Genomic DNA, 55,980 nt, shown 5'->3' on the forward strand with positions numbered 1-55,980 from the left:
GATAGGCGAAGGCCCGGCTGGCGACAGGTGGCGAATAGGTCGGCGTGTGACGCACCAGTTCGAGCACCATCCTATACCAGTTGTGCAGGATCTGGTCCGCGGCTGGCCGCTCCTGCGCAACCGCGACCGTCGCGGGTGCTCCGATCAGGATCAAGACGGCCAGAAATTGACGGAATCGGTTCACGCGGGCCTCGTTGGCGATGCGGGACAAGTCGTGAACAGTAAGCATGGAGGCTCGATCACCCGCAAGGCATGTCTACGGAGAGATGAAAGCGAAGAGGCAGGTTTCACGGCGATATCAGGCCGCGACTGCGGCCCGGGCTTTCGCCCGCCCTATCGGACGCGTGAGCAAAGCGAACTGCCGTTAGATAGAAGAAATGGTGGAGCCAAGCGGGATCGAACCGCTGACCTCCTGCATGCCATGCAGGCGCTCTCCCAGCTGAGCTATGGCCCCAGACCGACGGTATCTGCCGGTGCGAGGCGGCTTCTAGCGCCGCCCCGGATCGATTGCAAGCCCAAAAGCGCGAGAACGAAGGCTTCGGGCAAACGACGTGGCGTCAGGCGTCGTCGTCGTCGTCACCGACGCCGATGATGTCGTCGAGGCCGTCCTCGTCCTCGTCATCGTCGTCGGCGAGGAAGGTGTCGTCATCATCGTCGAGATCGACATCGTCCTCATCGTCGTCGGCATCGGAAACGTCGGAGCCGCCCTTGATTTCCTCGTCGGCTTCCTCGAGCGAAACCGTGTCGACGTCGCCCTCCTCGACCTCGTCGACTTCCTTCTCTTCGATCTCTTCCTCATCCTCGGCCGGCGAGCCGCTCTCGAAATAGGAGCGTGGATAGGACTGGCCGGTATAGGGAGAAACGACCGGATCCTTATTCAGATCATAGAATTTCCGGCCCGTCTCGGGGCAGATGCGCTTGGTGCCAAGTTCGGGTTTAGCCACGGTGAGCCTCATCGTGTCTTCGGGCTTCGGCGCCGCCAGATGCTCCCGATCTTCGGGACGGGCAAAAACGGTCGCGTTCGGATGAAAAGTGCGGTCCCCATAAACACTGAATGACCGGCTGTCAAAGCCTATGTCAACCAGCAATCGACGCGCCGGGTCGCGCAGGGATGACCAGCGCGAAAGCGCGTGTTAGGAAGCCGCCATCCCGTCTGTCCGGCGTCCGCGCCACGTCTGTCCGCAAGAGCCTCGCATGTCTGTACGAACCCAGCCGAAACCAGCGACCGCCCGCGCCGCTCATCCGCTTGCCGGAACGGTGCGTGTCCCGGGCGACAAATCGATCTCTCACCGCTCCTTGATGTTCGGCGGCCTGGCAGCCGGCCAGACGCGCATCACCGGTCTTCTGGAAGGCGAGGACGTGCTGCGCACAGGCGAGGCGATGAAGGCGATGGGTGCCGCAATCGCGAAAACCGGAAGCGAGTGGATCGTCAGTGGCACCGGCAATGGCGCACTGCTGGAAGCAGAGGCCCCGCTCGATTTCGGCAATGCCGGAACCGGTTCGCGTCTGACCATGGGCCTTGTCGGGACCTACGACATGGAAACGACCTTCATCGGCGACGAGAGCCTGTCGAAGCGGCCGATGAAGCGCGTGCTCGACCCGTTGCGCGAATTCGGCACGCAGATCGTGTCTTCGGCAGAAGGCGATCGTATGCCGCTCACCTTGCGCGGCCCGAAACGCGCCGCCCCGATCACCTATCGCGTGCCCATGGCGTCGGCGCAGGTCAAGTCCGCCGTGCTTCTCGCCGGTCTCAACACGCCGGGCATCACCACGGTCATCGAGCCAGTGATGACGCGCGACCATACGGAGAAGATGCTGAAGGGATTCGGCGCCGAACTCGACGTCGAGACCGATGCGCAGGGCGTCCGGCACATCCGCCTCGTCGGCGAGAGCAAGCTGACGGGACGCACCATCGCCGTTCCTGGCGATCCGTCCTCCGCCGCCTTTCCGCTCGTCGCCGCGCTGATCGTTCCCGGCTCTGACGTGACGATCGAGAACGTCCTGATGAACCCGACGCGAACCGGCCTGATCGAAACGCTCCTCGAAATGGGCGCCTCGATCGAGCTTCTGAACCGCCGCGATGCCGGCGGCGAGGATGTCGCGGACCTGCGCGTGCGCCATTCCGAGCTCAAGGGCGTGACCGTCCCGCCAGCCCGCGCGCCGTTCATGATCGACGAGTATCCCGTCCTCGCCGTTGCCGCGTCCCTTGCCGAGGGCGAGACCGTGATGGAGGGCGTCGACGAACTCCGCGTGAAGGAAAGCGACCGGCTGACGGCGACCGCCGACGGGCTCAAGGTCAATGGCGTTTCTTGCGTCGAGGGGCACGATTTCCTGCGCGTCACCGGCCGTCCCAGCGGCAAGGGTCTTGGCGGCGGCATCGTCCGGACCCATCTCGACCACCGCATCGCCATGTCCTTCCTCGTCATGGGCCTTGCCGCCGAAAAGCCCGTCACCGTCGACGACCGCGCGATGATCGCGACGAGCTTCCCCGAATTCATGAGCCTGATGGCGTCGCTAGGCGCGGAAATCGAATGACCGGCCTGACCGATCTGCTCGTCATCGCGATCGACGGCCCCGCCGCGTCCGGCAAGGGCACGCTCGCGCGTCGCCTTGCCGACCATTACGGCCTGCCGCACCTGGACACCGGCCTGACCTATCGCGCCGTCGCCCGCGCTCTGTTGCTGGAGGATTTGTCCCTCGACGACGAAAACTTGGCCGAGCAGGTTGCTGCGGCGCTCGACTTGTCGGCGCTCGACCGCCATCAGCTTTCCGAATACGGCGTCGGCGAGGCGGCCTCGCGCGTCGCGGTCATGCCGGCCGTGCGCCGTGCGCTCGTCGCCAAGCAGCGCGATTTCGCTTCGACCCCACCCGGCGCCGTGCTCGACGGGCGCGACATCGGCACGGTCGTCTGCCCGGATGCCGACGTGAAGCTCTATGTCACCGCCTCTCCGGAAGCCCGCGCGTTGCGCCGCCACCAGGACGCACCGGACGTCTCCTATGACGACGTTCTGGCCGACATCGCCCGCCGCGACGCCCGCGACATGGGCCGCACCGATTCGCCCTTGAAGCCCGCCGACGACGCGCACTTGCTCGACACGACGCAAATGGATATAGAAGCGGCCTTCCAGGCGGCGAAATCCCTGATCGACGATCGGCTCGCTTCCCGGACGAAGTCCTGAAGACCGGACGGCCTGCCTCGCAACCGCAAGGGTCGCGATCGCGGGCATTCGGTTTTTGATACGAACCGGCCGCGTCGCATCCTGCGCCGAAATTTCGACCATTGAAGGTCGATGCGACGAAAGGTCATGTCAACACCAACCCCGGCGCCGCTCGAGGTCATGCCCGAGCTTCCAGGAGCTTAAATGTCAAACGCAAACCCCACCCGTGACGATTTCGCCAGCCTTCTCGAGGAGTCGTTCTCCGAGAGCCATTCGGCCGAAGGTTCCGTCGTCAAGGGTCTCGTCACGGCCATCGAAAAGGACATGGCCATCATCGACGTCGGCCTGAAGGTCGAAGGTCGCGTCCCGCTGAAGGAATTCGGCGCCAAGGCCAAGGACGGGCAACTCAAGGTCGGCGACGAAGTCGAAGTCTATGTCGAGCGCATCGAGAATGCGCTGGGCGAAGCCATGCTGTCGCGCGACAAGGCGCGCCGCGAGGAAAGCTGGGTCAAGCTCGAAGCCAAGTTCGAGGCCGGCGAGCGCGTCGAAGGCATCATCTTCAATCAGGTCAAGGGCGGTTTCACGGTCGATCTCGACGGTGCCGTGGCCTTCCTGCCGCGTTCGCAGGTGGACATCCGCCCGATCCGCGACGTCACGCCGCTGATGCACAACCCGCAGCCCTTTGAAATCCTCAAGATGGACAAGCGCCGCGGCAACATCGTCGTCTCGCGCCGCACCGTGCTTGAAGAGAGCCGCGCCGAGCAGCGTTCGGAGATCGTCCAGAACCTCGAAGAGGGTCAGGTCGTCGAAGGCGTCGTCAAGAACATCACCGACTATGGTGCGTTCGTCGACCTCGGCGGCATCGACGGCCTGCTGCACGTCACCGACATGGCCTGGCGCCGCGTCAACCACCCGACGGAAATCCTGTCGATCGGCCAGACCGTCAAGGTCCAGATCATCCGCATCAATCAGGAAACCCACCGCATCTCGCTCGGCATGAAGCAGCTCGAGGCAGATCCGTGGGAAGGCATCGGCACGCGCTATCCGATCGGCAAGCGCGTCACCGGCAAGGTCACGAACATCACCGACTACGGAGCGTTCGTCGAGCTGGAACCGGGCATCGAAGGCCTCATCCACGTCTCCGAGATGTCCTGGACCAAGAAGAACGTCCACCCCGGCAAGATCCTGTCGACGACTCAGGAAGTCGACGTGGTCGTGCTCGAAGTCGACCCGCAGAAGCGCCGCATTTCGCTCGGTCTCAAGCAGACGCTCGAGAATCCTTGGGAAGTGTTCGCCCGCACCTATCCGTCCGGTTCGCTGGTCGAGGGCGAGGTCAAGAACAAGACCGAATTCGGCCTGTTCATCGGTCTCGAAGGCGATGTCGACGGCATGGTTCACCTCTCCGATCTCGACTGGACGCGTCCGGGCGAGCAGGTCATCGAGGAGTACAACCGCGGCGACATGGTGCAGGCGCAGGTTCTCGACGTCGACATCGAGAAGGAGCGCATCTCGCTCGGCATAAAGCAGCTTGGCAAGGATGCGATCGGCGATGCCGCCGCTTCCGGCGAACTGCGCAAGGGCGCGATCGTCACCTGTGAGGTCACCGCCATCAAGGACGGTGGCATCGAGGTCAACCTCGTCGACCACGACATCGAGAGCTTCGTGAAGCGCTCGGACCTATCGCGCGACCGCGACGAGCAGCGCCCCGAGCGCTTCTCGGTCGGCCAGAAGGTCGATGCGCGCGTCACGCAGTTCGACAAGAAGACCCGTCGCCTCTCCGTCTCCATCAAGGCGCTCGAAATCGCCGAGGAGAAGGAAGCGGTCGCCCAGTACGGTTCGACCGATTCGGGCGCTTCGCTCGGCGACATTCTCGGCGCCGCGCTGAAGAAGCAGAACACCGACAACTAGGCCGCTTGGTTTCGTTGAACGGATGAAAAACCCCGCCGGAGCGATCCGGCGGGGTTTTTCATGAATGAGAAGAGTCGCCGAGAAGGTGCCGGTAATCCGTCGCGCCATGGATCACGCGAACCACGCGAACATGCACAGGATCGACTTCGTAGAGGATGAGGTAGTTGCCGTGGACCCTGCGACGAATACCGCGTTTTTCATAACGGGGAACAAGCTGGAAGCGTTCAGTCAGCGTTGCCAACCCGAGACAAGCCGATCGCAGTTCGGCAACGAAGGTGAGCGACCGAACCGGGTTAGAACGCGCAATCCATAGGCCGATCTGGCGGATATCCGCTCTGGCCGCTGCCGAGATGACGACCTTCACGAGCGGGACACGGCCAGTGCCCGGATTTCGGCCTCCAGTTCGTCGAACACGTCTTCCGCGTCGTGAACGCGGCCGGCGTCGATATCCGCCAGCCCCTCCGCGACCATCGCATCGAGCACGGCAAGCTTTGCCTCCCGCTCTTCCAGCAGGCGCAGCCCGTCACGCAAGACTTCGCTTTTCGAATTGTAGCGTCCAGAACTCACCAGCTTTGCGACGAATTGCTCGAGATGCGTTCCAAGTTCGGCGCTGACGGCCATGGCGATCTTCCTTTCGATAACTGTTATGGAATATGCGCCGAGCCGCCCCCTTGTGCAAGCCACGGGAAACGGAACCGCTTTCACCCTTCCACGTTAGCTGAGCAGGACGGCAGCAAATCCGTCACCAAGGTGCAGAACGAGGAAGGAATTTGGCCATGAATTGGAATCAGATCGAAGGCAATTGGGAGCAGTTCAAGGGCAAGGCCCAGCAGCAATGGGGCAAGCTCACCAATGACGATCTCGATGTGATCAAGGGCAATCGCAAGGAACTGGCAGGAAAGATCCAGGCTCATTACGGCAAGAGCCAGGAAGAAGCCGAACGCGAGATCGACGACTGGTCGGCCCGCCACTGATCGCCCAGGCATCTTATCGAAAAGGGCTGCCGATTTTCGGACCATCGATGCCAGTAATACGACGACTGGACCGCTCGCGACTGAGCGGACCTGGTCCGGCAGAAGGCTCCGCTTTCGGGCGGGGCCTTTTTCACGTCTGGCCCACAGTTGCGCGGTTGGCAGGTCGAGCCTGCCGCGGTTAGTTTTGCCGAACCGCAAGCCGAGGATCGTTCATGAAAACCGTCTTCTCCCCACGTCATGCCGGCCATTCCGGCAATCTCGAATTGATCGACGGCGCAATCGTGCCGGCTTTCGAGATGCCGTCGCGCGCCGAATTCATCAGGGCGCGGATCGAAGAGGTCGGCCTGGGTTCGATATCCGAGCCGGATGCGCAAGATCTGGAGACGGCAAAGAAGGTTCACAGTCCGGCCTTCATCGATTTTCTGCCGCAGGTCTATCCCGAATGGGAAAAGACCGGCCGCGCCGGCACCGCGATCCCCTTCACATGGCCGACGCGCGGCCTGCGCGGCGATGTCGAGCCGAAGAAGATCGATGCGCGCCTTGGCTTCTATTCCTTCGACGGCGGCGCGACCTTCGTCAAAGGCACCTGGGATGCGGTCAAGTCTTCGCACGACACGGCGCTGACGGCGGCTGGTTTGGTTCAGGCGGGCGAGCGCGCCGCCTTCGCGCTCTGCCGTCCGCCCGGCCATCATGCCGGGTCGAACTTCATGGGCGGCTACTGCTTCATCAACAACGCCGCCGTCGCCGCTCAACGGTTTCTCGACAATGGCGCCAGCCGCGTCGCCATCCTCGACGTCGATTACCACCACGGCAATGGCACGCAGGAAATCTTCTATGCCCGCGCCGACGTGCAGGTCATCAACCTCCATGCCGATCCGCTGGTCGAATATCCCTTCTTCCTCGGCCATGCCGACGAGACGGGCGCGGGTGCTGGCGCAGGTTTCAACCACAATTTCCCGATGCCCTTCGGCACGACCTACGATGAGTGGGCCGAGGCGCTGGAAGAAGCTTGTCGCCGGCTCGCGGCCTATGCGCCGGATGTCGTCATCGTGTCCCTCGGCGTCGACACGTTCGAGAAGGACCCGATCTCGAAATTCAGGCTGACGACGGGCGACTATCCGAAGATCGGCCGCCGCCTCGCGGCTCTCGGCCTGCCGACGCTCTTTGTGATGGAAGGCGGCTACGCCGTCGCAGAAATCGCCGTCAACGCGGTCGGCGTTCTGCAGGGTTTCGAGGACGGCTAAGCTGCCGGCCGCGTCCAGCTCGGGAACGGATCGGGCAACCCCTTCCACAGGTCTGGCATGAAGATCGGCGCGTCGACGAGGCAGGCATCGAGTTCCGCCTTGATGCGCACCTCGTTCATCGGATGGGTGCCGATGAACACGATCTCCTGCCGCCGGTCGCCCCAGACGGGGTCGAGATAGTTCGCCATGGCGGCGTGCCAGTCGGGATCGTTCGGCCAGCGCGCCTTGGGCACCGCCGCCCACCACCAGCCCCGCTTTTGCGTGCGCACCAGCGCGCCGGCCTGGCTGATCTCGCCTACGAAATCGGGCCGCGTCGCCAGCCAGAAGAATCCTTTGGCGCGGATCACGCCCGGCCATTCACGATTGACGAATTCCTTCAGTTTCGCCGGCTGGAACGGCCGCCGTGCGCGATAAACGAAGGAGCGCACGCCATATTCCTCGGTCTCGGGCACATGGTCGGCAAAGCCGTTCAGTTCCTTGAACCACAGCGGATGCGTCTCGGCCTTGGCGAAGTCGAAGCGGCCGGTGTCGAGAACATCGCCGAGGCCGACGCGCGCGAAATCCGTTTCGATCACATGGGCATCGGGGTTCAGCGCGCGGATGATGCTGCGTGCCATGTCCAGTTCACCCGCTCTGGCGCTGCCGATCTTGTTGAGGACGATCGTGTCGGCGAATTCGATCTGCTCGACGAGCAGGTCGACCAGCGTGCGATCGTCGCCCGCGCCGGCCGTCTCGCCACGGTCGCGCAGGAAATCGGAGGACGAATAATCCTTCAGGAGATTGGCTGCGTCGACCACGGTCACCATCGTGTCGAGCCGCGCGATGTCTGAGAGGCTTTCCCCTGCCTCGTCGCGGAACTCGAAAGTCGCGGCCACGGGCAGCGGTTCTGAAACCCCGGTCGATTCGATCAGAAGATTGTCGAATCGGCCCTCGGCTGCAAGCCGCCGCACTTCGGCCAGGAGATCGTCGCGCAAGGTGCAGCAGATGCAGCCATTGGTCATCTCGACCAGCTTTTCGTCCGTGCGCGACAGATTTGCGCCGCCGTCGCGCACCAGGGCGGCATCGATGTTCACCTCGCTCATGTCGTTGACGATGACGGCGACGCGCCGACCCTCGCGATTGTTGAGGACGTGATTCAGAAGCGTCGTCTTGCCGGCGCCGAGAAAGCCGGAAAGCACGGTGACGGGCAGGCGGTGATCGTGGGCCAAGGCGGGCTCCATGTTATAGTGTAACATCGAAGGGCAAAGAGAAGGGGGCGGGCCAGCGGTCCGCCCCCACTCGTAGAGACGGACAGGCTCAGCTTTCGCTGAGACAGGTCGTCAGGGAGGTCGTGAGATTGCCGATCAGCTCGAAATAGAGTTCCGCTCCTTCTTCCAGATCGGCACCCAGCGGATCGAGCACGCCGGCTTTCGCCTCGGTTCCTTCGGTGATGACGGAGACCAGCCGCGGCTCGAACTGCGGTTCGGAGAAGACGCAGGCCGCGCCGAGTTCGCGCACCCGCTCCTGGATGTCCGTGAGGCGCTGCGCGCCGGGCATGACTTCCGGGCTCACGGTGATCGATCCGGCAGCCTCGATCCCAAATCGATTTTCGTAGTACTGGTAGGCGTCGTGAAAGACGATGAAACCGCGATTGTCGACATTGTCTATTGCCGCCTGCGTCTCGGTCAGAAGAACGTCCAGCCGTTCCGTCGTCGCGGCCGCATTGGCGGCGTAGGTCTGCGCGTTATCCGGATCGGCCGCACTCAGGGCCGCCTCGATCTCGCGCACCATGACCTTGGCGTTTTCCGGGTCGAGCCAGAAATGCATGTCGTAGGCGCCATGTGCATGGCCGGCCTCGGCCTCATGTGCGTGGTCGTGCGCGCCGCCGGCATCGGCCTCGTCTTCATGGGCGTGCTCATGCGAATGAGCAGCCTCGGCCGCCTCGGCCTCGTCGTCTTCATGCTCATGAGCGTGGTCGCTTTCGGCGGCCGCCTCTTCGTGCTCGTGGGCATGATCATGTGCGTCGTCGGCGTCGTGCGATGCCGATTCATGAGCAGGATCGTGTTCGCCTTCGGCTTCCGCCTCATGGTCGTGCTCGTGGCTCTCGAACGGACCGCCCTCGCGATAGGCAAGCCGCGTCAATCCGTCCGCCTCGCCGAGTTCGACGACTGTCGCATTGCCGGCCAGCGTGTCGAGCGGGCCGTCGAGGAACATTTCCAGATCGTGACCGACCCAGAAGATCAACGAGGCGCTTTCCAGCATCTGCGCTTCGGAGGGACGCATCGAATAGGTGTGCGGCGAACCCGCGCCGGAGACGAGCAGCGACGGCGCGCCGACATCGCCCATCACGGCGGCCACCAGCGAATGGACGGGCTTGATCGAGGCGACCACGCCGTCGAGCGCCACCGCCGGTGCCGCCGAAACGATCGTCAAGGCGGTCCCGGCAAAAAGGGCTGTGCGAAATCTCTTCATGCGGGATGCTCCTCATGGCTGTTATGGTATTACATTCGTTGCGTAACGCTATAACGTCGGATATAGCGGGCTGGCAACCCGTTCCGGACGAAAAACGCTAAAGACACGCGAATGCTGAAGACGATCGACAAGACGGGCGATCCCCTGGTGCGGATGACCGGCGCAGGCGTCCATCGCGCGGGCCGCTGGCTGGTGCGTGGCGTGGACATGGAAATTCGCCCCGGCGAGATCGTCACGCTCATCGGCCCGAACGGCTCGGGCAAGAGCACCACGGCCAAGACCGCGATCGGCATCCTGAAGCCGCAGGAAGGCGCGGTCGCGCGCAAGCCCGGCCTCAAGGTCGGCTATGTGCCGCAGCGGCTTGCCATCGACTGGACGCTGCCCCTGACGGTCGAGCGCCTGATGAAGCTCACCGGCACGCCTTCCGCGATGCAGGTCGCCGAAGCGCTGGAGGCGACCGGCGTCGCCCATCTTGCCAAAGCCGAGGTGCAGACGCTCTCCGGCGGCGAGTTCCAGCGCACGCTTCTCGCCCGCGCCATGGTGCGCAATCCCGACCTTCTGGTGCTCGACGAGCCCGTTCAGGGCGTCGACTTTTCCGGCGAGGTCGCGCTTTACGAACTCATCCGCCGCATTCGCGACCGCACGGGATGCGGCATCCTCCTGATTTCGCACGACCTGCATGTCGTCATGGCCGATACCGATACGGTCATCTGTCTCAACGGTCATGTCTGCTGTCGCGGCACGCCGCAAAATGTCGTGGCGAGCCCGGAATATCTGAAGCTCTTCGGCGCGCGCGCGGCAGAGACGCTGGCGATCTATCGCCACCGCCACGACCACACCCATCTGGCGGACGGCCGCGTTCTCCATGGCGACGGCACGGTTACCGATCATTGCCATCCGGGCGATGGCCATCATGATCATGCGCACGACCATTCCCATGAACGGTCCCATGGACATCGCGATGCTTGACGGTTTTTTCACCCGTGCCCTCATCGCCGGCATCGGCCTTGCGCTGACCGTCGGCCCGCTCGGCTGCTTCATCGTCTGGCGGCGCATGGCCTATTTCGGCGACACGATGGCCCATTCGGCCCTGCTCGGAGTCGCGCTCGCCTTTTTGTTCCAGATCAATCTGATGGCGGGCGTCTTCCTCGTCGCATCGCTGGTCTCCATCGCGCTTTTGCTGCTGCAAAGGCGCGGCGCGCTATCGACCGACGCGCTGCTCGGCATCCTGTCGCATTCGACGCTGGCGCTCGGACTGGTGATGGTCGCCTTCATGAGCTGGGTCCGCGTCGACTTGATGGGCTTTCTCTTCGGCGACATTCTGGCCGTCTCGCGGACCGACATCGCCTTCGTCTATGGCGGCGGTGCGATCATTCTCGGGCTGATGGCCTGGCTGTGGAAGCCGCTTCTGGCGGCGACGGTGAATGAGGAACTGGCCGAAGCCGAGGGCATGGCGCCCGAACGCTCGCGCTTCGTCTTCATGCTCCTGATGGCGCTCGTCATTGCGATCGCGATGAAGATCGTCGGCATCCTGCTGATCACCTCGTTGCTGATCATCCCGGCCGCGACCGCACGGCGCTTTTCCTCGACGCCGGAGCGCATGGCCCTGTTCGCCTCGCTGATCGGCGTCGTCGCGGTCGTCGGCGGTCTCTACGGTTCGCTGCATTTCGACACGCCGTCCGGTCCCTCGATCGTCGTTGCCGCGCTTGTGCTGTTTCTGCTCAGCCTGTTGTCCTTCAACCGTCACCCGGCAGGAGTCCTGCGATGAGTGCGCAACACGATCTGACCAAGAACCAGGAAATGGTGCTGGGCGCGCTGTCGGCGGCCGACGGGCCGCTGTCGGCCTATACGATCCTCGACCGGCTGCGGGATCGGGGTTTCCGTGCGCCCCTGCAAGTCTATAGGGCGCTGGACAAATTGCTCGATTACGGGCTGATTCACCGGCTGGAATCGATCAATTCCTTCGTCGCTTGCGCCCATCCGCAGTGCCACGGCCATGGCAGCATCGCCTTTGCGATCTGCGAGAAATGCGGACAGGTCGAGGAGTTTTCCGACGCCATGGTCCAGCAGCACCTGTCCGAGCGGTCGCGCGAACGCGGCTTCAAGCCGTCCAAGACGGTGATCGAGATCCGCGGCACCTGCGCCGCCTGTCTGGCGGCTTGATCCGTCAGAAGGCGTCATCCCGGAAGGCCGCATTGAGCGAAGCGAAAAGCGGCTATCCGGGACTCATTCCGTGCCGCCGAAGATTGCTATCCGCCCCGCGAAGTCTTCTTCGCCCGCCGCTTTCGCCCGTAAAGCTCCAGTCGGTGATGCACGATCTCATAGCCGAGTTCGCGCGCGATCTCCTGCTGCAATTCCTCGATCCTTTCCGAATGGAACTCGATCACGTCGCCCGTGTCGAGGTCGATCAGATGGTCGTGATGCTCCACCCCCGCCGGCTCGAACCGTGACGGACCGCCTTCGAACGCATGGCGGTGGATCGCGCCGACGCCCTCCAGCAGTTTCATCGTCCGGTAGACGGTCGACAGCGAAACCCCCGAATCGATTCCGACCGCGCGCTTGAAGATCTCCAGCGCGTCCGGGTGGTCGCCCGCATCGGCCAGGATCGACAGGATCACCTTGCGCGGCCGCGTGATCCGCACGCCCGCCTTGCGCAACTCGCCTTCGTAGTCGGGTCGGATCGGCAGCGTCTCGTTCATGCCCCTGATTATGCGGCAGTTGGGAATGCGATGCAAAGACCGCGTTTCGCAACTGACATGTTTAGTTGCAAACGATTTGCAATTGCATTGACGTCCGTTTCGCGTGACGCTACGTATGTCGCGATGCAAACTGACCGGAGCCCTTCCATGACCATCCTGTGCCGCCTCATCCTTGCCGTGGCGTTCATCGCCGCTACGGCACCTGCATACGCTCAGGATGACCGGTTCAAGGTCGTGACGACCTTCACCGTCATCGCCGACATGGCGCGCAACGTCGCCGGCGATGCCGCGGTGGTGGAATCGATCACCCGTCCCGGTGCGGAAATCCATGAATACCAGCCGACCCCGCGCGATCTCGTCCGCGCGCAGGACGCCGACCTGATCTTGTGGAACGGGCTCAACCTCGAACTCTGGTTCGAGCGCTTTTTCGCCAACCTGTCCGACGTGCCGAGCGTCGTGGTGACGGAGGGCATCGAGCCGATGGGCATTGGCGGCGGTCCCTATGAGGGCCAGCCGAACCCCCATGCCTGGATGTCGCACAGCGACGCCCTGATCTATATCGACAACATCGCCGCCGCCTTTGCCGCGCATGATCCCGACAATGCCGCGACCTATCGCGCCAACGCGGACGCATACAAGGTGAAGATCGAGGCGATGGTCGCGCCGATGCGTGAGGCGCTCGGCGAAATTCCAGATGAACGCCGCTGGCTCGTCACCAGCGAGGGCGCGTTTTCCTATCTCGCCCGCGATCTCGGCCTGAAGGAACTTTATCTCTGGCCGATCAACGCCGACGCCCAGGGCACGCCGCAGCAGATCCGCCGCGTCATTGACGCGATGCGCGAAAATTCCATTCCCGCGATCTTCTCCGAAAGCACGGTTTCGTCCGCCCCGGCCGAACAGGTCGCCCGCGAGACCGGCGCGGCCTATGGCGGCGTCCTGTATGTCGATTCGCTTTCGGAGGAGGGCGGTCCCGTGCCGACCTATCTCGATCTTCTGCGCGTCACCACGGAAACCATCGTCAAGGGCCTGTCGGAATGAACGTCGAAGGCCGAAAACCGATCGCCGTCCCCGCTCCCCAGGGCGGCGACGGCCTCACGATCGAAAATGTGACGGTCACCTATCGCAATGGCCAGACCGCCCTGCGCGATGCGTCCTTCGCCATTCCGCGCGGCACCATCACCGCCTTGGTCGGCGTCAACGGCTCCGGCAAGTCGACGCTGTTCAAGGCGATCATGGGCTTCGTCCCGTCGGGCTCCGGCCGCGTCACGATTCTGGGCGAACCCGCCGGCCGCGCCCTGAAGCGCAACATCGTCGCCTATGTCCCGCAGGCCGAGGAGGTCGACTGGAATTTCCCCGTCCTCGTCGAGGACGTCGTCATGATGGGCCGCTACGGCCATATGGGCTTCCTGCGCATCGCCTCTCGCGAAGACCGGCGCATGGTCGACGCGGCGCTGGCGCGCGTCGGCATGGCGTCCTATCGCAAGCGCCAGATCGGCGAACTGTCCGGCGGCCAGAAGAAGCGCGTCTTCCTCGCCCGCGCGCTGGCGCAGGAAGGCCAGGTCATCCTGCTCGACGAGCCCTTCACCGGCGTCGACGTCACCACCGAGGAGGCGATCATCAATCTCCTCCAGGAGTTGCGTGGCGAAGGCCGCATCATGCTGGTCTCGACCCACAATCTCGGCTCTGTGCCGGAATATTGCGACCGCGCGGTGCTGTTGAACAAGACCGTGCTCGCCGCCGGTCCGACCGAACAGGTCTTCACCCACGAGAATTTGCAAAAGGCATTCGGCGGCGTGCTGCGTCACTTCACCCTCGGCGGGTCAGACCTCCACGACGATGCCGATGCGCGCAGCGTGACCGTCCTCACCGACGACGAACGCCCCTTCGTGCTTTATGGCGACGAGGCGAAAAAGATGCGCGGGGCCGACGAATGATCCAGGCCATTGTCGAGCCCTTCACCTATGCCTACATCTTCAATGCGATGTGGGTCAGCGCGCTGGTCGGCGGCACCTGCGCGTTTCTTTCGGCCTATCTGATGCTCAAGGGCTGGTCGCTCATCGGCGACGCGCTCAGTCATGCCATCGTGCCCGGCGTCGCCGGCGCCTACATGCTCGGCCTGCCCTTCGCCGCAGGCGCGTTCCTCTCCGGCGGGCTCGCCGCCGGCGCCATGCTGTTCCTGTCGGCGCAGACCAGACTGCGCCAGGACGCGGTGATCGGGCTGATCTTCACCTCCTTCTTCGGCCTCGGCCTGTTCATGATCTCGCTCTCGCCCGCTTCGGTCTCGATCCAGACAATCGTCCTCGGCAACATCCTCGCCATCACGCCGGCCGACACGTTCCAACTCGTCCTCATTTCCGGCATCTCGCTTGCGATCCTCATCGCCAAGTGGCGCGACCTGATGGTCGTTTTCTTCGACGAGAATCACGCGCGCTCGATCGGCCTCCGGCCGAATGTCCTGAAGACCGTCTTCTTCACGCTACTTGCCGCCTCCACGGTCGCTGCGCTCCAGACGGTCGGCGCCTTCCTCGTCATCGCGATGGTGGTGACGCCGGGCGCCACCGCCTATCTCCTGACCGACCGCTTTCCGCGTCTCATCGTCATCGCCGTCGCCATCGGCTCGCTGACCAGTTTCCTCGGCGCCTATGCGAGTTTCCATCTCGACGGCGCGACGGGCGGCGTGATCGTCGTGCTCCAGATGCTCGTCTTCATTGCCGCCTTCCTGTTCGCGCCGAAACATGGCCTTGTCGCCGGTCGCCGCGCGGCGCGCCTCGAACGCGGGCGGACCCTATGATCGACACGCTCTTGCTGCCGTTCCAGTTCCCCTTCATGGTCCAGGCGATCGTGATCGCGGTGCTCGTCGCTCTGCCGATGGGGCTTTTGTCGCCCTATCTGGTGCTCAAGGGCTGGTCGCTGATGGGCGACGCCATCAGCCATGCCGTGCTGCCGGGCATCGTCCTCGCCTATATCGCCGGCCTGCCGCTGGCGGCGGGCGCCTTCGCGGCCGGCCTCTTCTGCGCCATTGCCACAGGCTTCCTGAAGGATAATTCGCGCATCAAGGAAGACACCGCCATGGGCGTCGTCTTCTCGGGCATGTTCGGTCTCGGCCTTGTCATGTTCGTCGCGGTCGAGACGAGCGTTCATCTGAACCACATCCTCTTCGGCGACGTCCTCGGCACCATCTGGCGCGACATTGCCGAAACAGGTGCCATCGCAGGCGCGACCGTTCTCGCCCTCATCGTCTTCGGCCGCGATCTCATGCTGTTCTCCTTCGACCCCGGCCACGCGCGCACGGTCGGTCTCAAGGTCCGGCTGCTGCACTACGGCCTCCTGACGATGCTCTCGCTGACCATCGTCGGTGGTCTGCAAGCTGTCGGCATCATCCTCGCCATCGCCTTCCTCATCGCCCCCGGCGCCACTGCGTTCCTTCTGACACGGACGTTCCGCTCGATGGTCGTCACCAGCGCCATCATCGCGGTCCTCTCGGCCGCGACCGGCATCTACCTCTCCTTCTTCCTCGACTCCGCCCCCGCCCCGACCATCGTCCTCGTCATGTCGGCGGTCTTCGTCATTGTGTTTGCGTGGTCGCAGGTGCGCGATGCCCGGTCGCGTCAGACCATCGAGGCGAAAAACGCCCCATAAGGCCCGAGCCTGATCTCGCTCTTCTCATAGGTCCCGGCGAACCCATGCTCGTCCAATGCCGCAAGCTTCAAATCCTCCACCGCCAGCGATACCCATCCCGATCCGAGATTGAACGCGCAAAGCATCCGCTCTTCCGCATCGCGCCGCTCGAACACCAGCGCGTCCCCCTCCGCCACGAGGAAGGTGATCGACCCCTTCACCAGCGCCTTGTGACGGCGCCGGAAGGACAGAAACCGCCGATAGTGCTCCAGCACCGAATCCGGCCGCCCGACCTGAGCGGAGACCGACAGCGGTCCATGCGCCGGTGCCACTGGCAGCCACGGCACGGCCTCTGAAAAGCCCGACGCATGGTCGCCCTCTTCCCAGACCATCGGCGTGCGGCAGCCGTCGCGGCCGCGATATTCGGGCCAGAACCGGATGCCGTAGGGGTCGCGCAGATCCTCGAAGGCAAGCTCGGATTCCGGCAGGCCGAGTTCCTCGCCCTGGTAAAGGCAGACCGAGCCACGCAGCGAGAACAGCAGTGCCGAGACGATCTTGTTGTAGGCGACCGGATCGGCCTCGCCCTCGCCCCAGCGCGAGGCGTGCCGCATCACGTCGTGGTTGGAGAACGCCCAGCACGACCATCCCGTCCGCGCCACCGTCTCGAATTCCTCCAGCACGCGCCGCACGTTCGGCGCCGTGATCTTCATCGGCTGGAGGAAGTCGAAGGCGTAGCACATGTGAACGCGCTCGTTGCCGGCCGTATAGGCGGCGACGATGTCGAGCCCGCGCTGCGCATCGCCCACCTCGCCCACCGCCGTCGTGCCCGGATATTCGTCGAGCAACGCCCGGAAGCGCCGCAGGAAGTCGAGGTTCTCCGGCTGGCTCTTGTCGTAGAGATGGTCCTGGTAGTTGTAGGGGTTCACCGACGGCGCGATGGAATCGTTGCGGTGATCCTCATGCAGCGGCGGATTGTCCTCCAGCCCCTTCGAGTGGAAGTAGAAATTGATCACGTCGAGCCGGAAGCCGTCGACGCCCCGCTCCAGCCAGAACCGCACGATGTCGAGCAGTTCGCCCTGAACCTCCGCATTGTGAAAATTCAGGTCCGGCTGCTCGGCGAGGAAGTTGTGCAGGTAGTATTGCCGTCGGGGCGAATCGAACTGCCAGGCCGAACCGCCGAACATCGACAGCCAGTTGTTGGGCGGCGTGCCATCCGGCTTCGGATCGGCCCACACGAACCAGTCCGCCTTGGGGTTGGTTTTGTTCACCCGGCTTTCGAGGAACCAGGGATGCTCCAGCGCCGTGTGCGAAAGAACGAGGTCGATCATCACTTTCATGCCGAGCCGGTGCGCCTCGGCGATCAGCGCGTCGAAATCGTCGAGCGTGCCGAACATCGGGTCGACGTCGCGATAGTCCGATATGTCGTAGCCGAAATCGCGCATCGGCGACTTGAAGAAGGGCGAGATCCAGATCGCGTCGACGCCGAGCGAGGCGACATGCGGCAGGCGGCGCACGATGCCGGCGAGGTCGCCGATCCCGTCTCCGTTCGAATCTTGGAAGGAGCGCGGATAGATCTGGTAGATCACCGCACCGCGCCACCAGTCGGCATCCGGCGCATCGGTCTGCGCGGGCGAGGGGTGAGCGAGGTTCGCTCTCACATCATCCATCTCGGCTTCCGTTGTTGGGACAGGACGAAGGCCCGAACGGGCGCGTTGGCTTTAGCAGAGCTAGCAAATGTGTGGTTTTGATAGCAACCCGCCTTCAATGGCAGGCGGTGAGGAAAAGAACCGGCCCGAGCGAGAAAAGGGTGGAGGCAAGCGCTGCCCATGCCGCCATCCACGCCGCCGTTTCCATGAAGGGGCGAAGCACGAGCCCCGCTCCGCCTGCCGCCCGCCGCCGTTCCGCGGTGATCCGCACCACCCACCATCCGGCAGCGAGCGAGACGCCGAGCAGCGCCACAAGCACGGCCCGCTGCACGGAAACGGGACCGAAATGGACCTGATCCCACCCGAAGACACAGCCGACCGAGAGGACCGAATAAAGCGCGACGAAGGCGATCGACCAGACGATGAAACCGGCCAGCAGCCACATCAGCCTGCTCGCCGGAACGCGTTCCGAAAGGATCATTGCCCGCCTCCCTGAATTGCGACGATCAGCGGCATGATCAGCACGAGCGCGATACCGGTAAGGCCCGTGAGCGCCGTATAGTCGTGCCATAATCTGCCGATCCGCAAATCGAGGCTGCGCCGCGCGGAGACGAATCCGTTCATGATCCGCCACACGCCGTAAAGCGCGAAGACGACGCCGAGCGCGGAATGGATCGCGGTATAGGCGAGCGTGACGAAGGCCGTCGCGGCATAGGCATGGCCGGTCGGCTCGGGCAGTGCCGTGTTGATGAGGTAGAGGAGCAGCCCGACGCTCACGACATGGGCGCCGGCCGAGGCGAGCAGCAGCGGCAGCGCTCCGCCGCCTTCGGCATTCGCCGAAACCGCCATGCGCGACAGGAGCGCCGCCCCGACGAGCGCGATGGCCGTCAGCAGAGGCAGCACGAGGCCGGTTTCGAGCAGTTCGGCCGGCGGCCATCCCGGCGCGACGAGCCAGAGGAAGAACACGGCGAAGATCAGCGAGGCGTAGAGCGTCCCGTTGCAGGCGAGCAGGAGCACCATGCCCCACCAGGAGGGCGGCCCGTCCGCCTCGTAATGCGGTGGCACGGAAAGATCGCCGCCGACATCGAGTTCGCCGTGGTCGTGCTTGAGACCGGTCACGTTGGTCCAGGCAAGACAGAGCACCAGCGTCAGGCCAAGCGGGACAAGCGACAGCCAGTAGAACTTGAACAGCAGGCACAGGACGAACAGGCCGATGGCGATCGCCGTCCACAGCGGCAGGAAGGTCCGGTTCGGCAGGATGATGGTCTGGTCCGGCCGCCCCGTCGTCATGTCGACGCCCAGCGTCTCCTGCCAGCCGTTGCGGCTGAATCCGAGATATCCCTTGCCGGCGGCAAGTTCGTTGCCGATCGCGTGCGGGTCGAGCGTGTCGGCGCGCCGATCGACGAGCGGAAGGGCGGCGAAATTGTAGGACGGAGGCGGGTTGGGCTGCGCCCATTCCAGCGTCCGCGCGCTCCACGGATTGCGCCGGTAAGGCTTGCCGAAGCGGAATTGCAGGATGATGTCGACAAGGATCAGCGCGAAGCCCATCGTCAGGATGAAGCCGCCGATGGAGGACAAAAGGTTCAGCCAGTCCCAGCCGACGCCCGAGGGATAGGTGTGGACCCTCCGCGGCATCCCGCGCAGTCCGGTCAGGTGCATCATGAAGAAGGTCATGTTGAAGCCGATGAAGATCAGCCAGAAGGCCGGCACCGAGATCTTGTGCATCGTCAGCCGTCCGGTGACGTGCGGCAGCCAGTAATAGGCGGCGGCCAGCATCGGGAAGACGAACCCGCCGACCAGCACGTAATGCAGGTGCGCGACGACGAAATAGCTGTCGTGAACCTGCCAGTTGAACGGCACCATGGCGAGCATCACGCCGGTCAACCCGCCCAGCACGAAGACGAAAAGGAAGCCGAAGATGTAGAGCATCGGCACGTCGAAGCGCGGTTTTCCGTGCGCCAGCGTGGCCAGCCACGCGAAGATCTGCACCGCGGTCGGGATCGCCACAAGCGCGCTGGCCGCCGAGAAGAAGGCGAGCGCCAGATGCGGGATGCCCACCGTGAACATGTGATGGACCCATAGCCCGAACGACAGGAATGCGACGGCGATGATTGCGACGATGATCGCGCGATAACCCATCAGTTCGCGCCGCGCGAAGACCGGGATGATGGTCGAGACCGCGCCCGCCGCCGGCAGGAAGATGATGTAGACCTCCGGATGGCCGAACAGCCAGAACAGGTGCTGCCACAAAAGCGAATCGCCGCCCCGCGTCGGGTCGAAGAAGGGCAGGTCGAAGGCGCGTTCCAGTTCGAGCAGGATCGAGCCGAGGATCAGCGGCGGAAAGCCGATCAGCATCATGCCCGCGGTGACCAGCAGATACCACGCGAAGATCGGCATCCGGTCGAGCGACATGCCCGGCGCGCGCAGCTTGAGGATAGTCACGGTGATCTCGACCGCTGCCGCGATGGCCGAAATCTCGACGAAGGTGATGCCGAGCAGCCAGACATCGGCGTTGATGCCGGGCGTATAGGTCGAGGACGACAGCGGCGTGTACATGAACCAGCCCGAATCCGGCGCGACGCCGAAAAGCATCGCCACGATCAGGATCGATCCGCCGAAGATGTAGCAGTAGAAGCCAAGCGCGGTCAGCCGCGGGAAGGCGAGGTCGCGCGCGCCGAGGAGCTTGGGCAGGAGGTAGATCGCAAACCCCTCGAACATCGGGATCGCGAACAGGAACATCATCACCGTGCCGTGCATGGTGAAGATCTGGTTGTAGACTTCAGGTCCGACGAAGGCGGTGTTCGGCGTTGCCAGTTGAGCCCGGATCAGCATCGACAGGATGCCGCCGATCGAGAAGAACACGAAGGCGGCGATGATGAAGCGGCGGCCGAGGATCGTGTGATTGACGGCGGCAAGCCGTTGCAGGCCGGGCGGCGTATGCCAGATCGCGTCGAGTTCGCGATGCAGCCTGATGGCGTTCGTTTCGTGCCTCTCGCTCATCGCGATGCCTCCGCGCGTGCTTCGGCCAGTGCGGCAGCGTAGTCTTCGGGCGCATGGGCGATGAGTGTGAAGCGCATGGTCGTGTGTCCGTTGCCGCAGAATTCGGCGCAGACGCCGCGATAGGCGCCCGGCCGGTCGGCCTCGATGCGCAGCACGTTCTCGTGGCCGGGTATGGCGTCGATCTTTCCCGCGAGCCGCGGCACCCAGAAGGAATGGATGACGTCTTCCGTCGTCACCACGACGTCGACCGGTTGTCCTACGGGGATATGAAGTTCGCTTGTCGTCGCCTCGTCGTCGTCATAGCCGAAGCGCCAGTCCCATTGATAAGCCTGCGCGTAGACGCGCAGAGGCGGGTCTTCGAGCGGGCGGGGGATCAGCCTTTCGCCGAGCACGAAGGCGGCGCCGACGAGCCCGACAAGGACGATGCTCGGCATGACCAGCCCTCCGCCGACGAGCCACTGGCCGACCGAGACACGCGCAAGGGCTGCCGGCCGGAACCATGCGAGCGCGTAAAGCGCGCCGACCAGAACGAAGAGCGCGGCCGAACCCCAGAACATGATCCACCACAAAGTCGCGACCGCGGCGGCGGCAGGTCCCGCAGGATCGAGCGTCGAAAGCGGCCCCGAACAGGCAGCCAGGAGCGGCAGGGGCAAGAGGGCTGCAAGGCGCCACTCGACACCGCCTCGCGGCGCGCTAGAATCGAGCTGTGCGGAACGAGGCGGGTTCGTCTCCGTTCGGGACGAAACGGAGGGCTTCCAATGAACGAGACGCGCGACCGGGGCAATCCCGTCATCGAGGAAGTGATCGAAGAGGAAATCACCTCCACCGTCGCCATCGCCGGCCATCCGATCCATGCGATGAGCGTCCATTTCCCCATCGCGCTCGTCTTCGGCGTGCTCGGTTGCGACGTTTTCTACTGGTGGACAGGCGATCCGTTCTGGGTGCGCGTCGGCATCTGGGCGGCGGGTTTCGCCTTCTTCACCGGCATTGCGGCGGGCGTCGTCGGCACGCTCGAACTCCTGCTCGTCGCCGGTATCCGGATGCGCGTGGCAAGCTGGACCCATGCCGTTGCTGCCGTGACGCTGATTGCCATCGCCGGCACCAATTGGGGCCTGCGTCTGGTCGACGAGAGTGCGGTTCTGCCGCATGGAATCCTGCTCTCGGTTCTCGCGAGCATCTTCACCGGGCTTGCCGGCTGGCATGGCGGGAAACTGGTGTTCGATCACGGTGTCGGCCTCATCGTGACAGCCAGGGAATGAAGCCGCCGACGATGTCGCGCAGCGCGCCGGGGCGCATCCATTCGGCGGGCACCCAGTCGAAGTGGAGCGGCGGCTTGGCGAGCACCACGGCGAGAATCGCAAGGACGACCAGCGTCGTGACGATGGTGACGGCGACGAAGCGCCAGGCCGGATACCTCTCGCCCTTTTCGAACAGGCGGATGATGACGAGGCCGGTCAGGATGTGGATCACGACCAGAACACCGACGAACGCCATCTTCAGCGAGAACCATTCGACGAAGGTCGATTGCAGGAAGATGAGCCCGATGCCCGAGCCGACCGCCACGAAGGCGGCCGGCGAAATCAGAGAGACATAGGCGAAGCGCACCAGCCCCTGGAGACGGTAGAGCGCATCGTCGTTCTCCATGTTGTGGCGCTGCGCATAAAGGCCGGGCAGGCAGATCAGCCCGGCGCACCAGATCGAGATCGCGGCCAGATGGACGAATTTCAGCCAGACCATCAGCGCGCTTTCGGCGAGGCGAACGGTTCGGCGCGGCCGAAGAGCTTCCAGGCGATGACGAGCGCCACCGCCAGATAGGGCAGCGCCGCCGGCACCCACATCAGGAGCCCGGCCAGTTGCTGGTCGCCGAGCGGCGTCAGGCCGAAGGGCAGCGTGGTGGTCGCATGGGCTTCATAGAGCGGCCGCGTGGCAAAGGTCAAAAGTGCGCCCAGCATCCCCATCTGGACGATCGAACCGAGCAGGGCGCCAAGCGCCGGCCCGGCGCGCGCGGCGAAGATTCCCTGCCACATCGCGAAGGCCGAGAAGAAAAGCGACAATTCCATCAGCCAGTAGACGGGCACGGATGACAGCGCCCATTCATAGGGGAGCGGCGCGTGCCACGTCCACATCAGAACCGTATGGGCAAGGAATGTCGCCGACAGCGGCATCCGGCCGAATCGCGCCGGCAGGGCCAGCGCCAGAAGCGGCGCTGCGGCTGCCACCAGCAGCAGGTGGTGGACGATGCGGGCGGAAAACAGCGCCGATGCGACCGCGCAGACCGGGGAGACGAAGGCGATCAGCAGAACCAGAACGGCCATTGCGCCGTAGGGCGAACGGGCGGCTTGTCGCACGCCCGTTGACGACATGGCGAATGCGCCGACCGCCATCGCCGCGAACACGGCGATCAGCAGCGGGTCGAAATTCCAGCTCGACCAAAGGTCGCCTGGATGCGGTGCCGGTCCACAATAGGGGGTCTGCGTCGGTTGCAATCTGCCTCTCCGGTCGTCCCACACGCATACTCTACCGAACTTCGAGCGCCGCGACAGCCGTCCTTAGACGATCAGCTTGTGATAAAGGCCCCAGCGGCGCGTGATCTTTCCCTTCGGCAGCGCCAGCGCGATCAACGCGATGCCAGCCAGAATCGCAGAGGCGATCTCGGCGCCCCTCGCCTCGACTAAGACGAGCGATCCGATCAGGATCGCGCCGAGCGCGACATTGACGTAGCGCGCAGGCCGACCTGTTTCGGCGAGCGCGATGACCGCGAAGGTCAGCGCCAGCGATCCGACGACATGATTGACGTTCGCGACGCCGCCATCGGAACCGAGCGACAGCGGCGTGAACATCAGCCACAGCGCGACGGGCAATGACAAAACGAGGTTCCAGGGCAGCCCGATTCCACCGCCGAAGAACGTCCCGACGATTTGATTGGGGGCGAGTTCAAAGGTCCGCTTCCGTTTCGCTGGCGCCTCGCCCTCGTCCGTATCGCCGGTAAAGAAGATGCGGATGACCGGCTCGCCTTTCCTCCATTTGCGGTAGAGGAATTCCGAAGTCGCGACCAGTTCGTCGAGCGAATAGGGGATCTGCAAGAGCATCGCCGCTGCGCCGATCAGGCAAAGCGTGCAGAACGTGCCGATGACGATCGGCTGGATGATGATGAAGCCGATCGAGACGATTCCGAGCGGCACGATCAGGATGCCGAAGGCGATCGTCACCCAGGGCATCGTCCGCCAGCGGCGCTGCGATCCGACGAGGCCGATGACGATCTCGAGGAGATAGACCGCAGCCCCCATGCCGGCATCGGGAATCGGGAAAGCTTCCGAGACGTCCGACGTCACCACGTCCTCGGTTCCGTTCAGTCCCGCGCGCGTTCCACCGAAGAACGGGTCCCAGGCCGCGTCGATATGGCCGAGCTGGTAGGCGGCGAGATATCGAGAAAAATAGAGTCCGACGAAGGCGAGCAGGATGATCGGCATCCGTTGCAGCCAGCTCGATGGATTGTAGCTCCAGCCGGGCGGAACGTCCGGTCCGGTCATCTGGGCGATCGGGCTCACGCCCGGCTCGGGCCTGACGCACAGCGCCAGCGCCATGACGAGCGTGCCGACCAGCGTCCCGTTCAGATAGGCTGCCGCCGACGGCGTCCAGAAGACGAGCGGCGCGAACAGAATCCACAGGCCGACGACGGCCGTTGCGAAACGCACCATCGACAGCCGCCACGAAAGCGACAGGAGACCGAGCACGAAGAGCAGGGCGCCGGACGCCATGTCGCTCCAGCCGAGCCAGCTATCGGCATAGCCCATCGTCGCGGGTGAAACGATCATCCATGTGCCGAGCGCCGCATTGGCGAAATGCGCCCAGATGAAGCGTGCATGTTCGTCGCGCACCATCTCCTCGTGACGGGAGCGGATGTCCTCTGGGTTCTCGCCGCGCGCGTCGGCGGTCTTCAGCCAGTCCGGCGGCGTCAGACCGTTCTTCTCGTACCAGCCGGCCGGATCGGCCTTCAACTTGGCGACGATGGTCGACAGCGACGTGCGGATCGAATGGCGCGGCTCCCAACCGAGCTGTTTCCTGGCAAGGGAAATGTCGAGCGCGTAGTGGTCCTCCGCCATGTCGATCATGAACGGGCGGATGAACGGCTTTTCCCCCTTGTCGATGTCGTCGGGAATGAGTGGCTCGGCCTTGACCTCGGCAAATGCGCCGATCTTGGCGATCGGCTTCGGCACCGAAAAGGTCTCCCATTCCGCCTCGCCATGGATCAGCCGGCCGATCAGCGTCTGCAATTCGTCATAGGGCACCGCTTCGGCCTCGCCGGCGAGGATCACGCACTCGTCCGGCAGCGCCTTGCGCTTGTCGACGGCCAGCTTGAACAGCCGCATCATGTCGTCGCGATGGATGAAGGATTGCCCCGCCTTTACGTCGCCGGAATAAAGATGCGCCTTCATGTCGCGCTCGTAGATGCGCGCGATCTGGTGGGCGAGCGTCGGAACCGAACTCTCCTCATCATAAACACCGGCCAGATGAAGGAGCAGGATCGGCATCGCCCCGCGCTCCTGGCGGATCACCTCTTCCGCCTTCGCCTTCGATTTCGGATAGGCCCATTTCGGTGCGATCGGCGTGTCCTCGTCGACCGCTTCGCCCGGCTCGCCCGCCTCATGCACCAGCATGGTGCCGGAATAGATGAAGCGCTCGACGGAAACGTCCCGAAGCGCCCGCATCAGGTGCCGCGTGCCGTCGATGTTCACCTTCTGGTAAAGCGGATGATCCTCGCCGGAAAAATCGAAATAGGCGGCGAGATGAATCACCGCCGCGATCTCGGCACCGAATTGCGCCGTGACATTGCCGATGGCGGTGCGCGTCGAATCCTCGGAGGTCAGGTCGACTTCGAAAAGCGGGCAGTCCGCTTCCTTGCCTTCGACGTCCAGCCCCACCACCTGGTACGAACCGGCGAGTTCCCGCGTCAGCGCCACGCCGAGATTTCCCGCCGCGCCGGTGATCAGGACGACCGGCTTTGTCTCGTCTGCCATGAATGCGCATCCCCCTGGCCGTTCATGTCGTGAACGCCAGCCTCCGCCTCATGTTCCATGCGAATGTGCTGAAATATCAGGCCGGAATGACGGCCGTCGCCTCGATCTCGACCTTCGCCTCGTCCTCGATCAGCGCCACGACCTGCACCATCGCCATCGCTGGGAAATGACGCCCGATCACGTCCCGATAGGCGGCTCCGATTTCCTTGAGATGGTCGAGATAGGCGCGTTTGTCGGTGATGTACCAGGTCATGCGCACCAGATGTTCCGGCCCTGCGCCCGCCTCGGCAAGCACGTCGACGATGTTCTGCAAGGTCTGCCGCGTCTGGCCGACGAGGTCCTTTTCCTCGAACACCTGATTGCCGTTCCAGCCGATCTGGCCGCCGACAAAGACGGTCCGGCCCGAAGCGGCGATGCCGTTTGCATAGCCCGACGCCTTTTTCCAGTTGGCTGGATGCAGGATCTCATGCACGAATGCGCTCATGGTCGTTTCCTCGTCCCGGTCTGAAGCCGGCTGATTGTCTAGACACCCAGATAGCGGTCCTGGATTTCGGCATTGAGTTCGTGCGGTGTCCCGCGCCACACCGTCGCGCCTTTCTCGAGCAGCACGCAGCGGTCGGCGGATGGCAGGAGTTCGGCCAGCGTCTTGTCGACGACGAGGATCGACTGACCTTCGTCCTTGAGCTTGCGGATCACCGCCCAGATGTCGTGCCGGATCACGGGCGCGAGGCCTTCCGTCGCTTCGTCGAGGATCAGGAGGTCCGGGTCCGTCATCAATGCGCGGCCGATCGCCAGCATCTGCTGCTCGCCGCCCGAAAGCGTGCGCGCCATCTGGTCGCGGCGTTCGGCAAGGCGCGGGAAGAGGTCGTTGACGGATTTGAGGGTCCAGCGCCCCTTTCGCGCGGCGGCGACGAGGTTTTCCTCGACCGTCAGGTTGGGGAAGCAGCGCCGACCCTCGGGTACCAGACCAAGCCCGAGACGCGCGATGCGATGCGGCGAGCGCTTCTCGATCGCGTTGCCCTTGAACCGCACCGAGCCGGATCGTGCCGGCGTCAGCCCCATGATGGAGCGGATCGTCGTCGTCTTGCCCATGCCGTTGCGCCCCATCAGCGCCACGACCTCGCCTTCGGCAACGTCCAGTTCGACGCCGAACAGAGCCTGGCTCGCTCCGTAGAAGGTTTCCACCCCGGAGACTTCAAGCAGCATGTCGCAACTCCCCCCGCGAGCTCGCGAACGGCGAATACCCCCACCCCTTACCCCTCCCCACAAGGGGGAGGGGGATTCTGAAGCGTTTCCGCCCAGCAGAATTCGTGGCCCATCGAAACGCAAACGCCAACGCCTCCCTCCCCCTTGTGGGGAGGGGTAAGGGGTGGGGGTAACTCGTAGGGCGCAAGCCTGACAAGCCGGAAGCTATCATCATTCGTCCCCCAGATATGCGCGGCGCACTTCGGGATTGGTGCGGATTTCGTCCACCGTCCCGGTCGCGATCACACGGCCATAGACCAGCACGGAGATCCGGTCGGCCAGCGCGAAGACCGCATCCATGTCGTGTTCGATGAGCAGGATCGGCGCTTGCCTGCGCAATTCGGACAAGAAGCCCGTCAGCGCCTTGGAGCCTTCCGGTCCCATGCCGGCCATCGGCTCGTCGAGCAGGAACGCCTTCGATCCGAGCGCCAGCGCGATGGCGATCTCAAGCTGCCGCCGTTCGCCATGCGACAGTTCCGCCGCCGGCACGTTTGCGCGGTCCTCGAGCCCGACCCTTGCCAAGGCGGCCCGTGCCGGTTCGGTCAGCGATGCGTCGCTCGTCACCGGCCTGAAGAAGCGGAAGCTCGATCCCTGCACCGACTGCACCGCCAGCATGACATTGCGCAGCGCGGAGAATTCCGTCGCAAGCGACGAGACCTGGAACGAGCGGCCGAGCCCGCGCCGCGCACGTTCGGCGACGGAGAGGTCGTTCAGCCGGTCGCCGAGAAAGACGATCTCGCCGGAATCCGCCTTCAGCGTGCCGGCGATCTGGTGGATCAGCGTCGACTTGCCGGCCCCGTTCGGGCCGATCAGCGCGTGGATCTCGCCCGGATAGAGATCGATCGAAACGTCCTCGGTCGCCTTCAGTGCGCCGAAGCTCTTGCAAAGATTGCGGATCGACAGGACAGGCTCAGCCATGACGCGCCTTTCCGGCGAGGAAGCCGATCAGCCCGCCGCGCGCGAAGAGCACGACGGCGAGCAGCGCCAATCCAAGGAAGAACTGCCAGCGGTCCGTCATGCCGCCGAGCAGATATTCCACCATCACGAACATCATCGCGCCGGCGACCGGACCGAAAAGCCGGGCGACGCCGCCGAGGATGATCAGCACGATGAACTCGCCCGACATGTGCCAGGACAGCATGGACGGGCTGACGAAGCGGTTGAGATCGGCATAGAGCGCGCCGGCCAGCGCCGTGATCATGCCGGAGATGACGAAGGCGGCGAGCCGGATGCGGAACGGTGCGATGCCGACCGAGGCGACGCGAACGTCGTTCTGCCGGGCCGCTTGGAGCGCGGTGCCGAAGCGGGAGCGGGCGATCAGCGCGAAGAGCACCAGCACGGACATCAAGACGCCGTAGCAAAGGAGAAAGAAGCTCAGTGGCACCATCGTGTTGATGCCGGGAAACTGGTTGCGCACGAAGATCGACAGCCCGTCCTCGCCGCCATAGGCGGGCCATGAAATGGCAAAATAATAGGTCATCTGCGCAAAGGCGAGCGTGATCATGATGAAGTAGACGCCCGACGTCCGCAGGCTGATGGCGCCGATGAAGAGAGCCAGCAGCCCCGCCGCCAGCATCGCGACGAGCCAGATCGCGAGCATCGAATTGGTGCCGGCGACGCTGGCGAAGCCGAGATCGAGCGGCTGCATGGAAAAGGCGTGGCTGGCCAGAATGCCCGCCGCATAGCCGCCAACGCCGAAAAATGCCGCATGGCCGAACGAGACGAGCCCGCCTAGTCCCAGGACGAGGTTCAGCCCGACGGCGGCGAGCGCCAGGATCGCCATGCGCGTGGCCAGCGTCACATAGAAGGGCGAGCCGACCTGCATGGCGATGAACGGGATCGCCAGCAGAATCAGTGCGAGCCCGATATTGACGATCGTTTCGCGGCTCATCATTTTGCCCCCGCAAACAGGCCCTGCGGGCGGACGGCGAGGATGACCGCCATGACGAGATAGATCAGCATGGAAGCGACGGCGGCGCCGGCGGTCGCCGCCTGCGACGTGCCCATGAAGATCGAGAAGACCTGCGGCATCAGGAAGCGCCCCATCGTGTCGATCAGCCCGACCAGGATCGCCCCCACCAGCGCGCCCTTGATCGAGCCTATGCCGCCGATGACGATGACGACGAAGGCGAGGATCAGCACCGGTTCGCCCATGCCGACTTGAACGGATTGCAACGCACCGACCATGGCGCCGGCAAAGCCGGCAAGTGCGGCGCCGAGCGCGAAGACGATGGTGTAGAGCGTGCGGATGTCGACGCCGAGCGCGCCGATCATCTCGCGGTCGCTCTCGCCAGCCCGGATGCGCATCCCGAGCCGTGTCCTGGAAATGAGCAGATAAAGCCCGAGCGCGACCGCGACACCCACCCCGATGATCGCGAGGCGATAGAGCTGGTAGCGCGAACCGCCCGGCAGGGTGACGAAGCCGGCAAGCTGCGAAGGCACGTTCAGATAGAGCGGCACCGAGCCGAAGACCCAGCGCGTGCCCTCCGAAAAGATCAGGATCAGCGCGAAAGTCGCCAGCACCTGGTCGAGATGATCGCGTTTATACAGCCGGCGAATGATCGCGATCTCGACGATCGCCCCCATTGCCGCCGCCGCTGCGAGACTGGCGACGAGCCCGATCCAGAACGATCCGGTCTGCGCCGCCACCCACGCACAGGCGAATGCGCCGACCATGTAGAGCGAGCCATGGGCGAGATTGATGAGCCCCATGACGCCGAAGATCAGCGTCAGGCCGGCCGCCATGAGAAACAGCATCACGCCGAGCTGTAGCCCGTTGAGCAGCTGTTCGATGAGAAGTGCGCTGGACAAGGTGATGTCGCTTACGGTTGGAATGAAGCGTCGAGCGGTGTTGCCCTCTCCGTAGTATCTGCGGAGAGGGCATTTCCGGACTTACTGCGTGCACTGCTCCGCATAGGCGTCGCCATGGTCGGTGAACACGGTCTCGACGGTCCGGTTCGTCAACACGTCGCCGTCCTTGACCACCTCCATCATGAAGATGTCCTGGATTGGATGGCGGTTGGTGTTGAACGAGAATTTGCCGCGCGGCGATTCGATGTCTGCTTCCATCATCGCGGCGGCAAACGCGTCCGCATCCTTCACGTCGGCCTTGGATGCCGCCGAAAGGATGAGTTGCGCGGCGTCATAGGCCTGGACGGCATAGATCGAGGGCAACCGGTCGTATTTCTCCTGGAAGGCGGCGAGGAAGGACTTCGAGGCTTCATTGTCGAAGTCCGGCGCCCACTGTCCCGAATTCATCACCCCCAGCGCCGCATCGCCGATCGCCGGCAGCACGTCCTGGGAGAACGAGAAGCCGGGGCCGGTTACCGGAATGTCGACGCCAGACTGCGCATACTGCTTCATGAAGGCGATGCCCATGCCGCCCGGCAGGAACATGAAGACCGCGTCGGCGCCGGAATCGCGAATCTGTGCGATTTCGGCCGCATAGTCGGTCTGGCCGAGCTGCGTGTAGACCTCGTTGGTCACCTCCCCTTCGAAATAGCGCTTGAAGCCCGCCAGCGAATCCTGGCCGGCCGGATAGTTCGGTGCCATGATGAACATCTTCTCGTACTGGCCGTTGGCGTATTCGCCGGCTGCCTCGTGCAGATTGTCGTTCTGGTAGGCGGCGTTGAAGTAGAGCGGGTGGCAGTTGGCGCCGGCGAGCGCGGCGGGCGCGGCGTTGGTCGAGACGTAGAACTTGCCCTGCGCGGTCGCCGACGGAACCACGGCCATGGCAAGGTTCGACCACACGATGCCGGTCAGGATATCGACCTGATCGGACTGGATCATCTTGTCGGCGATCTGGACGGCGAGTTCGGGCCTTTGGCCGTCATCCTCGATCACGACCTCGATCTCGTCGTTGCCGGCCTGCTCGATGGCGAGCATGAAACCGTCGCGCGTGTCGATGCCGAGGCCCGCGCCGCCGCCCGAAAGCGTTGTGATCATGCCGATCTTGACCGGCTCGGCCATGGCGAGGCCCGAGACCGAGAGGGAAAGGCCGAAAATTCCTGCTGCAACTATCTTCTTCATTTCGCAAACTCCCATTGCTTTTCGTTTCAGTTCCCACGGGGACCTTCAGCTTTTTGCGCCCTTGCGGCCCCGAATTTCTTGAGCATCGGACCGAAAAGTGGTTTCCGGTTTTCGGTTGACTCCGATGCTCCAACTACAACTCCGTCCGCACCTTCCACAATTCCGGGAAGAGCTCGACGTCCAGCATCTTGCGCAGATAGGAGACGCCCGCCGTTCCGCCCGTCCCCCGCTTCAGCCCGATGATGCGTTCGACAGTCGTGACATGATTGAACCGCCAGCGGCGAAAATAATCTTCGAAATCGACAAGCTTTTCCGCAAGTTCGTAAAGCAGCCACCAGCGTTCCGGGTCGCGATAGACCGTCTTCCAGGCTTCCATCACCTTGTCGCTCTCGGGGCGCTTTTCCCGCCAGTCGGTTCGCTCTACCTCCGCACCGACGTCGAAGCCGTTGCGTGCAAGAAGCCGGATCGCCTCGTCGTAAAGGCTAGGCTTGACGAGAATCTCTTCCAGCGGCCCGACGCGCTTTTCGGCATGGGCGTGCGGCTTCAGCATCGCCAGGTTGCGATTGCCGGCCAGATACTCGACCGCTCGATACTGCCAGGACTGGAAGCCCGAGGACTGGCCGAGATCGTCACGGAACCGCGTATATTCCGACGGCGTCATGGTCCGCAGCACGTCCCATGCGCTGTTGAGCTGCTCGAAGATGCGCGCCACCCGCGTCAGCATCTTGAAAGCCGGCTGAAGATCGTCCCGCGCGATCGCATCCATCGCCGCGCGCATCTCGTGGATGGCCAGCTTCATCCACAATTCCGACGTCTGGTGCTGGATGATGAACAGCATCTCGTCGGGCGATTTCGACAGCGGTGTCTGCGCGTTGAGGATCGCGTCGAGCCGCAGATAGTCGCCATAGGCCATGCGCCTGGCGAAATCCGTCTCCGCGCCATCGGGCGTTTCGTCATGCGCGGCGCTCATGTGACCCTGCTTCGCATCTTGTGTTCGGGCGTGTCCCACAGCCGGTCCCGCATGATCTCCTCGAGGATTTCGGCCGCACGCACCACGTCGTCTTCTGAGAGGTAAAGCGGCGTGAAGCCGAACCGCATGATGTCCGGCGCGCGGAAATCGCCGATCACGCCCTTCGAAATGAGCGCCTGCATCCCCGCATAGCCTTCGTGGAAGCGGAACGAGACCTGGCTGCCCCGCGCCTTGGGATCGCGCGGCGAGGCGAGTTCGAGGTCCGGGCACCGCGCCTCGGCTTCCCGGATGAACCGTTCGGACAATTCGATCGAGCGCGCGCGGACCGCATCCATCGTCACGCCGTCCCAGGCGTCGAGCGCCGCGTCTAGCGCCGCCAGCGCCACGATCGGCGGCGTTCCGACCCGCATCCGCTCCACGCCCTTCGCCGGGCGGTAGTCGAGGTCGAAGGCGAACGGACTTTCGTGGCCGATCCAGCCCGAAAGGGCAGGGCGCACCACGTCGGCATGTTTCGGCGCGACATAGATGAAGGCCGGCGCGCCCGGCCCGCCATTGAGATATTTGTAGGTGCATCCGACGGCGAAATCCGCCTTCGAGCCGGTTAGGTCGACCGGGATCGCGCCGGCAGAATGCGCGAGATCCCAGATCGCGACGGCACCCACATCGTGCGCCTTTTGCGTCAGCCGCTTCATGTCGTGCAGGCGGCCGGTGCGGTAGTCGACCTCGGTGATCATCATCGCCGCGACGGTCTCGTCGATATTGGCCTCGACCGCTTCGGGTTCGACCACTTTCAACTCGTATCCCTTGCCGAGCGACGTCAGGAGCCCCTGCGCCATATAGAGATCGGTCGGGAAATTGCCGCTGTCGGAGAGAACGACTCGGCGATCCGGGTTGAGTTCCAGCGCCGAGGCGAGCGCCTGGTAGACCTTGATCGACAGCGTGTCGCCCATCACCACCGAGCCCGGCGCCGCACCCATGAGTCGCCCGATCCGGTCGCCGATCCGCGTCGGCCAGTCCATCCAGCCGGCCAGGTTCCAGCCCTTGATCAGCATCTCGCCCCACTCGGCCTCGATGGTTCTCGCCACGCGCGAAGAAGCGGCCTTGGGGAGAGGACCGAGCGAATTGCCGTCGAGATAGATGACGCCGTCGGGAATGTGGAACAGCGCGCGGGTGCGGGTGAAGAGGTCGGTCATCACGCCCCCTCCTTCAACCGGAACCGCTGGATCTTCCCCGTCTGCGTCTTCGGCAATGCCGCGACGAACTTCACCGACCGCGGATATTTGTAGGGCGCGATTGCCGCCTTCACATGGTCCTGCAACAGCTTCACCATCAGCGCGTCGCCGACGGCCCCTTCCACCAGCACCACATGCGCCTCGACGATCTGCCCGCGCGCCTCGTCCGCCACGCCGATCACCGCGCATTCGAGCACATGTTCATGCGCCAGCAGCGCCGCCTCGACCTCCGGCCCGGCGATGTTGTAGCCGGCCGAGACGATCATGTCGTCGGACCGCGCGGCGAAGTGAAAGAAGCCGGCCTCGTCCTGCACGAAACTGTCGCCCGTCAGGTTCCAGCCGTCCTTGACATATTCGCCCTGCCGGACGTCGGCGAGATAGCGGCAGCCGGTCGGCCCGCGCACCGCCAGCCGCCCGATCTCGCCGCGCGGCAATTCGTTCATCTCGTCGTCGACGATCTTCGCCTCGTAGCCGCCGACCGGCCGCCCGGTCGTCGCCGGCGCCATGTCCTCCAGCCGGTTGGAGATGAAGATGTGCAGCATTTCCGTCGCGCCGATCCCGTCGAGTATCGGCTTGCCGGTCTTTTTCGTCCATTCCTCGAACACCGGCCCCGGCAGCGTCTCGCCGGCCGAGACCGCGATGCGCAGCGATGTAAGGTCCGCGCCCTCGTCCATCGCCTTCATCATCGCGCGATAGGCGGTCGGTGCGGTGAACGAAATCGTCGCCTTATACTTCTCGATGATCTCGATCATGTTGGGCGGCGTCGCGCTTTCGAGCAGCGTCGCGGCCGCGCCGAAGCGCAGCGGGAATACCGCGAGGCCGCCGAGCCCGAAGGTGAAGGCGAGCGGCGGCGAGCCGACGAAGACGTCGTCCGGCGTTACCTTCAGGACTTCCTTCGCATAGGCGTCGGCGATGATCAGGATGTCGCGGTGAAAATGCATCGTCGCCTTCGGCACGCCGGTCGTGCCCGAGGTGAAACCGAGCAGCGCCACGTCGTCGCGCCCGGTCTTCACCGCCTCGAAGGTGACGGGCTTGTCGAGCGCGGCACGGTCGAGTTCGGCATCATGGTTCGCCGTGCCGTCGAAGCCGATCACCTTTTTCAGGAACGCGCTGTCCTTGGCGCAGGCCACCATCTCGTCCATCAGCCGCGTGTCGCACAGCGCGACCGTGATCTGCGCCTTGTCGACGATCTTGGCGAGTTCGCCCGCGCGCAGCATCGGCATGGTGTTGACCACGACCGCGCCCGCCTTGGTCGCCGCCAGCCAGCACGCGACCATCGCCGGATTGTTGGCCGAGCGAATCAGCACCCGGTTGCCCGGCTTCACGCCGTAACTCTCCACCAGCGCCCGCGCCAGCCGGTTGGTCCAGTCGGCCAGTTCCTTGTAGGTCCGCCGCCGGCCATTGCCGATCAGCGCCGTATGGTCGCCCATTCCCTTTTCGACCAGCCGGTCGGTGAGTTCGACGCCTGCATTGATGAAATCAGGATAATCAAACCCGTCGAGCAGAAAATCCGGCCACTGGTCCACTGGCGGCAGGTTGTCGCGCGCGAACGTGTCTGTATGAGCGGAGGGGCCGAGCATTCCAGTCATCCCATCACCTGCCGCGCGATCACGATCTTCTGGACGTCCGACGCGCCCTCATAAATCCGCAACGCCCGGATTTCCCGATAGAGGCTTTCGACGATATGTCCCTTTTTCACACCGTCGCCGCCATGAATCTGCACCGCCTTGTCGATGACGTCTTGAGCCTTGTCGGTCGCGTAAAGCTTGGCCATCGCGGCCTCGCGCGTCACCCGCGGCGCGCCCGAATCCTTGGTCCAGGCCGCGCGATAGATCAAAAGTGCCGCCGCATCGACGTCGAGCGCCATGTCGGCGATGTGGCCCTGCACCATCTGAAGGTCGAACAGCGGCGCGCCGAACAATTGCCGAGACCCTGCACGCGAAATCGTCTCGTCCAGCGCCCGCCTAGCAAAGCCCAGCGCCGCCGCACCCACCGTCGAGCGGAACACGTCCAGCACCGACATCGCGATCTTGAACCCTTCGCCCGCCTTGCCGATCAGGCTCGACGCCGGCACCTGCACATCGTCGAAGGACAGCCGCGCCAGGGGATGCGGCGCGATCACCTCCAGACGCTCCGCAACGCGCAGGCCCGGAATATCCGCCGGCACCACGAAAGCCGAAATTCCCTTGGCCCCCGGCGCCTCGCCGGTTCGCGCGAATACCGTATAGACATCGGCGATCCCGCCATTGGAAATCCATGTCTTTTCGCCCGACAGAACGAATTCGTCGCCATCGCGCGTCGCCGTCATCTCCATGTTTGCGACGTCGGAGCCCGAACGCGGTTCGGACAGCGCGAAGGCCGACAGCGCTTTGCCGGCACGCGTCTTTTCCAGCCATTTCTGCTGGTCCGGCGTGCCGAACAGGCTGATCGCGCCGGTGCCGAGCCCCTGCATCGCAAAGGCGAAATCCGCCAGCCCGTCATGCCGCGCCAGCGTTTCGCGCGTAATGCAGAGCGTGCGCACGTCGAGCGGCTGAGGATCGGCGGGATCGATCGCCGAAGGCTTCAGGAAACCGGCCTCGCCGAGCTTGGCGACCAGCGACTTGCAGGCCGCGTCTACGTCGTGGTGGTCGGCCGGTAAATTCTGCGCACACCACGCCTCCAGCCGCTCCGCATGGTCGCGGTGGCGATCTTCGAGGAACGGCCAGGAGAGGAAAGAGCGATCAGCCATCAATTCCCCTCGAATACAGGCCGCTGCTTTGCGACGAAGGCATGATAGGCTCGCGAGAAATCCTGCGTCTGCATACAGATCGCCTGCGCCTGCGCTTCCGCCTCGATCGCCTGGTCCAGCCCCATCGACCATTCCTGGTTGAGCTGCGTCTTGGTGATCCCATGCGCGAAGGTCGGGCCGGAGGCGATCTGCTGGGCGAGCTTCAGCGCCTCGGCCTCCAGCGTCTCGGCCGGAACGAGGCGGTTGAAATACCCCCAGCGCTCGCCTTCCTCCGCGCTCATCGATCGGCCGGTGTAGAGCAGTTCGGCCGCGCGGCCCTGTCCGATGATCCGCGGCAGCATCGCGCAGGCGCCCATGTCGCAGCCGGCGAGGCCGACGCGAGTGAACAGGAAGGCCGTCTTCGCCTCCGGCGTCGCGAGCCTTATGTCCGAAGCCATGGTGATGATCGCACCGGCGCCGACCGCCACCCCGTCGACGGCCGAGATGATCGGCTTGCCGCAATTCAGCATCGCCTTGACGAAATCGCCGGTCATCCGCGTGAACGCCAGAAGCCCCTTCATGTCCATCTCGACCAGCGGCCCGATGATGTCGTGGACATCGCCGCCCGAGCAGAAATTGCCGCCATTGGGAAGGAATACGACTGCATCCACATCGTCGGCATAGACGAGATCGCGGAACGTGTCGCGCAATTCGGCATAGGAATCGAATGTAAGTGGATTCTTACGTTCCGGCCGATCGAGCCGGATGACGGCGACGCGTCCCTCCATGCGCCACAGGAAATGCTGCGGCTTCAGTCCCGCCATTCTGGTCAATGTCCGTCCTCCCAATTGCTTCGGAATGTCTTCAGCGTCGCCGAAAGCCTTTCGGCGTCGCCGAGCGAAACATCGCCCAGAAATTCCTCGATCCATGCCTCGTGCGCGGCGGCCATTTCGGTGAAACGCCGCTCGCCCGCCGCCGTCAGCTTTACGATCGATGTCCGCCGGTCGCCTTCGCGCGCCGCCCGCGAAACCAGCCCGTCCTTGACGAGCCGCTCGACGATGCCGGTGACGTTGCCGTTCGAGACCAGCAAAAAGCGCGACAGATCGCTCATCAGCATCCCGTCGGGCTGGCGATAGAGCGCCGCCAGAACGTCGAAACGCGGCAGCGTCGAATCGAAATCGCGCTTCAGCCGTTCGCGCAACTCGCTCTCGATCAGGCGCGAAGCGCGCAGCAGCCTTATCCACAGGCGCAGACGCTCCTTGGCGGCGTTCGGGCGTTCGATCGTATCGAGCGGCGCGCTCACCATGTCTCGCCTCCACAGATCGCCAGCGCCTGCCCGTTGACCGAGCGTGCGCCCTCGCCGACGAGATAGAGCACGGCCGCCGCGACCTCGTCGGCCTCGATGATGCGTGCCTGCGGATTGTCGCCCGCAAGTTCCGCCCGTGCCTCGGCTTCGCTCCGGCCGGTCTTTTCCATGATGTTGGCCAGCGTGCGCTCCAGCATCGGCGTCTCGACATAGCCCGGGCAGACGGCATTGACCGTCACACCGGATTTCGCAAGCTCCGCCGCCAATGCTCGCGTCAGCCCGACGACGCCATGCTTGGCGGCGACATAGGCGGAAACGTAGGGCGCGCCCTTCAGCCCCGCGATCGACGCGATGAATACGATGCGGCCCGCTTGCGCCCGCTTCATCGGCTCGATCGCCGGGCGCACGGTCAGGAACGAACCCGTCAGATTCACGTCGAGCGTCTTTTGCCACATGTCGAGCGAGGTCTTGTGCGCTGGCGCGCTCTCGCCTGCGCCCGCATTGGCGACGACGATGCCGAACGGCCCCCGCGCGGCGGTGGCCTTTTCGTAGAAGGCGGCGACCGACGCCTCGTCCGTCACATCGGCGATCTCGGCATGGATGGCAGGGTGCATCGCCGCAACCTCCTCCAGAACATCCGTCCGCCGCCCGCAGATCGTCACCCCATGTCCGGCATCTGCCAATGCCAGCGCGATCGCCTTGCCGACGCCCGTGCCCCCGCCCGTGACGAGTGCGTGGGTCATCACACCTTCCCCGTCATCTGTTCCTGAGCCCGCTCGGCCAGCCGGTAGAGCTGGTCCCGCCCCGGCAGATACGGGTCCGGCCACTTCACCAGTCGATCCCCCAACGCGGCCGCCGCGTGCAGCGTCCAGTACGGATCGGCCAGATGCGGCCGTGCCAGACAGACGAGGTCCGCTCGCCCCGCCATCAGGATCGAGTTGACGTGATCCGGCTCGAAGATGTTGCCGACCGCCATCGTCGCCATGCCGGTTTCGTTGCGGATGCGGTCGGAAAACGGCGTCTGGAACATGCGCCCATAGACCGGCTTGGCTCGCTTCGAGGTCTGCCCCGCCGAAACGTCGCAGATATCGACTCCTGCACTTTGCAAAATCTTCGCGATCTTCACCGCCTCTTCCGGGGTCACGCCCTCGTCGCCGACCCAGTCATTGGCCGAAATTCGCACCGAGATCGGCTTGTCGTCCGGCCAGACGGCACGAACCGCGTGGAAGATTTCGAGCGGATAGCGCATCCGGTTCTCGAGTGATCCGCCATAGTCGTCGGTGCGCCTGTTGGTCAGCGGCGAGATGAAGGAGGAGAGCAGATAGCCATGCGCGAAATGCAGCTCCAGCATGTCGAACCCGCAGCGTTCCGCCATCTGCGCCGACGCCACGAACTGGTCGCGCACCTCGTCCATGTCGGCGCGGTCCATCGCCTTCGGCGTCTGGTTTTCCGGCGACCAGGCGACTTGCGACGCCGCCAGCAGCGGCCAGTTGCCCTCCTTGAGAGGCGCGTCGGCGTCTTCCCAGCCGACCTGGGTCGAGCCCTTCGGCCCGGCATGGCCGAGCTGCGCGCAGATTTTCGCATCCGTCTCCGCATGGACGAAATCGACCAGCCGCGACCAAGCCGCCTGGTGTTCCGGCCTGTAGAAGCCGGGGCAGCCGGGCGTGATCCGCCCTTCCGGCGAGACGCAGGTCATTTCGATGTAAACGAGCCCGGCGCCGCCCTTGGCGCGCTCGGCATAGTGGACGAAGTGCCAGTCCGTCGGCGTGCCGTCGACCGCCTTGTACTGCGCCATCGGCGAGACGACGATGCGGTTCTTCAGTTCCATCCCACGCAGCTTGAACGGCGCCAGCATCGGCGGGCGATGCGAGGCCGACCCGGCCTTCTTCTGAAACCACGCCTCCGCGCTTCCGAGCCATTTTTCGTCGCGCAGCCGCAGATTCTCGTGGCTGATGCGCTGTGAGCGGGTCAAAAGCGAATAGTTGAACTGCACCGGGTCGAGCCCGAGATAGCGTTCCACGTCCTCGAACCATTCGAGCGAGTTGCGCGCCGCCGATTGCAGCTTCAGGACCTCGGTGCGCCGGGCATCCTCGTATTTTTCGAACGCCTTTGCGAGCGTCGGCTCGGACTGCACGTAATCGGCCATCGCGATCGCGCTTTCGAGCGCGAGCTTGGTGCCCGAGCCGATCGAGAAATGCGCGCTCGCCGCCGCATCGCCCATCAGCGCCAGGTTCTGGAACGACCAGCGCTGGCAAAGCACGCGCGGGAAGTTGATCCAGGCCGAGCCGCGAATGTGGTTCGCATTGGTCATCAGCGGATGGCCGCCCAGATGCTTTTCGAAAATCGTCTCGCAGACCGCGATCGATTCCTGCTGGCTCATGGTGCCGAAGCCGAACCGGTCCCAGGTGTCCTGCGAGCATTCGACAATGAAGGTCGCGGTGTCGGGATCGAACTGGTAGGCGTGCGCCCACACCCAGCCATGCTCGGTCTTCTCGAAGATGAAGGTGAAGGCGTCGTCGAACTTCTGGTGCGTGCCGAGCCAGACGAACTTGCATTTGCGGGTATCGATGTCGGGCTCGAAATGATCGGCGAAGGCCGCGCGCGAACGCGAATTGAGCCCGTCCGCCGCGATCACCAGGTCATGGCTTTCCATGAAGGGGCGCGGGTCGGCGATTTCGGTCTGGAACTCAAGCCTGATGTCGAGTTCGCGCGCCCGCTCCTGCAACAGCATCAAAAGCTTCTTGCGCCCGATGCCGCAAAAGCCGTGTCCTGTCGAAACCGTGCGTATGCCCTTGTGGATGACGGCGATGTCGTCCCAGTAGGCGAAATGCTCGCGGATCGCGGCGGCGCTCTTCGCGTCGTTGTCGGCAAGGTTGTCCAGCGTCTCGTCGGAGAGGACCACGCCCCAGCCGAACGTGTCATCGGCCTTGTTACGCTCGTAGACGGTGATATCGTGGGCAGCGTCGCGCAGCTTCATGCTGATCGCGAAATAAAGACCTGCCGGTCCGGCGCCGAGCACCGCAATCTTCATCGCCGCGCACTCCCATTATCGTTCTTATAATGGCAGGATCGCACCGAAGCGATTTTGTTTCAAGTATGAAATTTCAAGGTTGAAATATTGCGGTGCGGCAAGGATAGTGCGGTGCGGATTTTCGAGGGAGGAACAATGCTTTTCCATCAGGTGAGGGACTGGGACGATGCCTATGCCAACGGTCCCAACATCGCGCGCGGCGAGCGATGGCCGGGCCTCTGGATCGAGCCTGCTGCCGCTTTCCGCAAGGCGCTGGAGGCGCAGGGCCGTGCGAAACTCGACCAGCCCTATGGCGACCGTCCGCGCAACCGCTTCGATCTCTTCCTGCCCGAGGGCAAGCCGAAGGGCCTCGTCGCCTACATCCATGGCGGCTTCTGGCTGCGGCTCGACAAGAGCTTCTGGTCGCACCTCGCAGCCGGCCCGCTCGCCCACGGTCACGCCGTCGCCATGCCATCCTATACGCTCTGCCCGGACATCCGCATCGGCGGCATCGTGCAGGAAATCGGCGCCGCGATCGAAAAGGCGGCAACGCTGGTCGACGGCCCGATCCGGCTGACCGGCCACTCCGCCGGCGGCCATCTGGCAACGCGCATGGTCACCACCACCTCGCCGCTCTGCGACGCCGCCCGCGCGCGCATCGCGAATACGGTGTCGATCTCCGGCATCCACGATCTGCGGCCGATGATGCGCACCGCGATGAATGCCGATTTGAAGCTCGACGAAGCGGAAGCCCTCGCCGAGAGCCCGGCGCTGCTCTGTCCGTTGGAAGGCGCCCGCGTCACCTCATGGATCGGTGGTGCCGAGCGTGCCGAGTTCCGCCGCCAGAACGCGCTCCTCGCCAATATCTGGACCGGCCTCGGCGCCGTTACCTCCTGCGTCGAGGAGCCCGACCGGCACCATTTCGACGTTATCGACGGTTTGGCCGATCCCGACCACGCGCTGACGCGAACCTTGTTGACAGGGTGAGCGCCGCGTCCGAGTCTTGCGGCAACCAACCGGAGCATTGTTGATGAGACCCGTTTTCGTGCAGTTGCGCTGCGTCCCCGGCAAGACCTACGAGGTCGCCGACGAACTCTACAAGCGCGAGATCGCGTCCGAACTCTATTCGACCAGCGGCGACTACGACCTGCTCCTGAAAGTCTATATCGATGACCAGACCGACATCGGCAAATTCGTCTCCGAAAACGTCGCCAACGTCCCCGGCATCGTCCGTTCACTGACGACGCTGACCTTCAAGGCGTTTTGACGCCGTTTCAAAACGAAGAAAGCCGCCGTGGGGAGGGGGGATCCACGGCGGCTCTACTCGAAACGATGCGGCAGCCCGGAGAGGGGGGATGAGGCTGCCGCACTTTATGTCCGGTTAGGCGGGGGACGGGCCTTGTCCCGGACTCGGCTTTTTGAATTGCCGATAGAGATTATCTGAGAATTTGAACGTGGCAATTCAAGGGCACGAACATTACAAGTGCGTAACGTCGGCGTGATCGGAAAAGCGCCTGTCAGCAGCCTGTCGCGGCCGGGGCTTTTGCATGGACAGGCCACGCGCCAGACGCTACCTGATTGCCCATGAAAAAAGGCGATCATCTCTTCCTCGTCGACGGCTCCGGCTACATCTTCCGCGCCTATCATGCGCTGCCCCCCTTGACGCGCAAATCCGACGGGCTGCCGGTGGGTGCGGTGTCGGGCTTCTGCAACATGCTGTGGAAGCTGATGCAGAACGCGCGCGACACGGAAGTCGGCGTCACTCCGACCCATTTCGCCGTCATCTTCGACTATTCGTCCAGGACGTTCCGCAACGAGCTTTACGACAAGTACAAGGCGAACCGCACCGCGCCGCCCGAAGACCTCGTTCCGCAATTCGGCCTCATCCGCCATGCGACGCGCGCCTTCGACCTGCCCTGCATCGAGATGGAGGGGTTCGAGGCCGACGATCTGATCGCGACCTATGCGAAGCTCGCCTGCGAAGCGGGTGGCGATACCACCATCATCTCCTCCGACAAGGATCTGATGCAGCTCGTCGGCCCCACGGTGTCGATGTACGATCCGATGAAGGACCGCGAGATCAAGGTGCCGGAGGTCGTCGAGAAATGGGGCGTTCCGCCCGAAAAGATGATCGATCTGCAGGCGCTGACGGGCGATTCCATCGACAACGTCCCCGGCGTTCCCGGCATCGGCCCGAAGACAGCCGCGCAGCTTCTGGAGGAGTATGGCAACCTCGACACGCTTCTCGCTCGCGCCTCCGAGATCAAGCAGCAGAAGCGCCGCGAGAACCTGATCGAGCACGCCGAGATGGCGCGCCTGTCGCGCGAACTCGTGCGCCTGCGCGACGACGTTTCGGTGCCCGAACCGCTCGCCGCGCTCGAACTCCAGCCGCCGAACGGGCCGAAGCTGATCGGCTTCCTCAAGGCGATGGAATTCACCTCGCTCACCCGCCGCGTCGCCGAGGCGACGGGCGCGGAGGCGGCCGACATCGAGCCGATGCATGTCGAGGTGCAGACGGGTTCGGCCGCCCATGGCCCCGACCTCGACGTGCCGAACCCGGCCTCCGTTGCACCCGGCGAGGAGGGCGACGTCGCGCCCGAGCCCAAAGCCGGCCCGTCGACCCCCGCCGATCTCGCCAAGGCCCGCGCCGATGCTGCGGTCGCCGCCAGGATCGACCGCGCCGCCTATGTCACGATCCGCGACCTCGCGACCCTTCAGGCATGGGTCACCGAGGCGCGCGAGGCGGGCGTCGTCGCCTTCGACACGGAGACGACTTCGCTCGACCCGATGCAGGCCGAACTCTGCGGCTTCTCGCTCGCCACCGCCCCCGGACGCGCCGCCTATGTGCCGCTGATCCATAAATCCGGCGCGGGCGACCTTCTCGGCGGCGGACGGGTCGAGAACCAGATCCCGATCCGTGACGCGCTGGCCGCCATCAGGCCGCTGATGGAGGACCGCTCGGTCCTCAAGATCGCGCACAATCTCAAATACGACTACCTCGTCCTCCTGCGCCACGGCATCGACGCCGGCCCTTGCGACGACACCATGCTGCTCTCCTACGTCACCGATGGCGGCTCGGGCTCGCAAAGCATGGATTCGCTCTCCGAACGCTGGCTTGGCCACGTCCCGATCCCGTTCAAGGATGTCTGCGGCTCGGGCAAGTCGATGATCACCTTCGATTTCGTCGATCTGGAAAAGGCGACGGCCTATGCCGCCGAGGATGCGGACGTCACGCTCCGCCTCTGGCACGTCCTCAAGCCGCGTCTCACCGCCAAGGGCCTCAACGCCGTCTATGAAAGGCTGGAACGCCCGCTGGTCCCGGTGCTGGCGCGCATGGAAAGCCGCGGCATCTCCGTCGACCGCCAGATCCTGTCGCGCCTGTCCGGCGAACTCGCCCAGCGCGCTGCCGCTTTCGAGGACGAGGTCTACGAACTGGCCGGCGAGCGCTTCACCATCGGCTCGCCCAAGCAGTTGGGCGACATCCTGTTCGGCCGCATGGGTCTGCCCGGCGGTTCGAAGACCAAGTCCGGCCAATGGTCGACGTCGGCGCAGATTCTCGAAGAACTCGCCGCCGAAGGTCACGAACTGCCGCGCAGGATCGTCGACTGGCGTCAGCTCACCAAGCTCAAATCGACCTATACCGACGCGCTGCCGGGCTATATCCATCCCGAGACGACACGCGTCCACACTTCTTACGCGCTGGCCGCGACGACGACCGGCCGCCTGTCCTCGTCGGAACCGAACCTGCAGAACATCCCGATCCGCACCGCCGAGGGTCGCAAGATCAGGACCGCGTTCATCGCCGAGCCGGGCCGCAAGCTGATCTCGGCCGACTACAGCCAGATCGAGTTGCGCGTTCTTGCCCATGTCGCCGAAATCCCGCAACTGACACAGGCCTTCGCCGATGGCGTCGACATCCACGCGATGACGGCGTCGGAAATGTTCGGAGTTCCGGTGGAGGGGATGCCCTCCGATGTGCGCCGACGCGCCAAGGCGATCAATTTCGGCATCATCTACGGCATTTCGGCCTTCGGCCTCGCCAATCAGTTGTCGATCGGCCGCGAGGAAGCGGGCAGCTATATCCGCAAATATTTCGAGCGCTTCCCCGGAATCAAGGACTACATGGACGCGACCAAGGCATTCGCGCGCGATAACGGTTATGTCGAAACCATCTTCGGCCGCCGCGTCCACTATCCCGAAATCCGCTCGCCCAATCCGTCCGTGCGCGCCTTCAATGAGCGCGCGGCCATCAACGCGCCGATCCAGGGGTCCGCCGCCGATATCATCCGCCGCGCGATGATCCGCATGGAAGACCGCCTCGCCGAGGCGGGTCTGTCCGAAACGCTGATGCTGCTCCAGGTCCACGACGAACTGATCTTCGAGGCGCCGGAGAGTCAGGTCGAGGCGGCGATCCCGGTCATCCGCGAGACGATGGAACAAGCTGCCATGCCGGCGCTGTCCATGCGCGTGCCGTTGCAGGTCGACGCCCGTGCGGCGTCGAACTGGGACGAGGCGCACTGACCGCGCCATGGAGGCGGGCCCGCTCCTTTCCTTCGCGCTCGCCTCGCTCCTGATCGAGCTCACCCCCGGTCCGAACATGACCTGGCTGGCGCTGGTCGCGGCCGGCGAAGGGCGCCGGCGCGGCTATGCGGCGGTGGCAGGCGTCGCGCTGGGGCTGGCCGTGCTCGGCCTGGCGGCCGCCTTCGGTGTCGCCGAACTCCTCCAGCGTTCCATGATCGCCTACGAAATCCTGCGCTGGGCCGGCGGCCTCTTCCTGCTCTATCTCGCCTGGGACGGCTGGCGCGGCAATGGCGACGTGGCGCAGACCGGCAACGGCTCGAACAGCATTTATTTCCTGCGCGGTCTCGTCACCAACATGCTCAACCCGAAGGCGGCGCTGTTCTATGTCGCGGTCCTGCCGACTTTCCTCGATCCCGCCCGCCCGCTGCTCGGCCAGACCCTCGCTTTGTCGGTGGTCTATGTGTCGGTCGCGACTGTCGTCCATGCCGGCATCGTCACGGCTGCCGGCGCATTGACCGCGTTCACGCAAAAGCCGGGCCGCGAAATCGCGACCCGGCGTGTTCTCTCAAGCCTTCTGGCCCTCGTTGCCGTCTGGCTGATCTGGTCGACGGCGCGCTAGCATCGGACCGAAAAGTGACTGCCGGTTTTCGGGCGATTCCGATGCTTTTCGAAAAGGCTTACTCGATCACCGCACACGCATAGCGGTCGCCGGCATCGCCGGTCGGCTGCGTCTCGTAATCGTCCGTGCCGCCATGGATCATCAGCGCGCGGCCGGCAATGTCGGCCTCGCCGCCGTCGCCGAGCGTCACCATATGGTTGAACACCTGCGCGCGCAGGACGCCGTCCTCGCCGACATACTGGTTCGGCATGTCGCCGGCATGGGGTCCGCCTTCGGCCAGATAGCCATGCGCCGCATCGGTCGGGTCGAAGTGGCCGCCGGCCGATTCATGGTCGCTTTCGTGGTCGCAGGTGCCTGTCTCGTGGATGTGGAAGGCCAGCCATTCGCCCGCCGGCAGGCCCGATACCTCGATCTCGATCAGAACGCCGTTGGGCGTCCCGGTCAGCGTCGCCGTACCGTTCTCGGCACCGTCCATGTCGACGAAGCTGGCGCTCGCGCTGGTCGTCTCCGCGGCAGGGGCCTGTTTGGCGTCCTGCGCAAAGCCGGTGGCCGTCATCAGCGCGAGTGCAGCCGTGGCTGGCAATGAAAGTCTCATTTCCGCATCTCCCGGTTGTTGGTCCGCGAATGGGGAATGACGGTGGCGGCGAAATTGTTCCGGTTAACGCTCCCTTAAAGCGCCGCAATTAATGTTCAGCGACAGCGACCATCAGGCAGACAAGAAGCGGGCATCAGGGGCGATGGGCGACAGACGGATCGAGCCGACCTTTGGCGGGGCGGCATCGGATGAAGGCTCCGGCCTTTTCGTGAGCGAGGAGGATCGGGTCGTGGGGCAGCCGAAGAAGCGCGGTTCGACGCACAGATCGTCTTCGCACAAGGCGGAGCCGAAATCGCGCGGCAAGAGGCGCGGCAAGTCGCGCCGCCGCTCTGGCGGCGGCCTGTTCGGCTTCCTGCGCAAGGCGACCTACTGGTCCTTCGTCCTCGCCATCTGGGGCGGCATCGCGGCGGCCGGCGTGCTGGTCTTCTATGCCGCGCAGATGCCCTCGGCCTCCACCTGGGCGATCCCGGACCGTCCGCCCAACGTCAAGATCATGGATGTCGAGGGCCGCCAGGTCGCCAATCGCGGCATGATGGGCGGCGAATCGATCGGGCTGCATGAAATGTCGCCCTATATCCCGCAGGCCGTCGTCGCCATCGAGGACCGGCGCTTCTACCAGCATTTCGGTGTCGATCCGATCGGCCTTGCCCGTGCCGTTTACGAGAACGCGGTCAATGGCCGCGTCGTGCAGGGCGGTTCGACGCTGACCCAGCAGCTTGCCAAGAATCTTTTCCTCACCAATGAGCGTTCCTATGATCGCAAGATCAGGGAAGTGCTGATGGCCTTCTGGCTGGAGAACGAATACTCCAAGGAACAGATTCTCGAACTCTACCTGAACCGCGTCTATTTCGGCTCCGGCGCCTATGGCGTCGAGGCCGCCTCGCAGCGCTATTTCGGCAAGAGCGCGCGCGAGGTGACCCTGTCCGAATCCGCGCTTCTCGCCGGCCTTCTCGTCGCGCCCTCTCGCCTGTCTCCGGCGCGCGATCCCAATGCGGCGGAAAACCGTGCCCAGCTCGTCCTGTCGGCCATGCGCGACCAGGGCATGATCGGCGACAGCGAACTGGCCTCGGCCATCTCAGCCCCGCCGGTGCGCGCCGCCGCCTACTGGACGGGCTCGGAAAACTACGTCGCCGACCGCATCATGGGCGAACTGCCCGGCCTGATCGGCATGGACGTCTCGAAGGATCTGATCGTCGAGGCGACGGTCGACCTCGATCTTCAGGATCTCGCCGAGAAGGCCGTGCGCCGCATGGTCGACGAGAACAAGGCGGAACTCGACGTGTCTCAGGGCGCGCTCGTCTCGATCGACCCGACCGGTGCCGTGCGCGCCATGGTCGGCGGTTACGACTACGCCAATTCGCAGTTCGACCGCGCCTCCGAAGCCAGGCGCCAGCCCGGCTCCGCCTTCAAGGCTTTCGTCTGGATGGCGGCGATGGAGCAGGGGCTGTTTCCCGACACGATCCGCAACGACGCGCCGGTGAAGATCGGCAACTGGTCGCCGCAGAACTTCAACAACAAGTACCAGGGCCCGATGACGCTGTCGCAGGCGCTCGCCCGCTCTTCCAATTCCATCGCCGCCGTCCTCGCGCACGAGGTCGGTCCCTCGGCAATCGTCGAGACGGCGTGGCGCATGGGCATCGAATCCGATCTCCAGCCGAACCTGTCGATCTCGCTCGGCACGTCGGAGGTGACGCCGCTCGAACTCACCGCCGCCTTCGTGCCGTTCTCGACCGGCGGCGTCCGTCACGAAACCTATTTCGTCGAGCGGGTGACGACCGTGGACGGCGAGGTTCTCTATCAGCGCCCGCCCTCCGCCGGTACGCAGGTCGCCCGTCCTGAGACCATCGGCATGATGAACTACATGATGGCCGAGACCGTCGGCACCGGCACCGGCCGCAACGCTGATTTCGGCTGGCCCGCCGCCGGCAAGACCGGCACCAGCCAGAATTCGCGCGATGCCTGGTTCGTCGGCTATACGGCGGAACTGACGACCGGCGTCTGGTTCGGCAATGACGACGGCAAGCCGATGAGGAACATCACCGGCGGCCAGCTTCCGGCCAAGGCATGGAAGATCTTCATGGAAGGCGCCCATAACGGCGTCCCCGTCGCCTCGCTGCCCGGCCGCTGGACGCCCGGCACCTTCGAGCGCATCGAGGACCTTCTGGCGAGCGATCGGGGCATCCCGCAACAGGCCGCCTATCCAGTGGGCGACACCACCGGCTCCATCGCCCCGCCCGCCGATGTCGGCCAGCAGCAGCGTTCCGGGCCGATCGGCTCGATCATGGATATCATCATGGGCAACAACTGATTTTCGCCGCCTGACGACACTCAACTCTTCAGGAAATCCCGCAACAACCCGATCTCGCGCTCGCTCGCCAGTGTCGGCGCATGGCCGCATTCGTCGAAGGTGACGAGGCGGGGTTTCGGGCCGCGCCTGGTCATCTCCTCGGCGGTTTCCGCCGCCAGGACGTCGGATGTCCTGCCGCGCAGCAGAAGCGTCGGGATCGTCAGCCGGTCATAGGCCGACCAGATGTCGAGATCGCCCGCATGATGGGTGAACTGGGCGACGATCTGCGGATCGTAATGCACGGTCACGCGGCCATCGTCGGTGCGTCGCATCGACGTGTCGGCCATGCGCCGCCAGAAGGCGGGCGTGTTCTCGCCGAAAGGCGCGTAATTCCTGCGCAGCCAGGCTTCGAGTTCGCCCACCGTGTCATAGACCGGCGGATTGCCGACATAATCGACGATGCGGCCGGTTCCGGCCTTGGGGATATCCGGCCCGACATCGTTGATGACGAGATGTGTGATCCGGCCCTCGAGCATCCCTGCGGCGAGCGTGACGCCGATCAGGCCGCCCATCGATGTGCCGACCCAGCGGGTCTCGTCGATGCCGTAATGATCGAGCATTGCCGCCGCCGTCGCGCCGAAGGTGGCGTAGGAATAGTCGGTCGCCGGATCGCGCGCCCAGCTCGACAGGCCGCGCCCGAGCGTGTCGGGACACAGCACGAAATAAGTGTCGCAGATCGCCTCGGCCGCCTCGTCGAAATCGCGTCCCGTGCGCGCGAGCCCATGCCACATGACGAGGGCAGGTTTGGAGCGGTCGCCCCATTCGGTGACGTGAAGCTCGAAACCGGCGGCGGGGATATAGGTCGAGACGGGGTTCATTTGCGGCCACCTTTGCCGAGCAGCGTGCCTGCGATGCCCGACGGGAAGAAATAGACGAGCAGGATGAAGAGGACGCCGAGCCACAGGAGCCAGCGGTCGGGATTGAGAAGGTCCGGGATCAGCGGCAGATCGGCCGTCGCCTGTGCGCCCGCTCCCATCAGGTCCTTGAGGTAGAACTGTGCGAGCGTCATGATGACGACGCCGACGATGGCGCCGACCATGGTGCCCATGCCGCCGATGACGACCATCAGGAGAACGTCGATCATGATGTCGAAGGACAGCGTCACGTCCGGCCCTGTATAGCGCAGCCAGACGGCGCGCAGCACGCCGGCAAGTGCAGCCACGACGGCGGCGATGCAGAAGACCGAGGTGCGGTAGGCGACGACGCGGTAGCCGATCGCCTCGGCGCGCATCTCGTTCTCGCGGATCGCCTGAAGCACCGTGCCGAGCGGCGAGCGCACGATGCGGACCAGAAGGTAGAAAAGCGCGAGCGAGGACAGGAAGACGAAGTAATAGAGGTAGAGCCGTCCGGTGACCGGGACGCCGAACAGGCGAATCTGGTCGCCATTTGCATCTTCCAGCCTGTTGGCCGGCGAGAAGAAGCGCGGGATTTCGTAGGTGATCCCGTCCTCGCCGCCGGTGAAGTTCGAAAGCTGGCTGGCGAGCACCAGCATGACCGAGGCGGCGGCAAGCGTGACCATGGCGAAGAAGATCTCCTTCACGCGCAATGAGAGAAGCCCGATCAGAACCGCGAGGATGAAGGCCGCCGCGACGCCGAGCGAGCCGCCGACGACGATGGCGTCGAAGCCGCGCCCCATCGTCTTGAGCGCGATGGCGGTGCCATAGGCGCCGAGGCCGAAGAACATGGTGTGGGCGAAGGAGACGATGCCGGTATAGCCGATCAGGAGATCGTAGCTCGCGACCAGCACGATGAAGACGCAGATCCGCGCCGCGACTTCCTGCGCCCGCACGTCGGGGAAGAGGAACGGCGCGAAGAGGAGGCACAGCCCGACGATGGCGGCGAAGCCATAGACTATGATGCGGCCGATCGTAACGCGGGCGGAGACGGTGTGCATGGGAGAGGCGATACTTTGTGTGGTCATGTCCTCACCCTTTCACGGCCGGCCGGAGGCCCCAGGGCCGCCACAGCAGGACGATCATCATCAACAGCATGGTCGAGGCGAGCGCCAGCTTGGGAAACAGGAAGGCGACATAATTGGTCGTCAGCCCCACCATCAGCGCGCCGAGAAGCGAGCCTTGGATCGACCCGAGCCCCCCGATGATGACGACGATGAAGACCATGACCATCAGTTCGGAGCCGAGCGCCGGCGTGATCAGCCCCTGATAGCCGGCCCACATGGCGCCGCCCATGGCCGCGAGCGCCGAGCCGGCCATGAAGACGCCGATGAACAGCCGGTCGATGCGAAAGCCCATCGCCTCGACCATCTCGCGGTTTTCGACGCCCGCGCGGATCAGAAGCCCGATGCGGGTGCGGTTGAGCGTCAGGTGCAGGATGACATAGACGGCTAGGCCGAGCAGGAAGGCGAAGATGCGGTAGATCTCGACCGCGACGTCGCCGATCAGGAACGAGCCGGTGAGGATCGCCGGACGCGGGACGGGCATCGGCGTGCCGCCCCAGATGACGAGCAGGATTTCCTCGGCGACGATCAGCGCGCCGACGGTGATGAGGATCTGGCGCAGATGGTCGGCATAGACCGGCTTGATGATGACGCGCTCGAAGAACCAGCCGGCGAGCGCCCCGAAGGCCGTCGCCGCGCCGATGGCGGCCACGAGGGCGAGAATGTTGAGGAAGGCGCTGTCGCCGCGCACCCAGATTCCGAGCGCCGCGAGCACCGTCGCGCCGATGAAGGCGCCGAAGGAGACGAAGGCGGAATGGCCGAAATTGAGCACGTCCATCAGGCCGAAGATCAGCGACAGCCCGGACGCCATCAGGAAGATCATCATCCCCATGGCAAGGCCGGCGATGGTCAGCGTCAGCCAGGAGGATGGGCGCCCGATCAGGACGAAGGCGACGAGCGCGAGGATGACCGGAAGCAGCATCACGCCGCCGAAGCGGGAGAAGGTAGCGGAAAGGGAGTTCATGGGGCGAGGCTCCGCGAAGCGCAGATGTTCTTTGCGAAGTGACCCCCACCCTTTACCCCTCCCCACAAGGGGGAGGGGGCCGTAGGCGTTGTGCCCGTGCTTTCAGCGCGGTGCCACGCTGCAAGGAAGTCACGGCGTGGATGCCCTCCCTCCCCCTTGTGGGGAGGGATAAAGGGTGGGGGTTCGCGGCGAAAAACCATTAATGCGCCTCCAGCGACAGGCTCAACAACCGCGCCTGCAATTCCGCATCCGCCGCAAGCTCCGCCATCTCCCCACGATGCACGATCCGCCCGTCGTCGATGACGGCCACCGTCCGCCCCAATGCCTTGGCGAAGAGGAAATTCTGTTCGACGAGCAGGATGGTCGTCTCCTCGCCGATTTCGCGGAAAGCGTCGATCATGTTGCGGATGATCGCCGGGGCGAGGCCCTTGGTCGGCTCGTCGATCAGGATCAGGTCGCGTCGCTCGATGATGGCGCGGGAGATGGCGAGCATCTGCTTTTGTCCGCCGGACAATGCGTGCGCCTGGCGGTCCCGGAACTTTTCCATCGCCGGGAAGATCGCATGGACCCGGTCGAGCCGCGCCTTGTCGAAGCGGCCGTGCGTGGCGGCGAGGCGCATGTTTTCCTCGACCGTCAGCCCGCCGAAAATGCCCATGTTCTCCGGCACGAAGGCGATGCCGAGCCGGGCGATGTCCGATGTGTGCATGGCAGTGATGTCGCGGCCGCGAAAGACGATCGCGCCCTTCTTCGCCTTCCACAGGCCCATGATCGTGCGCAAAGTCGTCGTCTTGCCGGCGCCGTTGCGGCCGAGCAGCACATGGACGCCGCCCTCCGGCACGTCGAGCGCGATGCCGTGCAGGATGTGATATTGCGCGATGTCGGTGTGGACGTCGTCGAGCCGCAGGACCGCGTTCCTCATGTCATCTCCTCCCCGCCGACGCCCAGATAGATCTCGCGCACGATGGGCAGCGCCATCACCTCGGCCGGCTTCCCGTCGGCGACGAGCTCGCCATTGTGAAGCACCACGATGCGGTCGGCGAGCGCGCGCACCACGTCCATCTTGTGCTCGACCAGCAGGATGGTCTTGGACCGGTCTTTCTTGAGGTCGGCGATGAGTTCGAGGATCACCGGCGCCTCGTCGACCGACATGCCGGCGGTGGGCTCGTCGAACATGAAGATGTCCGGCTCCATCGCCGCCAGCATCGCGACTTCGAGCTTGCGCTGGTCGCCATGCGGCAGGGCGGAGGCGGGCAGATGGACGACCGAGGACAGGCGCGTCTGCTCGATGTAGCGCGCGGCCTTGTCGGCGAGGTCGGTGAGGCTGGCCGCGTTGCGCAACGCCGACGGACCCTGCCCGGCCTTGGCCTGGACCGCGAGGCGGACGTTTTCGAGCACGGTCAGCTTGGGAAAGAGATTGGTCAATTGGAAGGCGCGGCCGATGCCGGCCTTGGCGCGGGCCGAGGCCGACAGCCGCGTGATCTCCGTCTCGCCCTTGAAGATGCGGCCCTCGGTCGGCTTCAACTGGCCGGAGACGAGGTTGAACCACGTCGTCTTGCCGGCGCCGTTGGGCCCGACGATCACGGTCAACTCGCCCGGCTGGAACGCGCAGGTGACATCGTTCACCGCAGCGTGGCCGCCGAAGCGGATCGTCAGGTTTTCTGTTCGAATGGAGGGGGTCAATGTTCTTGCAGCCCATCTGAGGAAAGCGCAGCCGCAATGGCGGCGCTTGTCCAGCCTGGTTTCCTCTCCCCGGGGCAGAGGGAAAGGTGGCCCGAAAGGCCGGAGTGGGGGTGATACGTTCCCGGCTAAGGCCGGGAACGATCGAACATACTACTCCTGGTTGTTTCGTCCCACCGGAATGTCCATCTCGGACGCCGGGATTTCGCGAACCAGCTCCGGGACGGCCCACTCGACGCCGTCCTGAACCGCGATCTTGAAATGGTACATGGATTGCAGCGCCTGGTGGTCTTCCGGGCGGAAGGTCATTTCGCCCTTCGGCGTGTCGAACGACATGCCTTCCATGGTCGATATCAGCGTCTCGGTGTCCCAGTCCTCGGCGGTTTCCAGCGCCTTGACGATGGCCATGGCCGACGCCATGCCGCCGGCGGTGAAGAAGTCCGGCGGCGAGTTGTAGCGTTCCATGTGCTGTTCGACGAGCCAATCGTTCACCGGGTTCTCCGGCAACTCGTAGTAATAATAGATCGCGCCTTCCATGCCCGGCACCTGCTTGTAGGAGACGAGCGCGGGCAGGATGTTGCCGCCGGTCGACAGCTCGATGTCGTAGCGGTCGAGACCGGCCGAGGCGAGCGGCGTCATGGCGTCGATGCCGGCGACATAGATCATGATGACCTTGCGGCCCGGCTGGTCGCGCAGCGCCGCCGTCAGGCGCTCGATGGTGGCGGTGAAATCGGTCGTCTGCTGGGGCACATATTCCTCGGCGACGAGATTGGCGCCGGTCCCTTCCAGCGCGGCCTTGAAGGCGGCGACACCGTCGCGGCCGAAGGCGTAATCCTGCGCCAGCGTGGCGACGTAGAGGTTCTCGTCGGGCGCAAGGGCAAGCGCCTGCGCCTGCATGTCCATCGACGAGTTGCGCGAGGTCTTGAAGACGTAGCGGTTGGAATCCGCGCCTGTCAGCCCGTCGGCGACGGCCGGCTCGACCACGAGGATGCGTTCATATTCGGCGGCGACCGGCAGAAGCGCCATCGCCACGCCCGACGAGGTGTCGCCGACCGCGATCAGCGCGTCGTCGTCGCCGTAAGCCTCGGCGAGAAGCGCGCGCGCGACATCCGGCTTGAACTGCGTGTCCTTCCTGATGATCTCGATCTTGCGGCCCTTGACCTCCATCGTGCCGTCGGTCGCATATTCGAGGCCCATCTCGAAGCCGGTTTGGGTCTGCTTCGAATAGGCTTCCAGCGGCGATCCCGACAGGCCGTGCAGAAGGGCGATCCTGACCGGGTCATCCTGCGCCCCGGCGGGCATGACGAAGGCGCAGGACAGGGCCAGCGCGGCAAACCATTTCTTCATGTACTTTCCTCCCGAAAGCGATTGAGCTGGTCGAAATTCGGCAAAGCACCGCCACAGCCGCCGAAGACGGTTGATTTTTGGTCCGGCACTCGCGACTGTCCTCCCGGTTCGCGATGTCGCAGGTCATGGCCGGCCGCATCGTGAAATCCTGCCCAAACTATCGGCGAAAGCACGGTTTTTCCGCAATATCGTAGAAATACGCATGACAGACGACATGTTCGACTACGCAAAGCTCGCCTTCGACCACGCGCCCGTCGGGCTCGTTGTCACGGAAAGCCGCGTCATTCGCGCCTGCAATGCGGCTTTCTCGGAGATGTTCGGCTACCGGATCGACGAACTCGTCGACCAGTCATTCGCCTTCCTCTATCCCAGCCAGGAAGAGTTCGTGCGCATCCGCGACGTTGGCGTGGAACCGCTCAGGAAGGACAACCGCTATTCCGACGAGCGGATCATGGCCAGAAAGGGCGGCGCCTTGTTCTGGTGCCGGGTGCGGGGCCATTCTCTGACGCGCGAGGATGACCCGCTGGGCCGCGCCGTCTGGAGTTTCGCGGACCTGTCGCAGGTGCGCCAGGTGCTTGCGCTGTCCACCCGCGAAAGGCAGATCGTGATGCATCTGGGCGAGGGGCGCACCTCGAAGGAGATCGCGCGGATGCTCGACGTTTCGCCGCGCACGGTTGAGGCGTATCGCGCGCGGCTTTTGAAGAAATGCGGAGCCGTCAACGTGGCCGAACTGCTTTCACATCTGAGCTCGATGCCGCACTGAAGTCTGGTCTAGACGTGCTGGCCGCCATTGATATGGATTTCGGCGCCAGTGACGTAGGAGGACTGGTCGGAGCACAGGAAGAAGATCGTGTCGGCGACTTCCGCCGTCGAACCGAGGCGGCGCAGCGGGATGGTCTCGACGATCTTCTCGGTCCCCGGCGAGAGAATCGCCGTGTCGATCTCGCCCGGCGCGATCGAGTTCACCCGGATGCCATGCGGGCCGAAATCGGCGGCCATCTCGCGCGACAGCGAGGACAGCGCCGCCTTCGACGTCGCATAGGCCGTTCCGGCGAAGGGATGGACGCGACTGCCGACGATCGAGGTGACGTTGACGATCGAGCCCTTGGCGGCGGCCAGTTCCTTGAAAAGCCCGCGTGCGAGCATGATCGGGGCGAAGAAATTGACCTGGAAGACGTCGCGCCAGACATGCATCGGCGTCTCGATCGAGTTCATCCGTCCGCCCTTGTCGAGCTTGGGCGAAATGGCGGCATTGTTGATCAGCGCATGGAGCTGGCCGCCGGTTTCTTCGAGCCGGTGGCGGATGTTCGCCACCGCCGATCCGACATCCTCGGGGTCGGAGAGGTCGATCTTGATGTGGTCTTCCGGGCCTTGCGGCCAGGGGCAATCCTCGGCGAAAGCATTGCGCGAACAGGTGATGACGCGCCAGCCCTCGCGCGAGAAGCGCTTGACCGTTGCGTGCCCGATGCCCCGGCTCGCGCCGGTCAAAACCAGTGTCTTTTGCATCATCTCTCCGGCCGGATGGGTAAACCTGACGCTATGTAGAGAGTTTGCGCGGCGGAAGCGAGTGCAACAATACGTGTTGACGCATGTGTCGCTCCTGCCGCCCGCGCGGCAGGGGTCCTATGCCTGCCGCCCGCAGCGTAAAGGGGCTATGCCGCCCGCGCGCCGCGCATCCTGGTCCGCCACAGGATCATCGCCATGATCACGACATTCATCAGGTTCCAGGCGATGCCGT

56 protein-coding genes and 1 tRNA gene (2 of these 57 cut by a window edge) are annotated in these 55,980 nt (G+C 64.4%); 19 read left to right on the forward strand and 38 right to left on the reverse strand.

Features of this window, described 5'->3' with window-relative positions:
• From PZ895_RS14705 to PZ895_RS14715, 3 genes are all read right to left on the reverse strand, one after another.
• Positions 1-184 carry the beginning of a vanadium-dependent haloperoxidase gene (locus tag PZ895_RS14705; protein ID WP_275839720.1) on the reverse strand. Its footprint begins 1,124 nt before the window's first position, so the window shows 184 of its 1,308 coding nt (coding positions 1-184); the start codon lies at positions 182-184; its stop codon lies beyond the left edge, outside the window.
• A gap of 194 nt (positions 185-378) precedes the next feature.
• Positions 379-454 (reverse strand) — tRNA-Ala (locus PZ895_RS14710).
• A gap of 103 nt (positions 455-557) precedes the next feature.
• A complete protein-coding gene (locus tag PZ895_RS14715) occupies positions 558-944 on the reverse strand; it encodes a TIGR02300 family protein (RefSeq protein WP_275839818.1) in 387 nt (128 codons plus the stop codon).
• Between the two features lie 250 nt (positions 945-1,194).
• Here PZ895_RS14715 and aroA point away from each other — a divergent pair, with 250 nt between their 5' ends.
• From aroA to rpsA, 3 genes are all read left to right on the forward strand, one after another.
• On the forward strand, positions 1,195-2,535 hold the full coding sequence (gene aroA / locus PZ895_RS14720; RefSeq protein ID WP_275839721.1) for a 3-phosphoshikimate 1-carboxyvinyltransferase: 1,341 nt from the start codon (positions 1,195-1,197) through the stop codon (positions 2,533-2,535).
• Positions 2,532-3,179 carry a (d)CMP kinase gene (cmk, locus tag PZ895_RS14725; protein ID WP_275839722.1) on the forward strand — a complete coding sequence of 216 codons (648 nt, stop codon included), beginning with the start codon at positions 2,532-2,534 and terminating at the stop codon, positions 3,177-3,179. The genes aroA and cmk overlap by 4 nt, the downstream gene beginning before the upstream one ends.
• Before the next feature lie 183 nt (positions 3,180-3,362).
• Positions 3,363-5,066, forward strand: a complete 1,704-nt coding sequence (gene rpsA / locus PZ895_RS14730) for a 30S ribosomal protein S1 (protein WP_275839723.1) — start codon at positions 3,363-3,365, stop codon at positions 5,064-5,066.
• 58 nt (positions 5,067-5,124) lie between these two features.
• Here the strand turns inward: rpsA and PZ895_RS14735 are convergent, their stop codons facing one another.
• Both PZ895_RS14735 and PZ895_RS14740 read right to left on the reverse strand, forming a co-directional pair.
• On the reverse strand, positions 5,125-5,430 hold the full coding sequence (locus PZ895_RS14735; protein ID WP_275839724.1) for a type II toxin-antitoxin system RelE/ParE family toxin: 306 nt from the start codon (positions 5,428-5,430) through the stop codon (positions 5,125-5,127).
• Positions 5,427-5,687, reverse strand: coding sequence for a type II toxin-antitoxin system ParD family antitoxin (locus PZ895_RS14740; protein WP_275839725.1), 261 nt, complete (start codon positions 5,685-5,687; stop codon positions 5,427-5,429). The genes PZ895_RS14735 and PZ895_RS14740 overlap by 4 nt, the downstream gene beginning before the upstream one ends.
• A 155-nt stretch (positions 5,688-5,842) precedes the next feature.
• On the opposite strand from PZ895_RS14740, the gene PZ895_RS14745 reads away from it, so the two are divergent.
• Together PZ895_RS14745 and PZ895_RS14750 are read left to right on the forward strand one after the other, a co-directional pair.
• Positions 5,843-6,040: a CsbD family protein gene (locus tag PZ895_RS14745; RefSeq protein ID WP_275839726.1), complete on the forward strand. Its 198-nt coding sequence runs from the start codon at positions 5,843-5,845 to the stop codon at positions 6,038-6,040.
• Positions 6,041-6,252: 212 nt separating this feature from the next.
• A complete protein-coding gene (locus tag PZ895_RS14750) occupies positions 6,253-7,284 on the forward strand; it encodes a histone deacetylase family protein (protein WP_275839727.1) in 1,032 nt (343 codons plus the stop codon).
• Here the strand turns inward: PZ895_RS14750 and zigA are convergent.
• Together zigA and PZ895_RS14760 are read right to left on the reverse strand one after the other, a co-directional pair.
• Positions 7,281-8,492 (reverse strand): zinc metallochaperone GTPase ZigA, encoded by a 1,212-nt coding sequence (gene zigA / locus PZ895_RS14755; RefSeq protein WP_275839728.1) that lies wholly within the window; start codon positions 8,490-8,492, stop codon positions 7,281-7,283. The genes PZ895_RS14750 and zigA overlap by 4 nt on opposite strands.
• Positions 8,493-8,580: 88 nt before the next feature.
• Positions 8,581-9,735: a zinc ABC transporter substrate-binding protein gene (locus tag PZ895_RS14760; protein WP_275839729.1), complete on the reverse strand. Its 1,155-nt coding sequence runs from the start codon at positions 9,733-9,735 to the stop codon at positions 8,581-8,583.
• A 111-nt stretch (positions 9,736-9,846) separates the two neighbouring features.
• Here PZ895_RS14760 and PZ895_RS14765 point away from each other — a divergent pair, with 111 nt between their 5' ends.
• From PZ895_RS14765 to PZ895_RS14775, 3 genes are read left to right on the forward strand one after another with little or no spacing between them, the layout of a single operon-like run.
• Entirely contained in the window at positions 9,847-10,704 is an 858-nt protein-coding gene (locus tag PZ895_RS14765) for a metal ABC transporter ATP-binding protein (RefSeq protein ID WP_275839730.1), read from the forward strand.
• Positions 10,697-11,503 (forward strand): zinc ABC transporter permease subunit ZnuB, encoded by an 807-nt coding sequence (znuB, locus tag PZ895_RS14770; RefSeq protein WP_275839731.1) that lies wholly within the window; start codon positions 10,697-10,699, stop codon positions 11,501-11,503. Before PZ895_RS14765 ends, znuB begins: the two co-directional genes overlap by 8 nt.
• Positions 11,500-11,898 (forward strand): Fur family transcriptional regulator, encoded by a 399-nt coding sequence (locus PZ895_RS14775; RefSeq protein WP_275839732.1) that lies wholly within the window; start codon positions 11,500-11,502, stop codon positions 11,896-11,898. The genes znuB and PZ895_RS14775 overlap by 4 nt, the downstream gene beginning before the upstream one ends.
• Positions 11,899-11,984: 86 nt before the next feature.
• Here the strand turns inward: PZ895_RS14775 and PZ895_RS14780 are convergent, their stop codons facing one another.
• Complete coding sequence (locus PZ895_RS14780; protein WP_275839733.1) at positions 11,985-12,434, reverse strand: Fur family transcriptional regulator; 450 nt, start codon at positions 12,432-12,434, stop codon at positions 11,985-11,987.
• Positions 12,435-12,581: 147 nt separating this feature from the next.
• Here PZ895_RS14780 and PZ895_RS14785 point away from each other — a divergent pair, with 147 nt between their 5' ends.
• Genes PZ895_RS14785 through PZ895_RS14800 form a run of 4 tightly spaced genes read left to right on the forward strand, consistent with a single transcriptional unit; the run spans position 12,582 to position 16,073 of the window.
• Entirely contained in the window at positions 12,582-13,472 is an 891-nt protein-coding gene (locus PZ895_RS14785) for a metal ABC transporter substrate-binding protein (protein ID WP_275839734.1), read from the forward strand.
• Positions 13,469-14,368 carry a manganese/iron ABC transporter ATP-binding protein gene (locus PZ895_RS14790; RefSeq protein ID WP_275839735.1) on the forward strand — a complete coding sequence of 300 codons (900 nt, stop codon included), beginning with the start codon at positions 13,469-13,471 and terminating at the stop codon, positions 14,366-14,368. Before PZ895_RS14785 ends, PZ895_RS14790 begins: the two co-directional genes overlap by 4 nt.
• Positions 14,365-15,225, forward strand: coding sequence for a metal ABC transporter permease (locus PZ895_RS14795; protein WP_275839736.1), 861 nt, complete (start codon positions 14,365-14,367; stop codon positions 15,223-15,225). Before PZ895_RS14790 ends, PZ895_RS14795 begins: the two co-directional genes overlap by 4 nt.
• A complete protein-coding gene (locus tag PZ895_RS14800; protein WP_275839737.1) occupies positions 15,222-16,073 on the forward strand; it encodes a metal ABC transporter permease in 852 nt (283 codons plus the stop codon). The genes PZ895_RS14795 and PZ895_RS14800 overlap by 4 nt, the downstream gene beginning before the upstream one ends.
• Here the strand turns inward: PZ895_RS14800 and PZ895_RS14805 are convergent.
• The 4 genes from PZ895_RS14805 to coxB form a co-directional block, all read right to left on the reverse strand.
• Entirely contained in the window at positions 16,043-17,719 is a 1,677-nt protein-coding gene (locus tag PZ895_RS14805; RefSeq protein ID WP_275839738.1) for an alpha-glucosidase, read from the reverse strand. The genes PZ895_RS14800 and PZ895_RS14805 overlap by 31 nt on opposite strands.
• A 94-nt stretch (positions 17,720-17,813) precedes the next feature.
• Positions 17,814-18,179 (reverse strand): hypothetical protein, encoded by a 366-nt coding sequence (locus PZ895_RS14810; RefSeq protein ID WP_275839739.1) that lies wholly within the window; start codon positions 18,177-18,179, stop codon positions 17,814-17,816.
• Positions 18,176-20,698, reverse strand: coding sequence for a cytochrome c oxidase subunit I (ctaD, locus tag PZ895_RS14815; RefSeq protein WP_275839740.1), 2,523 nt, complete (start codon positions 20,696-20,698; stop codon positions 18,176-18,178). Before ctaD ends, PZ895_RS14810 begins: the two co-directional genes overlap by 4 nt.
• Positions 20,695-21,351 (reverse strand): cytochrome c oxidase subunit II, encoded by a 657-nt coding sequence (gene coxB, locus PZ895_RS14820; protein ID WP_275839741.1) that lies wholly within the window; start codon positions 21,349-21,351, stop codon positions 20,695-20,697. The genes ctaD and coxB overlap by 4 nt, the downstream gene beginning before the upstream one ends.
• 105 nt (positions 21,352-21,456) lie before the next feature.
• On the opposite strand from coxB, the gene PZ895_RS14825 reads away from it, so the two are divergent.
• Positions 21,457-21,957, forward strand: a complete 501-nt coding sequence (locus tag PZ895_RS14825) for a DUF2231 domain-containing protein (RefSeq protein ID WP_275839742.1) — start codon at positions 21,457-21,459, stop codon at positions 21,955-21,957.
• On the opposite strand, the gene PZ895_RS14830 is transcribed toward PZ895_RS14825, so the two are convergent.
• From PZ895_RS14830 to PZ895_RS14910, 17 genes are all read right to left on the reverse strand, one after another.
• Positions 21,935-22,435: a CopD family protein gene (locus PZ895_RS14830; RefSeq protein WP_275839743.1), complete on the reverse strand. Its 501-nt coding sequence runs from the start codon at positions 22,433-22,435 to the stop codon at positions 21,935-21,937. The genes PZ895_RS14825 and PZ895_RS14830 overlap by 23 nt on opposite strands.
• Positions 22,435-23,184 (reverse strand): cytochrome c oxidase assembly protein, encoded by a 750-nt coding sequence (locus tag PZ895_RS14835; RefSeq protein WP_275839744.1) that lies wholly within the window; start codon positions 23,182-23,184, stop codon positions 22,435-22,437. The genes PZ895_RS14830 and PZ895_RS14835 overlap by 1 nt, the downstream gene beginning before the upstream one ends.
• Positions 23,185-23,247: 63 nt before the next feature.
• On the reverse strand, positions 23,248-25,716 hold the full coding sequence (locus PZ895_RS14840) for a vitamin K epoxide reductase family protein (RefSeq protein ID WP_275839745.1): 2,469 nt from the start codon (positions 25,714-25,716) through the stop codon (positions 23,248-23,250).
• Positions 25,717-25,792: 76 nt separating this feature from the next.
• Positions 25,793-26,200 (reverse strand): RidA family protein, encoded by a 408-nt coding sequence (locus PZ895_RS14845; protein ID WP_275839746.1) that lies wholly within the window; start codon positions 26,198-26,200, stop codon positions 25,793-25,795.
• Between the two features lie 38 nt (positions 26,201-26,238).
• Complete coding sequence (locus tag PZ895_RS14850; protein WP_275839747.1) at positions 26,239-26,922, reverse strand: ABC transporter ATP-binding protein; 684 nt, start codon at positions 26,920-26,922, stop codon at positions 26,239-26,241.
• A gap of 210 nt (positions 26,923-27,132) precedes the next feature.
• Positions 27,133-27,879, reverse strand: coding sequence for an ABC transporter ATP-binding protein (locus tag PZ895_RS14855; RefSeq protein ID WP_275839748.1), 747 nt, complete (start codon positions 27,877-27,879; stop codon positions 27,133-27,135).
• Entirely contained in the window at positions 27,872-28,852 is a 981-nt protein-coding gene (locus PZ895_RS14860) for a branched-chain amino acid ABC transporter permease (protein WP_275839819.1), read from the reverse strand. The genes PZ895_RS14855 and PZ895_RS14860 overlap by 8 nt, the downstream gene beginning before the upstream one ends.
• Complete coding sequence (locus tag PZ895_RS14865) at positions 28,852-29,772, reverse strand: branched-chain amino acid ABC transporter permease (RefSeq protein WP_275839749.1); 921 nt, start codon at positions 29,770-29,772, stop codon at positions 28,852-28,854. Before PZ895_RS14865 ends, PZ895_RS14860 begins: the two co-directional genes overlap by 1 nt.
• Before the next feature lie 81 nt (positions 29,773-29,853).
• Complete coding sequence (locus tag PZ895_RS14870; RefSeq protein WP_275839750.1) at positions 29,854-30,990, reverse strand: ABC transporter substrate-binding protein; 1,137 nt, start codon at positions 30,988-30,990, stop codon at positions 29,854-29,856.
• A gap of 133 nt (positions 30,991-31,123) precedes the next feature.
• The gene (kynA, locus tag PZ895_RS14875; RefSeq protein WP_275839751.1) at positions 31,124-31,960 is read right to left on the reverse strand and encodes a tryptophan 2,3-dioxygenase; all 837 of its coding nucleotides are present in this window, start codon (positions 31,958-31,960) and stop codon (positions 31,124-31,126) included.
• The gene (kynU, locus tag PZ895_RS14880; RefSeq protein WP_275839752.1) at positions 31,957-33,153 is read right to left on the reverse strand and encodes a kynureninase; all 1,197 of its coding nucleotides are present in this window, start codon (positions 33,151-33,153) and stop codon (positions 31,957-31,959) included. Before kynU ends, kynA begins: the two co-directional genes overlap by 4 nt.
• Positions 33,153-34,772, reverse strand: a complete 1,620-nt coding sequence (locus PZ895_RS14885; RefSeq protein ID WP_275839820.1) for an AMP-binding protein — start codon at positions 34,770-34,772, stop codon at positions 33,153-33,155. Before PZ895_RS14885 ends, kynU begins: the two co-directional genes overlap by 1 nt.
• Positions 34,773-34,777: 5 nt before the next feature.
• Positions 34,778-35,920 carry an acyl-CoA dehydrogenase family protein gene (locus PZ895_RS14890; protein ID WP_275839753.1) on the reverse strand — a complete coding sequence of 381 codons (1,143 nt, stop codon included), beginning with the start codon at positions 35,918-35,920 and terminating at the stop codon, positions 34,778-34,780.
• Entirely contained in the window at positions 35,920-36,732 is an 813-nt protein-coding gene (locus PZ895_RS14895) for an enoyl-CoA hydratase family protein (RefSeq protein WP_275839754.1), read from the reverse strand. The genes PZ895_RS14890 and PZ895_RS14895 overlap by 1 nt, the downstream gene beginning before the upstream one ends.
• Positions 36,729-37,205 carry a MarR family transcriptional regulator gene (locus PZ895_RS14900; protein ID WP_275839755.1) on the reverse strand — a complete coding sequence of 159 codons (477 nt, stop codon included), beginning with the start codon at positions 37,203-37,205 and terminating at the stop codon, positions 36,729-36,731. Before PZ895_RS14900 ends, PZ895_RS14895 begins: the two co-directional genes overlap by 4 nt.
• A complete protein-coding gene (locus PZ895_RS14905) occupies positions 37,199-37,948 on the reverse strand; it encodes an SDR family NAD(P)-dependent oxidoreductase (RefSeq protein ID WP_275839756.1) in 750 nt (249 codons plus the stop codon). The genes PZ895_RS14900 and PZ895_RS14905 overlap by 7 nt, the downstream gene beginning before the upstream one ends.
• Positions 37,948-40,236 (reverse strand): bifunctional salicylyl-CoA 5-hydroxylase/oxidoreductase, encoded by a 2,289-nt coding sequence (locus PZ895_RS14910; RefSeq protein ID WP_275839757.1) that lies wholly within the window; start codon positions 40,234-40,236, stop codon positions 37,948-37,950. The genes PZ895_RS14905 and PZ895_RS14910 overlap by 1 nt, the downstream gene beginning before the upstream one ends.
• 135 nt (positions 40,237-40,371) lie before the next feature.
• On the opposite strand from PZ895_RS14910, the gene PZ895_RS14915 reads away from it, so the two are divergent.
• The 4 genes from PZ895_RS14915 (at position 40,372) to PZ895_RS14930 (ending at position 45,355) form a co-directional block, all read left to right on the forward strand.
• Complete coding sequence (locus tag PZ895_RS14915; RefSeq protein WP_275839758.1) at positions 40,372-41,202, forward strand: alpha/beta hydrolase; 831 nt, start codon at positions 40,372-40,374, stop codon at positions 41,200-41,202.
• A gap of 43 nt (positions 41,203-41,245) precedes the next feature.
• Positions 41,246-41,482, forward strand: coding sequence for an Lrp/AsnC ligand binding domain-containing protein (locus PZ895_RS14920; protein ID WP_252925677.1), 237 nt, complete (start codon positions 41,246-41,248; stop codon positions 41,480-41,482).
• Between the two features lie 317 nt (positions 41,483-41,799).
• Positions 41,800-44,736: a DNA polymerase I gene (gene polA, locus PZ895_RS14925; RefSeq protein WP_275839759.1), complete on the forward strand. Its 2,937-nt coding sequence runs from the start codon at positions 41,800-41,802 to the stop codon at positions 44,734-44,736.
• 7 nt (positions 44,737-44,743) lie between these two features.
• Positions 44,744-45,355 carry a LysE family translocator gene (locus PZ895_RS14930; protein ID WP_275839760.1) on the forward strand — a complete coding sequence of 204 codons (612 nt, stop codon included), beginning with the start codon at positions 44,744-44,746 and terminating at the stop codon, positions 45,353-45,355.
• Positions 45,356-45,413: 58 nt separating this feature from the next.
• On the opposite strand, the gene PZ895_RS14935 is transcribed toward PZ895_RS14930, so the two are convergent.
• Positions 45,414-45,911, reverse strand: a complete 498-nt coding sequence (locus PZ895_RS14935; protein WP_275839821.1) for a superoxide dismutase family protein — start codon at positions 45,909-45,911, stop codon at positions 45,414-45,416.
• 181 nt (positions 45,912-46,092) lie between these two features.
• Here PZ895_RS14935 and PZ895_RS14940 point away from each other — a divergent pair, with 181 nt between their 5' ends.
• The gene (locus tag PZ895_RS14940) at positions 46,093-48,258 is read left to right on the forward strand and encodes a transglycosylase domain-containing protein (RefSeq protein ID WP_275839822.1); all 2,166 of its coding nucleotides are present in this window, start codon (positions 46,093-46,095) and stop codon (positions 48,256-48,258) included.
• 20 nt (positions 48,259-48,278) lie between these two features.
• On the opposite strand, the gene PZ895_RS14945 is transcribed toward PZ895_RS14940, so the two are convergent.
• The 6 genes from PZ895_RS14945 to PZ895_RS14970 form a co-directional block, all read right to left on the reverse strand.
• Entirely contained in the window at positions 48,279-49,115 is an 837-nt protein-coding gene (locus PZ895_RS14945) for an alpha/beta hydrolase (protein WP_275839761.1), read from the reverse strand.
• Positions 49,112-50,218 (reverse strand): branched-chain amino acid ABC transporter permease, encoded by a 1,107-nt coding sequence (locus PZ895_RS14950; protein WP_275839762.1) that lies wholly within the window; start codon positions 50,216-50,218, stop codon positions 49,112-49,114. Before PZ895_RS14950 ends, PZ895_RS14945 begins: the two co-directional genes overlap by 4 nt.
• A 4-nt stretch (positions 50,219-50,222) precedes the next feature.
• Entirely contained in the window at positions 50,223-51,218 is a 996-nt protein-coding gene (locus PZ895_RS14955; protein WP_275839763.1) for a branched-chain amino acid ABC transporter permease, read from the reverse strand.
• A gap of 199 nt (positions 51,219-51,417) precedes the next feature.
• Entirely contained in the window at positions 51,418-52,137 is a 720-nt protein-coding gene (locus PZ895_RS14960) for an ABC transporter ATP-binding protein (protein ID WP_275839764.1), read from the reverse strand.
• Positions 52,134-52,898 (reverse strand): ABC transporter ATP-binding protein, encoded by a 765-nt coding sequence (locus tag PZ895_RS14965; protein ID WP_275839765.1) that lies wholly within the window; start codon positions 52,896-52,898, stop codon positions 52,134-52,136. Before PZ895_RS14965 ends, PZ895_RS14960 begins: the two co-directional genes overlap by 4 nt.
• 150 nt (positions 52,899-53,048) lie before the next feature.
• Entirely contained in the window at positions 53,049-54,242 is a 1,194-nt protein-coding gene (locus PZ895_RS14970; RefSeq protein ID WP_275839766.1) for a substrate-binding domain-containing protein, read from the reverse strand.
• A 202-nt stretch (positions 54,243-54,444) separates the two neighbouring features.
• Here PZ895_RS14970 and PZ895_RS14975 point away from each other — a divergent pair, with 202 nt between their 5' ends.
• A complete protein-coding gene (locus PZ895_RS14975; protein ID WP_275839767.1) occupies positions 54,445-55,005 on the forward strand; it encodes a LuxR C-terminal-related transcriptional regulator in 561 nt (186 codons plus the stop codon).
• Between the two features lie 8 nt (positions 55,006-55,013).
• Here PZ895_RS14975 and PZ895_RS14980 read toward each other — a convergent pair whose 3' ends face one another.
• Positions 55,014-55,751, reverse strand: coding sequence for an SDR family oxidoreductase (locus PZ895_RS14980; protein WP_024587912.1), 738 nt, complete (start codon positions 55,749-55,751; stop codon positions 55,014-55,016).
• A gap of 143 nt (positions 55,752-55,894) precedes the next feature.
• Positions 55,895-55,980: the final stretch of an MFS transporter gene (locus tag PZ895_RS14985; protein WP_275839823.1), read on the reverse strand. Its footprint extends 1,153 nt past the window's final position; the window shows 86 of its 1,239 coding nt (coding positions 1,154-1,239); its start codon lies off the right edge, out of view — the gene reads right to left on this strand; its stop codon occupies positions 55,895-55,897.

The organism is Mesorhizobium sp. YIM 152430 (assembly GCF_029210365.1).
Classification (GTDB): Bacteria; Pseudomonadota; Alphaproteobacteria; order Rhizobiales; family Rhizobiaceae; genus Aliihoeflea.

Excerpts from the sequence above, each read along its gene's own strand:
- PZ895_RS14885 (WP_275839820.1), bottom strand. The coding sequence starts at position 34,772 with ATGCTCGGCCCCTCCGCTCATACAGACACGTTCGCGCGCGACAACCTG.
- PZ895_RS14915 (WP_275839758.1), top strand. The coding sequence starts at position 40,372 with ATGCTTTTCCATCAGGTGAGGGACTGGGACGATGCCTATGCCAACGGT.
- PZ895_RS14980 (WP_024587912.1), bottom strand. The coding sequence starts at position 55,751 with ATGATGCAAAAGACACTGGTTTTGACCGGCGCGAGCCGGGGCATCGGG.
- PZ895_RS14830 (WP_275839743.1), bottom strand. The coding sequence starts at position 22,435 with ATGGTCTGGCTGAAATTCGTCCATCTGGCCGCGATCTCGATCTGGTGC.
- kynU (WP_275839752.1), bottom strand. The coding sequence starts at position 33,153 with ATGACCGACCTCTTCACCCGCACCCGCGCGCTGTTCCACATTCCCGAC.
- PZ895_RS14860 (WP_275839819.1), bottom strand. The coding sequence starts at position 28,852 with ATGAGCCGCGAAACGATCGTCAATATCGGGCTCGCACTGATTCTGCTG.
- cmk (WP_275839722.1), top strand. The coding sequence starts at position 2,532 with ATGACCGGCCTGACCGATCTGCTCGTCATCGCGATCGACGGCCCCGCC.
- PZ895_RS14930 (WP_275839760.1), top strand. The coding sequence starts at position 44,744 with ATGGAGGCGGGCCCGCTCCTTTCCTTCGCGCTCGCCTCGCTCCTGATC.
- PZ895_RS14855 (WP_275839748.1), bottom strand. The coding sequence starts at position 27,879 with ATGGCTGAGCCTGTCCTGTCGATCCGCAATCTTTGCAAGAGCTTCGGC.
- PZ895_RS14805 (WP_275839738.1), bottom strand. The coding sequence starts at position 17,719 with ATGGATGATGTGAGAGCGAACCTCGCTCACCCCTCGCCCGCGCAGACC.
- PZ895_RS14740 (WP_275839725.1), bottom strand. The coding sequence starts at position 5,687 with ATGGCCGTCAGCGCCGAACTTGGAACGCATCTCGAGCAATTCGTCGCA.
- PZ895_RS14945 (WP_275839761.1), bottom strand. The coding sequence starts at position 49,115 with ATGAACCCCGTCTCGACCTATATCCCCGCCGCCGGTTTCGAGCTTCAC.
- PZ895_RS14840 (WP_275839745.1), bottom strand. The coding sequence starts at position 25,716 with ATGGCAGACGAGACAAAGCCGGTCGTCCTGATCACCGGCGCGGCGGGA.
- PZ895_RS14960 (WP_275839764.1), bottom strand. The coding sequence starts at position 52,137 with ATGAGGAACGCGGTCCTGCGGCTCGACGACGTCCACACCGACATCGCG.
- PZ895_RS14970 (WP_275839766.1), bottom strand. The coding sequence starts at position 54,242 with ATGAAGAAATGGTTTGCCGCGCTGGCCCTGTCCTGCGCCTTCGTCATG.
- PZ895_RS14955 (WP_275839763.1), bottom strand. The coding sequence starts at position 51,218 with ATGAACTCCCTTTCCGCTACCTTCTCCCGCTTCGGCGGCGTGATGCTG.
- PZ895_RS14940 (WP_275839822.1), top strand. The coding sequence starts at position 46,093 with ATGGGCGACAGACGGATCGAGCCGACCTTTGGCGGGGCGGCATCGGAT.
- PZ895_RS14795 (WP_275839736.1), top strand. The coding sequence starts at position 14,365 with ATGATCCAGGCCATTGTCGAGCCCTTCACCTATGCCTACATCTTCAAT.
- PZ895_RS14780 (WP_275839733.1), bottom strand. The coding sequence starts at position 12,434 with ATGAACGAGACGCTGCCGATCCGACCCGACTACGAAGGCGAGTTGCGC.
- PZ895_RS14950 (WP_275839762.1), bottom strand. The coding sequence starts at position 50,218 with ATGACCACACAAAGTATCGCCTCTCCCATGCACACCGTCTCCGCCCGC.
- PZ895_RS14850 (WP_275839747.1), bottom strand. The coding sequence starts at position 26,922 with ATGCTGCTTGAAGTCTCCGGGGTGGAAACCTTCTACGGAGCGAGCCAG.
- PZ895_RS14800 (WP_275839737.1), top strand. The coding sequence starts at position 15,222 with ATGATCGACACGCTCTTGCTGCCGTTCCAGTTCCCCTTCATGGTCCAG.
- PZ895_RS14775 (WP_275839732.1), top strand. The coding sequence starts at position 11,500 with ATGAGTGCGCAACACGATCTGACCAAGAACCAGGAAATGGTGCTGGGC.
- PZ895_RS14785 (WP_275839734.1), top strand. The coding sequence starts at position 12,582 with ATGACCATCCTGTGCCGCCTCATCCTTGCCGTGGCGTTCATCGCCGCT.
- rpsA (WP_275839723.1), top strand. The coding sequence starts at position 3,363 with ATGTCAAACGCAAACCCCACCCGTGACGATTTCGCCAGCCTTCTCGAG.
- PZ895_RS14760 (WP_275839729.1), bottom strand. The coding sequence starts at position 9,735 with ATGAAGAGATTTCGCACAGCCCTTTTTGCCGGGACCGCCTTGACGATC.
- PZ895_RS14910 (WP_275839757.1), bottom strand. The coding sequence starts at position 40,236 with ATGAAGATTGCGGTGCTCGGCGCCGGACCGGCAGGTCTTTATTTCGCG.
- PZ895_RS14790 (WP_275839735.1), top strand. The coding sequence starts at position 13,469 with ATGAACGTCGAAGGCCGAAAACCGATCGCCGTCCCCGCTCCCCAGGGC.
- PZ895_RS14845 (WP_275839746.1), bottom strand. The coding sequence starts at position 26,200 with ATGAGCGCATTCGTGCATGAGATCCTGCATCCAGCCAACTGGAAAAAG.
- PZ895_RS14750 (WP_275839727.1), top strand. The coding sequence starts at position 6,253 with ATGAAAACCGTCTTCTCCCCACGTCATGCCGGCCATTCCGGCAATCTC.
- PZ895_RS14975 (WP_275839767.1), top strand. The coding sequence starts at position 54,445 with ATGACAGACGACATGTTCGACTACGCAAAGCTCGCCTTCGACCACGCG.
- PZ895_RS14810 (WP_275839739.1), bottom strand. The coding sequence starts at position 18,179 with ATGATCCTTTCGGAACGCGTTCCGGCGAGCAGGCTGATGTGGCTGCTG.
- kynA (WP_275839751.1), bottom strand. The coding sequence starts at position 31,960 with ATGAGCGCCGCGCATGACGAAACGCCCGATGGCGCGGAGACGGATTTC.
- PZ895_RS14745 (WP_275839726.1), top strand. The coding sequence starts at position 5,843 with ATGAATTGGAATCAGATCGAAGGCAATTGGGAGCAGTTCAAGGGCAAG.
- aroA (WP_275839721.1), top strand. The coding sequence starts at position 1,195 with ATGTCTGTACGAACCCAGCCGAAACCAGCGACCGCCCGCGCCGCTCAT.
- PZ895_RS14900 (WP_275839755.1), bottom strand. The coding sequence starts at position 37,205 with ATGGTGAGCGCGCCGCTCGATACGATCGAACGCCCGAACGCCGCCAAG.
- PZ895_RS14935 (WP_275839821.1), bottom strand. The coding sequence starts at position 45,911 with ATGACGGCCACCGGCTTTGCGCAGGACGCCAAACAGGCCCCTGCCGCG.
- ctaD (WP_275839740.1), bottom strand. The coding sequence starts at position 20,698 with ATGAGCGAGAGGCACGAAACGAACGCCATCAGGCTGCATCGCGAACTC.
- polA (WP_275839759.1), top strand. The coding sequence starts at position 41,800 with ATGAAAAAAGGCGATCATCTCTTCCTCGTCGACGGCTCCGGCTACATC.
- PZ895_RS14920 (WP_252925677.1), top strand. The coding sequence starts at position 41,246 with ATGAGACCCGTTTTCGTGCAGTTGCGCTGCGTCCCCGGCAAGACCTAC.
- PZ895_RS14905 (WP_275839756.1), bottom strand. The coding sequence starts at position 37,948 with ATGACCCACGCACTCGTCACGGGCGGGGGCACGGGCGTCGGCAAGGCG.
- PZ895_RS14765 (WP_275839730.1), top strand. The coding sequence starts at position 9,847 with ATGCTGAAGACGATCGACAAGACGGGCGATCCCCTGGTGCGGATGACC.
- PZ895_RS14825 (WP_275839742.1), top strand. The coding sequence starts at position 21,457 with ATGAACGAGACGCGCGACCGGGGCAATCCCGTCATCGAGGAAGTGATC.
- znuB (WP_275839731.1), top strand. The coding sequence starts at position 10,697 with ATGCTTGACGGTTTTTTCACCCGTGCCCTCATCGCCGGCATCGGCCTT.
- PZ895_RS14890 (WP_275839753.1), bottom strand. The coding sequence starts at position 35,920 with ATGGCTGATCGCTCTTTCCTCTCCTGGCCGTTCCTCGAAGATCGCCAC.
- PZ895_RS14870 (WP_275839750.1), bottom strand. The coding sequence starts at position 30,990 with ATGAAGAAGATAGTTGCAGCAGGAATTTTCGGCCTTTCCCTCTCGGTC.